This window comes from Peribacillus sp. SRI_006 (genome assembly GCF_057586375.1).
Window position 1 is genome coordinate 1 of record NZ_JBYCZT010000024.1, and the last position, 56,355, is coordinate 56,355.

68 protein-coding genes, 2 pseudogenes and 2 other annotated features (1 of these 72 only partly in view) are annotated in these 56,355 nt (G+C 41.5%); of the genes and pseudogenes, 69 read left to right on the forward strand and 1 reads right to left on the reverse strand.

Annotated features, from left to right (window positions below):
* The first annotated feature begins 321 nt into the window (after positions 1-321).
* From AC2YHV_RS25400 to rpsI, 67 genes and pseudogenes are all read left to right on the forward strand, one after another.
* Positions 322-783 carry a CtsR family transcriptional regulator gene (locus AC2YHV_RS25400; RefSeq protein ID WP_034305095.1) on the forward strand — a complete coding sequence of 154 codons (462 nt, stop codon included), beginning with the start codon at positions 322-324 and terminating at the stop codon, positions 781-783.
* Positions 784-804: 21 nt separating this feature from the next.
* Complete coding sequence (mcsA, locus tag AC2YHV_RS25405) at positions 805-1,356, forward strand: protein-arginine kinase activator protein McsA (RefSeq protein WP_487374435.1); 552 nt, start codon at positions 805-807, stop codon at positions 1,354-1,356.
* On the forward strand, positions 1,353-2,429 hold the full coding sequence (mcsB, locus tag AC2YHV_RS25410; protein WP_034305092.1) for a protein-arginine kinase McsB: 1,077 nt from the start codon (positions 1,353-1,355) through the stop codon (positions 2,427-2,429). Before mcsA ends, mcsB begins: the two co-directional genes overlap by 4 nt.
* Positions 2,430-2,559: 130 nt before the next feature.
* Complete coding sequence (gene clpC / locus AC2YHV_RS25415) at positions 2,560-5,001, forward strand: ATP-dependent protease ATP-binding subunit ClpC (protein WP_034305090.1); 2,442 nt, start codon at positions 2,560-2,562, stop codon at positions 4,999-5,001.
* Positions 5,002-5,199: 198 nt separating this feature from the next.
* A complete protein-coding gene (gene radA / locus AC2YHV_RS25420) occupies positions 5,200-6,588 on the forward strand; it encodes a DNA repair protein RadA (RefSeq protein WP_053537036.1) in 1,389 nt (462 codons plus the stop codon).
* A 2-nt stretch (positions 6,589-6,590) separates the two neighbouring features.
* The gene (gene disA, locus AC2YHV_RS25425) at positions 6,591-7,664 is read left to right on the forward strand and encodes a DNA integrity scanning diadenylate cyclase DisA (protein ID WP_034305085.1); all 1,074 of its coding nucleotides are present in this window, start codon (positions 6,591-6,593) and stop codon (positions 7,662-7,664) included.
* Positions 7,665-7,887: 223 nt separating this feature from the next.
* A complete protein-coding gene (locus tag AC2YHV_RS25430) occupies positions 7,888-8,985 on the forward strand; it encodes a PIN/TRAM domain-containing protein (RefSeq protein WP_057276467.1) in 1,098 nt (365 codons plus the stop codon).
* Positions 8,986-9,006: 21 nt separating this feature from the next.
* Entirely contained in the window at positions 9,007-9,696 is a 690-nt protein-coding gene (ispD, locus tag AC2YHV_RS25435; RefSeq protein WP_106028123.1) for a 2-C-methyl-D-erythritol 4-phosphate cytidylyltransferase, read from the forward strand.
* A gap of 14 nt (positions 9,697-9,710) precedes the next feature.
* Positions 9,711-10,190, forward strand: a complete 480-nt coding sequence (gene ispF / locus AC2YHV_RS25440; protein WP_057276469.1) for a 2-C-methyl-D-erythritol 2,4-cyclodiphosphate synthase — start codon at positions 9,711-9,713, stop codon at positions 10,188-10,190.
* 89 nt (positions 10,191-10,279) lie between these two features.
* The gene (gene gltX, locus AC2YHV_RS25445; RefSeq protein ID WP_053537039.1) at positions 10,280-11,737 is read left to right on the forward strand and encodes a glutamate--tRNA ligase; all 1,458 of its coding nucleotides are present in this window, start codon (positions 10,280-10,282) and stop codon (positions 11,735-11,737) included.
* 42 nt (positions 11,738-11,779) lie between these two features.
* Positions 11,780-12,028: a binding site (T-box leader), on the forward strand.
* Positions 12,029-12,113: 85 nt separating this feature from the next.
* Positions 12,114-12,764 carry a serine O-acetyltransferase gene (cysE, locus tag AC2YHV_RS25450; RefSeq protein WP_034305073.1) on the forward strand — a complete coding sequence of 217 codons (651 nt, stop codon included), beginning with the start codon at positions 12,114-12,116 and terminating at the stop codon, positions 12,762-12,764.
* 1 nt (position 12,765) lies between these two features.
* The gene (gene cysS, locus AC2YHV_RS25455) at positions 12,766-14,163 is read left to right on the forward strand and encodes a cysteine--tRNA ligase (protein ID WP_487374436.1); all 1,398 of its coding nucleotides are present in this window, start codon (positions 12,766-12,768) and stop codon (positions 14,161-14,163) included.
* A gap of 3 nt (positions 14,164-14,166) precedes the next feature.
* On the forward strand, positions 14,167-14,589 hold the full coding sequence (locus tag AC2YHV_RS25460; protein WP_034305071.1) for a Mini-ribonuclease 3: 423 nt from the start codon (positions 14,167-14,169) through the stop codon (positions 14,587-14,589).
* Complete coding sequence (gene rlmB / locus AC2YHV_RS25465) at positions 14,586-15,329, forward strand: 23S rRNA (guanosine(2251)-2'-O)-methyltransferase RlmB (RefSeq protein ID WP_034305069.1); 744 nt, start codon at positions 14,586-14,588, stop codon at positions 15,327-15,329. Before AC2YHV_RS25460 ends, rlmB begins: the two co-directional genes overlap by 4 nt.
* Before the next feature lie 4 nt (positions 15,330-15,333).
* A complete protein-coding gene (locus AC2YHV_RS25470) occupies positions 15,334-15,843 on the forward strand; it encodes an NYN domain-containing protein (protein WP_034305067.1) in 510 nt (169 codons plus the stop codon).
* An 85-nt stretch (positions 15,844-15,928) separates the two neighbouring features.
* Positions 15,929-16,561 carry an RNA polymerase sporulation sigma factor SigH gene (gene sigH / locus AC2YHV_RS25475; protein WP_094246690.1) on the forward strand — a complete coding sequence of 211 codons (633 nt, stop codon included), beginning with the start codon at positions 15,929-15,931 and terminating at the stop codon, positions 16,559-16,561.
* Between the two features lie 193 nt (positions 16,562-16,754).
* Positions 16,755-16,904 carry a 50S ribosomal protein L33 gene (rpmG, locus tag AC2YHV_RS25480; RefSeq protein ID WP_072273931.1) on the forward strand — a complete coding sequence of 50 codons (150 nt, stop codon included), beginning with the start codon at positions 16,755-16,757 and terminating at the stop codon, positions 16,902-16,904.
* Positions 16,905-16,954: 50 nt separating this feature from the next.
* On the forward strand, positions 16,955-17,137 hold the full coding sequence (gene secE / locus AC2YHV_RS25485; protein WP_034305062.1) for a preprotein translocase subunit SecE: 183 nt from the start codon (positions 16,955-16,957) through the stop codon (positions 17,135-17,137).
* 256 nt (positions 17,138-17,393) lie between these two features.
* On the forward strand, positions 17,394-17,927 hold the full coding sequence (gene nusG, locus AC2YHV_RS25490; protein WP_048677866.1) for a transcription termination/antitermination protein NusG: 534 nt from the start codon (positions 17,394-17,396) through the stop codon (positions 17,925-17,927).
* 174 nt (positions 17,928-18,101) lie between these two features.
* On the forward strand, positions 18,102-18,527 hold the full coding sequence (gene rplK, locus AC2YHV_RS25495) for a 50S ribosomal protein L11 (protein WP_034305057.1): 426 nt from the start codon (positions 18,102-18,104) through the stop codon (positions 18,525-18,527).
* A 104-nt stretch (positions 18,528-18,631) separates the two neighbouring features.
* Entirely contained in the window at positions 18,632-19,324 is a 693-nt protein-coding gene (gene rplA / locus AC2YHV_RS25500) for a 50S ribosomal protein L1 (RefSeq protein ID WP_048677868.1), read from the forward strand.
* Positions 19,325-19,374: 50 nt separating this feature from the next.
* Positions 19,375-19,525 (forward strand) — a sequence feature (ribosomal protein L10 leader region).
* A 39-nt stretch (positions 19,526-19,564) separates the two neighbouring features.
* Positions 19,565-20,065: a 50S ribosomal protein L10 gene (gene rplJ / locus AC2YHV_RS25505; protein WP_048677870.1), complete on the forward strand. Its 501-nt coding sequence runs from the start codon at positions 19,565-19,567 to the stop codon at positions 20,063-20,065.
* A 62-nt stretch (positions 20,066-20,127) separates the two neighbouring features.
* Complete coding sequence (rplL, locus tag AC2YHV_RS25510; RefSeq protein ID WP_048677872.1) at positions 20,128-20,487, forward strand: 50S ribosomal protein L7/L12; 360 nt, start codon at positions 20,128-20,130, stop codon at positions 20,485-20,487.
* Between the two features lie 195 nt (positions 20,488-20,682).
* Entirely contained in the window at positions 20,683-21,288 is a 606-nt protein-coding gene (locus AC2YHV_RS25515) for a class I SAM-dependent methyltransferase (RefSeq protein ID WP_487374443.1), read from the forward strand.
* A 238-nt stretch (positions 21,289-21,526) separates the two neighbouring features.
* Positions 21,527-25,096, forward strand: a complete 3,570-nt coding sequence (gene rpoB, locus AC2YHV_RS25520; protein ID WP_048677874.1) for a DNA-directed RNA polymerase subunit beta — start codon at positions 21,527-21,529, stop codon at positions 25,094-25,096.
* Between the two features lie 185 nt (positions 25,097-25,281).
* The gene (rpoC, locus tag AC2YHV_RS25525; RefSeq protein WP_487374437.1) at positions 25,282-28,878 is read left to right on the forward strand and encodes a DNA-directed RNA polymerase subunit beta'; all 3,597 of its coding nucleotides are present in this window, start codon (positions 25,282-25,284) and stop codon (positions 28,876-28,878) included.
* A 295-nt stretch (positions 28,879-29,173) separates the two neighbouring features.
* A complete protein-coding gene (locus AC2YHV_RS25530; RefSeq protein ID WP_034305040.1) occupies positions 29,174-29,422 on the forward strand; it encodes a 50S ribosomal protein L7ae-like protein in 249 nt (82 codons plus the stop codon).
* Between the two features lie 104 nt (positions 29,423-29,526).
* Positions 29,527-29,949, forward strand: a complete 423-nt coding sequence (gene rpsL / locus AC2YHV_RS25535) for a 30S ribosomal protein S12 (protein ID WP_034305038.1) — start codon at positions 29,527-29,529, stop codon at positions 29,947-29,949.
* A 41-nt stretch (positions 29,950-29,990) separates the two neighbouring features.
* On the forward strand, positions 29,991-30,461 hold the full coding sequence (rpsG, locus tag AC2YHV_RS25540; RefSeq protein WP_048677878.1) for a 30S ribosomal protein S7: 471 nt from the start codon (positions 29,991-29,993) through the stop codon (positions 30,459-30,461).
* 44 nt (positions 30,462-30,505) lie between these two features.
* The gene (gene fusA, locus AC2YHV_RS25545; RefSeq protein WP_048677880.1) at positions 30,506-32,584 is read left to right on the forward strand and encodes an elongation factor G; all 2,079 of its coding nucleotides are present in this window, start codon (positions 30,506-30,508) and stop codon (positions 32,582-32,584) included.
* Between the two features lie 121 nt (positions 32,585-32,705).
* Positions 32,706-33,893, forward strand: a complete 1,188-nt coding sequence (gene tuf / locus AC2YHV_RS25550; protein WP_048677883.1) for an elongation factor Tu — start codon at positions 32,706-32,708, stop codon at positions 33,891-33,893.
* Positions 33,894-34,302: 409 nt separating this feature from the next.
* On the forward strand, positions 34,303-34,611 hold the full coding sequence (gene rpsJ / locus AC2YHV_RS25555; RefSeq protein WP_019244375.1) for a 30S ribosomal protein S10: 309 nt from the start codon (positions 34,303-34,305) through the stop codon (positions 34,609-34,611).
* A gap of 40 nt (positions 34,612-34,651) precedes the next feature.
* Complete coding sequence (gene rplC / locus AC2YHV_RS25560; protein ID WP_048677885.1) at positions 34,652-35,281, forward strand: 50S ribosomal protein L3; 630 nt, start codon at positions 34,652-34,654, stop codon at positions 35,279-35,281.
* A 25-nt stretch (positions 35,282-35,306) separates the two neighbouring features.
* Complete coding sequence (gene rplD, locus AC2YHV_RS25565) at positions 35,307-35,930, forward strand: 50S ribosomal protein L4 (protein WP_034305025.1); 624 nt, start codon at positions 35,307-35,309, stop codon at positions 35,928-35,930.
* Complete coding sequence (gene rplW / locus AC2YHV_RS25570; protein ID WP_034305023.1) at positions 35,930-36,214, forward strand: 50S ribosomal protein L23; 285 nt, start codon at positions 35,930-35,932, stop codon at positions 36,212-36,214. Before rplD ends, rplW begins: the two co-directional genes overlap by 1 nt.
* A 26-nt stretch (positions 36,215-36,240) precedes the next feature.
* A complete protein-coding gene (gene rplB, locus AC2YHV_RS25575; RefSeq protein WP_034305021.1) occupies positions 36,241-37,071 on the forward strand; it encodes a 50S ribosomal protein L2 in 831 nt (276 codons plus the stop codon).
* Positions 37,072-37,131: 60 nt separating this feature from the next.
* The gene (gene rpsS / locus AC2YHV_RS25580; protein WP_034305018.1) at positions 37,132-37,410 is read left to right on the forward strand and encodes a 30S ribosomal protein S19; all 279 of its coding nucleotides are present in this window, start codon (positions 37,132-37,134) and stop codon (positions 37,408-37,410) included.
* A gap of 17 nt (positions 37,411-37,427) precedes the next feature.
* The gene (rplV, locus tag AC2YHV_RS25585) at positions 37,428-37,769 is read left to right on the forward strand and encodes a 50S ribosomal protein L22 (RefSeq protein ID WP_034305017.1); all 342 of its coding nucleotides are present in this window, start codon (positions 37,428-37,430) and stop codon (positions 37,767-37,769) included.
* A gap of 3 nt (positions 37,770-37,772) precedes the next feature.
* On the forward strand, positions 37,773-38,429 hold the full coding sequence (gene rpsC, locus AC2YHV_RS25590) for a 30S ribosomal protein S3 (RefSeq protein ID WP_034305014.1): 657 nt from the start codon (positions 37,773-37,775) through the stop codon (positions 38,427-38,429).
* A 1-nt stretch (position 38,430) separates the two neighbouring features.
* Positions 38,431-38,865, forward strand: coding sequence for a 50S ribosomal protein L16 (rplP, locus tag AC2YHV_RS25595; RefSeq protein WP_034305012.1), 435 nt, complete (start codon positions 38,431-38,433; stop codon positions 38,863-38,865).
* Entirely contained in the window at positions 38,855-39,058 is a 204-nt protein-coding gene (gene rpmC / locus AC2YHV_RS25600) for a 50S ribosomal protein L29 (RefSeq protein ID WP_034305010.1), read from the forward strand. The genes rplP and rpmC overlap by 11 nt, the downstream gene beginning before the upstream one ends.
* An 18-nt stretch (positions 39,059-39,076) precedes the next feature.
* Entirely contained in the window at positions 39,077-39,340 is a 264-nt protein-coding gene (gene rpsQ / locus AC2YHV_RS25605) for a 30S ribosomal protein S17 (protein ID WP_048677887.1), read from the forward strand.
* A 41-nt stretch (positions 39,341-39,381) separates the two neighbouring features.
* Positions 39,382-39,750 carry a 50S ribosomal protein L14 gene (gene rplN, locus AC2YHV_RS25610; RefSeq protein ID WP_034305005.1) on the forward strand — a complete coding sequence of 123 codons (369 nt, stop codon included), beginning with the start codon at positions 39,382-39,384 and terminating at the stop codon, positions 39,748-39,750.
* Between the two features lie 43 nt (positions 39,751-39,793).
* The gene (gene rplX, locus AC2YHV_RS25615) at positions 39,794-40,105 is read left to right on the forward strand and encodes a 50S ribosomal protein L24 (protein WP_057276477.1); all 312 of its coding nucleotides are present in this window, start codon (positions 39,794-39,796) and stop codon (positions 40,103-40,105) included.
* A gap of 29 nt (positions 40,106-40,134) precedes the next feature.
* Positions 40,135-40,674 carry a 50S ribosomal protein L5 gene (rplE, locus tag AC2YHV_RS25620; RefSeq protein ID WP_048677889.1) on the forward strand — a complete coding sequence of 180 codons (540 nt, stop codon included), beginning with the start codon at positions 40,135-40,137 and terminating at the stop codon, positions 40,672-40,674.
* A gap of 25 nt (positions 40,675-40,699) precedes the next feature.
* Positions 40,700-40,885, forward strand: a complete 186-nt coding sequence (locus AC2YHV_RS25625) for a type Z 30S ribosomal protein S14 (RefSeq protein WP_034304998.1) — start codon at positions 40,700-40,702, stop codon at positions 40,883-40,885.
* A gap of 30 nt (positions 40,886-40,915) precedes the next feature.
* Positions 40,916-41,314 (forward strand): 30S ribosomal protein S8, encoded by a 399-nt coding sequence (rpsH, locus tag AC2YHV_RS25630; protein ID WP_034304995.1) that lies wholly within the window; start codon positions 40,916-40,918, stop codon positions 41,312-41,314.
* A 30-nt stretch (positions 41,315-41,344) separates the two neighbouring features.
* Positions 41,345-41,881, forward strand: a complete 537-nt coding sequence (gene rplF / locus AC2YHV_RS25635; RefSeq protein ID WP_048677892.1) for a 50S ribosomal protein L6 — start codon at positions 41,345-41,347, stop codon at positions 41,879-41,881.
* A 32-nt stretch (positions 41,882-41,913) separates the two neighbouring features.
* Positions 41,914-42,276, forward strand: coding sequence for a 50S ribosomal protein L18 (gene rplR, locus AC2YHV_RS25640; protein ID WP_034304989.1), 363 nt, complete (start codon positions 41,914-41,916; stop codon positions 42,274-42,276).
* 22 nt (positions 42,277-42,298) lie between these two features.
* Positions 42,299-42,799, forward strand: a complete 501-nt coding sequence (gene rpsE / locus AC2YHV_RS25645) for a 30S ribosomal protein S5 (RefSeq protein WP_034304987.1) — start codon at positions 42,299-42,301, stop codon at positions 42,797-42,799.
* A gap of 16 nt (positions 42,800-42,815) precedes the next feature.
* A complete protein-coding gene (rpmD, locus tag AC2YHV_RS25650; protein ID WP_034304984.1) occupies positions 42,816-42,998 on the forward strand; it encodes a 50S ribosomal protein L30 in 183 nt (60 codons plus the stop codon).
* 32 nt (positions 42,999-43,030) lie between these two features.
* The gene (rplO, locus tag AC2YHV_RS25655) at positions 43,031-43,471 is read left to right on the forward strand and encodes a 50S ribosomal protein L15 (RefSeq protein WP_034304982.1); all 441 of its coding nucleotides are present in this window, start codon (positions 43,031-43,033) and stop codon (positions 43,469-43,471) included.
* Complete coding sequence (gene secY, locus AC2YHV_RS25660) at positions 43,471-44,766, forward strand: preprotein translocase subunit SecY (protein WP_057276478.1); 1,296 nt, start codon at positions 43,471-43,473, stop codon at positions 44,764-44,766. Before rplO ends, secY begins: the two co-directional genes overlap by 1 nt.
* A 58-nt stretch (positions 44,767-44,824) precedes the next feature.
* On the forward strand, positions 44,825-45,478 hold the full coding sequence (locus tag AC2YHV_RS25665; RefSeq protein WP_048677894.1) for an adenylate kinase: 654 nt from the start codon (positions 44,825-44,827) through the stop codon (positions 45,476-45,478).
* A 170-nt stretch (positions 45,479-45,648) separates the two neighbouring features.
* Positions 45,649-45,866: pseudogene (locus AC2YHV_RS25670) on the forward strand (M24 family metallopeptidase); the annotation flags it as partial.
* A 177-nt stretch (positions 45,867-46,043) separates the two neighbouring features.
* Positions 46,044-46,262, forward strand: coding sequence for a translation initiation factor IF-1 (gene infA, locus AC2YHV_RS25675; RefSeq protein WP_028390440.1), 219 nt, complete (start codon positions 46,044-46,046; stop codon positions 46,260-46,262).
* A gap of 40 nt (positions 46,263-46,302) precedes the next feature.
* Positions 46,303-46,416, forward strand: a complete 114-nt coding sequence (gene rpmJ, locus AC2YHV_RS25680; protein WP_003156543.1) for a 50S ribosomal protein L36 — start codon at positions 46,303-46,305, stop codon at positions 46,414-46,416.
* Positions 46,417-46,438: 22 nt separating this feature from the next.
* Positions 46,439-46,804 carry a 30S ribosomal protein S13 gene (gene rpsM / locus AC2YHV_RS25685; protein ID WP_034304978.1) on the forward strand — a complete coding sequence of 122 codons (366 nt, stop codon included), beginning with the start codon at positions 46,439-46,441 and terminating at the stop codon, positions 46,802-46,804.
* Between the two features lie 22 nt (positions 46,805-46,826).
* Entirely contained in the window at positions 46,827-47,216 is a 390-nt protein-coding gene (gene rpsK, locus AC2YHV_RS25690; protein ID WP_028390438.1) for a 30S ribosomal protein S11, read from the forward strand.
* Between the two features lie 177 nt (positions 47,217-47,393).
* Positions 47,394-48,338 carry a DNA-directed RNA polymerase subunit alpha gene (locus AC2YHV_RS25695; RefSeq protein ID WP_034304976.1) on the forward strand — a complete coding sequence of 315 codons (945 nt, stop codon included), beginning with the start codon at positions 47,394-47,396 and terminating at the stop codon, positions 48,336-48,338.
* Between the two features lie 83 nt (positions 48,339-48,421).
* The gene (gene rplQ / locus AC2YHV_RS25700; RefSeq protein WP_034304973.1) at positions 48,422-48,784 is read left to right on the forward strand and encodes a 50S ribosomal protein L17; all 363 of its coding nucleotides are present in this window, start codon (positions 48,422-48,424) and stop codon (positions 48,782-48,784) included.
* Positions 48,785-49,149: 365 nt separating this feature from the next.
* Positions 49,150-49,989 carry an energy-coupling factor ABC transporter ATP-binding protein gene (locus AC2YHV_RS25705; protein ID WP_034304970.1) on the forward strand — a complete coding sequence of 280 codons (840 nt, stop codon included), beginning with the start codon at positions 49,150-49,152 and terminating at the stop codon, positions 49,987-49,989.
* The gene (locus AC2YHV_RS25710; RefSeq protein WP_053537046.1) at positions 49,965-50,831 is read left to right on the forward strand and encodes an energy-coupling factor ABC transporter ATP-binding protein; all 867 of its coding nucleotides are present in this window, start codon (positions 49,965-49,967) and stop codon (positions 50,829-50,831) included. The genes AC2YHV_RS25705 and AC2YHV_RS25710 overlap by 25 nt, the downstream gene beginning before the upstream one ends.
* Positions 50,831-51,628, forward strand: a complete 798-nt coding sequence (locus AC2YHV_RS25715) for an energy-coupling factor transporter transmembrane component T family protein (protein ID WP_487374438.1) — start codon at positions 50,831-50,833, stop codon at positions 51,626-51,628. Before AC2YHV_RS25710 ends, AC2YHV_RS25715 begins: the two co-directional genes overlap by 1 nt.
* A 14-nt stretch (positions 51,629-51,642) precedes the next feature.
* Positions 51,643-52,383, forward strand: a complete 741-nt coding sequence (gene truA / locus AC2YHV_RS25720; RefSeq protein ID WP_487374439.1) for a tRNA pseudouridine(38-40) synthase TruA — start codon at positions 51,643-51,645, stop codon at positions 52,381-52,383.
* A 266-nt stretch (positions 52,384-52,649) separates the two neighbouring features.
* Positions 52,650-53,087, forward strand: coding sequence for a 50S ribosomal protein L13 (gene rplM, locus AC2YHV_RS25725; RefSeq protein ID WP_034304960.1), 438 nt, complete (start codon positions 52,650-52,652; stop codon positions 53,085-53,087).
* A gap of 20 nt (positions 53,088-53,107) precedes the next feature.
* Entirely contained in the window at positions 53,108-53,500 is a 393-nt protein-coding gene (gene rpsI, locus AC2YHV_RS25730) for a 30S ribosomal protein S9 (protein ID WP_057915234.1), read from the forward strand.
* A gap of 127 nt (positions 53,501-53,627) precedes the next feature.
* On the opposite strand, the pseudogene AC2YHV_RS25735 reads toward rpsI, so the two are convergent.
* Positions 53,628-55,076: pseudogene (locus tag AC2YHV_RS25735) on the reverse strand (DHA2 family efflux MFS transporter permease subunit).
* Positions 55,077-55,245: 169 nt separating this feature from the next.
* Here AC2YHV_RS25735 and AC2YHV_RS25740 point away from each other — a divergent pair.
* Both AC2YHV_RS25740 and AC2YHV_RS25745 read left to right on the forward strand, forming a co-directional pair.
* Positions 55,246-55,794, forward strand: coding sequence for a TetR/AcrR family transcriptional regulator (locus AC2YHV_RS25740; protein ID WP_487374440.1), 549 nt, complete (start codon positions 55,246-55,248; stop codon positions 55,792-55,794).
* 295 nt (positions 55,795-56,089) lie between these two features.
* Positions 56,090-56,355: the 5' portion of an ECF transporter S component gene (locus tag AC2YHV_RS25745; RefSeq protein ID WP_487374441.1), read on the forward strand. Its footprint extends 265 nt past the window's final position; 266 of the gene's 531 nt are visible here — the first part of the coding sequence; its start codon is at positions 56,090-56,092; its stop codon lies beyond the right edge, outside the window.

Genomic DNA, 56,355 nt, shown 5'->3' on the forward strand with positions numbered 1-56,355 from the left:
TTTGTAATTAAAAAATTTTCCGTTTTCAGGGACAGTACGGGCTGGCCTTATTTGAATTGGTTGCCATATCATGAGGAGGAATGGATGAGCTGGGGAAATGGGGCAGAATTCTTAAGGAGAAGAAAAATTTCAGGTTTTACATCCATTTATATAGGGTATTTATAGAAGATATTTCAACTTTAATGTTCAATGGGGTATGTAACTACATATAATTTGGAGAAAATGGATATTACAGAAAGAAAATGCGTTTAAGTTGCAAAATGCATTATTCCTTGTATAATAATAGTCAAATATAGTCAAAGTCAGAATGGAGGAGGCTGAGTGAGAAACATATCTGATGTTATCGAAACTTATTTGAAGCAAGTACTTGAAATAAGTCAAAAAGATATCTTGGAGATAAAAAGAAGTGAAATAGCGGATAAATTTCAGTGTGTTCCTTCTCAAATCAATTACGTAATAAATACCAGGTTTACCATCGAGAGAGGTTATGTTGTAGAGAGTAAGCGTGGAGGCGGCGGTTATATACGCATCATGAAAGTGGAATCACAGGATTCCGTGCAACTTATCAACCACTTATTATCGCTTATTGGTTCCAGGGTAACTCAATCGATGGCTGAAGGAGTAATTTCACGGCTGATGAATGAAGACGTCATTAATGAAAGAGAAGCAAAGATTATGATGAGCGTCATAGATAGATCGGTGATTTATATCGACCTGCCTGACCGCGATGAGCTTAGGGCAAGAATTTTAACAGCGATGCTTACTACTTTAAAATATAAATGAAACTGGCAGAGGTGATGAACGTTGATTTGCCAAGAATGTCATCAAAGGCCTGCTACCCTGCACTTCACCAAAATCATCAATGGAAAAAAGACTGAAGTCATGATTTGTGAGAAATGTGCTCAGGAAAAAGGTGAAATGTTCATGGAGGCAGGTGGACCTGGTTTTTCAATAAATAATTTATTAGCAGGATTGTTGAATATGGAGTCGAATATTCAACAGACAAAGGCAAATGCATTTCCGAAAACGGAAGAGAGGCGCTGCCTGCATTGTCATCGATCTTATAAAGAATTTGTCCATATTGGCAAGTTTGGCTGTGCCGAATGTTATAAAACGTTCAATGAACAGTTAAATCCCATTTTAAAGAGGGTTCATAGCGGCAATACAGCACACATAGGGAAAATTCCAAAAAGGATTGGCGGCGCCATATATCTTCGAAAGCAAATTTTGGATTTGAAAGAAGTTTTAAAGGTCCACATTGATCAAGAGGAGTTTGAGAAGGCGGCAGAAGTAAGAGATAAGGTTCGTTCCCTTGAAAAAAGGTATGAAGCACAAGAGGGAGGCGAGGAATTATGAGCTTGGAAAAGTTTGTAGAAAACGCCTTGAGTTCCTGGATGAGTGCCGAAGGTCCGGAAATCGATATTGTATTGAGTTCGCGGATTCGGCTGGCCAGGAATTTCAAAGACTTTACCTTCCCAACCTCCTTTTCGAACGAAGAAGCTAATAAAATCATTGAATTGATTAAAAAAAGAATCGAAGAGGAAGTAACCCCAGAGATTGGGAAATTGGAGCTATTAGAGATTGACCAATTGCAGCCACTGGAAAAGCGCGTTCTGGTTGAAAAACATTTAATCAGTCCTCATTTAGTTGAAGATTCAGCGAAAAGCGCGTGTCTCCTTTCGGAAAATGAAGAAATAAGTATCATGATAAACGAAGAGGACCATCTCCGTATTCAATGTTTAATGTCGGGGCTGCAGCTAAAGGAAACCTTAAAGATTGCAAATGTTCTTGACGATTGGATTGAAGAATCCATAGACTATGCATATGATGAAGAAAGAGGATACCTGACTAGTTGTCCGACTAATGTGGGAACAGGGTTAAGGGCTTCAGTCATGATGCATCTGCCGGGCCTGGTCCTTACACAGCAGATGAATAATATCATACCGGCTATCAACCAATTGGGGTTGGTGGTTCGAGGGATTTATGGAGAGGGCAGTCAAGCGTTGGGGAATATTTTTCAAATTTCCAATCAAATCACTCTTGGAAAATCGGAAAGGGATATCGTTGAAGATCTAACGAGTGTAGTGCAACAAATCATAGCCCAGGAACGGTCAGCGAGGGATGCATTAGCGAGGACTTCCCACATACAATTAGAAGATAGAATTTTCCGTTCATATGGGGTTTTGTCCAATGCTCGAATAATCGAGACAAAGGAAGCAGCTACATGTATCTCCGATGTTAGATTAGGGATAGATCTTGGGTATATAAAGAGTATTTCCAAAAGCATTCTAAATGAATTGATGATTTTGACGCAGTCGGGATTTTTACAAAAGTACGCAGGCGGCCCTTTAAGACCCCATGAAAGGGATATCCGTAGAGCAGCACTCATCCGGGAACGCTTGAATTTCACGGAATCTTCCTCCTCATAGAGGTTATTGACCCCTTTAGGGAGAATTAAATTTCATGTAATAGATATGGAGCAAGAATAAGCTTCTGCCATTACTTAGAGAATTGCCAGCAATTTTATTCAAAACGAAAATTCTTAAGGAGGAATTCCCTATGATGTTTGGTCGTTTTACTGAAAGAGCCCAGAAAGTATTAGCATTAGCCCAAGAAGAAGCAATCCGTTTAGGTCATAATAATATTGGCACGGAACATATTTTACTGGGCCTGGTCCGAGAGGGTGATGGTATTGCAGCCAAAGCGTTATATGCTCTTGGATTGGGTCCGGAGAAGATTCAGAAAGAAGTGGAAAATTTAATTGGCCGTGGACAGGATACGGCTCAAACGATACATTATACCCCAAGAGCCAAGAAGGTCATTGAGCTTTCCATGGATGAAGCAAGAAAATTAGGTCACTCATATGTTGGGACAGAGCATGTCCTTCTAGGTCTTATACGAGAAGGGGAAGGTGTCGCTGCCCGCGTATTGAATAATCTGGGAGTAAGTTTAAATAAAGCCCGACAACAAGTATTACAACTTTTGGGCAGCAATGAATCAGGTGGTCATCAAGGTTCAGCCGCTGCAAATGCAAGCACGCCGACACTAGATGGCCTTGCCCGTGATTTAACGGCGATTGCAAGGGAAGGAAGCTTGGATCCGGTTATCGGTAGAAGTAAGGAAATACAGCGTGTCATTGAGGTATTAAGCCGTCGTACAAAAAATAACCCAGTATTGATCGGTGAACCTGGCGTTGGTAAAACAGCCATTGCTGAAGGGCTTGCCCAACAGATTATCAATAACGAGGTACCTGAGATTTTACGTGATAAACGCGTCATGACACTTGATATGGGTACTGTTGTGGCTGGCACTAAATACCGGGGTGAATTTGAGGACCGGTTGAAGAAAGTCATGGATGAAATACGTCAGGCGGGTAATATCATCCTATTCATCGATGAATTGCATACATTGATTGGTGCAGGTGGTGCAGAAGGTGCCATCGATGCCTCCAATATCCTTAAACCATCATTGGCCCGTGGTGAATTACAATGTATCGGTGCTACAACTTTGGATGAGTACCGTAAGTATATTGAAAAGGATGCTGCCCTTGAACGTCGCTTCCAGCCAATCCAAGTCGATGAGCCGACAATTGAGGAATCCATCCAAATTCTCAAAGGTCTTCGTGACCGTTATGAGGCACATCACCGCGTATCGATCACTGACGAAGCGATTGATGCTGCAGTCAAATTATCAGACCGTTATATTTCCGATCGCTTTTTACCTGATAAAGCGATTGACTTGATTGATGAAGCTGGTTCCAAAGTTAGGCTGCGCTCATACACAACGCCACCTAACCTAAAGGAACTTGAAGTGAAACTAGATGATGTTCGCAAGGAAAAGGATGCTTCCGTTCAGAGTCAGGAATTTGAAAAAGCTGCTTCGCTTCGCGATACAGAACAACGCTTAAGAGAACAATTGGAAGAAACGAAAAAAACTTGGAAAGAAAAACAAGGGCAGGAAAACAGTGAAGTGACTGTGGATGACATTGCACACGTCGTATCCAGCTGGACGGGAGTGCCGGTTACTAAATTGGCGCAAACGGAGTCAGACAAACTGCTTAATATGGAGTCAATCCTCCATGATCGTGTAATTGGGCAGGAAGAGGCCGTCATTGCGGTTTCTAAAGCAGTACGGCGTGCAAGGGCAGGTTTGAAAGACCCTAAGCGTCCAATTGGTTCATTCATCTTCCTGGGACCTACAGGGGTCGGTAAAACCGAGCTAGCCCGTGCTTTGGCTGAATCCATTTTTGGTGATGAAGATGCCATGATCCGCATCGATATGTCCGAATATATGGAGAAACACTCGACTTCACGTCTTGTTGGATCGCCTCCAGGATATGTTGGGTACGAAGAAGGCGGTCAGTTAACGGAAAAAGTGCGGAGGAAACCATACTCCGTCGTTCTGCTTGATGAAATAGAAAAGGCGCATCCGGATGTCTTCAATATTCTTCTTCAAGTGTTGGAAGACGGAAGACTGACAGATTCCAAGGGGCGTACTGTCGATTTCAGGAATACCATTCTGATCATGACATCGAATGTAGGGGCGTCTGCCTTGAAAACTGATAAGTATGTCGGCTTTAACATCCAGGATACTGGGCAGGACTATAAAAATATGAAAGGGAAAGTGATGGAAGAACTCAAACGTGCATTCCGTCCGGAATTCCTGAATCGTATTGATGAAACTATCGTGTTCCACTCATTAGAGAAGGATCATTTGAAACAAATCGTTACATTAATGTCAAATCAGCTTACTACCCGTTTGAAAGAACAGGAGATATACTTGGAGCTGACAGATGCGGCTAGAGAAAAAATTGCCACGGAAGGTTTTGATCCGGAATATGGGGCAAGGCCAATCCGCAGGGCGCTTCAGAAGCATGTAGAGGATTATCTATCCGAAGAGTTGCTTAAAGGCAACGTGAAAAAAGGGCAAACGGTCGTAATGGATGTCGTGAATAATGAGTTTGCAATCCGACAAGGCGAGCCTGTTAATGTAAGTGAATAACCTGATCCTAAACTTCGAGGTACACGCAGATTCTTTTGCAGTGTACCTCTGTTTTTTATCTATAGGTAGATATGAGTATAAACGGGAAAAGCAAAGTGAATATTTTTTTAAAAAAACTTAGCCTTAAGAAGGTTTAAATAAAACAGAGATATAATATCCTTAATATAGATATTTTTTCCAAAGGAAGAGGAGTAATTTATGGCTGTAAAAAAGAAAACAAAATTTATGTGTCAGTCTTGTGGGTATGAGTCCGCGAAATGGATGGGGAAATGCCCAGGCTGCGGTGAATGGAACAAAATGGTCGAGGAAACCGAAATCGTTAAACCTGCAAGAAAAGGCGCTTTTACCCATTCAGAGGTTAGAGTTTCCGGGGAACGGGAGAAGGCAGCACCCATAACGACCATTCAGTCAGAAAAAGAACCACGCATTAAGACGGATCTAATGGAATTGAATCGTGCTCTTGGGGGCGGGATCGTACAGGGATCACTTGTATTGATCGGAGGGGACCCGGGTATCGGTAAGTCCACCCTGCTTCTACAGGTATCATCCCAATTGGCGCATAAACAGAAAAAAGTGCTTTATATATCAGGTGAAGAATCAGTCAAGCAAACCAAATTGAGAGCGGACCGGCTTGGGACCATGTCGGAAAATCTATTCGTTTATTCTGAAACCGATATGGACTATATCCAACAGGCAATTACAGACGTTAAACCGGATTTGGTCATAATTGACTCGATTCAAACGGTTTACCATTCTGAGGTTACATCTGCCCCTGGAAGCGTTTCACAAGTGAGGGAATGCACAGCCTCACTCATGCGCATTGCTAAAACGAACGGGATTGCGATTTTTATCGTCGGTCACGTTACAAAAGAAGGGGCCATTGCGGGACCACGGCTGCTTGAGCACATGGTGGACACCGTATTATATTTTGAAGGGGAAAGACACCATACATATCGAATTATACGTGCGGTTAAAAATCGCTTTGGTTCGACGAATGAGATGGGTATTTTTGAAATGAAGGAACATGGATTGGAAGAGGTGGCGAATCCATCGGAAATTTTCCTTGAAGAACGGTCGCAAGGAGCTTCGGGGTCCACAGTCGTCGCATCCATGGAGGGCACAAGGCCGGTGCTTGTTGAAATTCAAGCATTGATTTCTCCTACGAGTTTTGGCAATCCGAGGCGGATGGCCACGGGAATTGACCACAATCGAGTTTCGCTTTTAATGGCTGTCCTGGAAAAGAGAGTGGGCTTGCTGCTCCAAAACCAAGATGCGTATTTAAAGGTTGCTGGCGGTGTCAAGCTGGATGAACCGGCAATTGACCTCGCTGTCGCAATAAGCATTGCATCAAGCTTCCGTGATAAACCAACAAACCCTGCCGATTGCATCATTGGTGAAGTGGGGCTGACTGGTGAAGTGAGAAGGGTGTCACGAATTGAACAAAGGGTGCAGGAAGCAGCGAAATTAGGGTTTGAGCGGGTTATCATACCGGCTAATAATATAGGAGGGTGGACCGCGCCGAAAGGTATTAAGATCATTGGTGTTTCATCGGTTTCGGAGGCTCTTAAACAATCGTTAGGGGGTTAAGCATGACAGATAAAAAAGGGTATGAGAAAACAAAATTGGAAATTCTGCAAATCGTAGCACCGGGTACCCCGCTTCGGGAGGGGATTGAAAATGTCCTGAGGGCAAACACGGGCGGTTTGATAGTGGCCGGATATAATGAGAAGGTGCGAACGATCGTGGATGGCGGCTTCGAAATCAACTGCAGCTGTACCCCCAGTACATTATATGAGTTGGCGAAGATGGACGGGGCCATCATTTTAAATGAAACCGCCGATAAGATCATTTTTGCAAATGCCCAATTAGTGCCTGATAACAGTACACCTTCCACTGAAACGGGAATGAGGCATAGGACAGCGGAACGGGTGGCTAGGGAGACTAAGTCGTTGGTCATCGCAATCTCACAGCGCCGGAATGTCATCACTTTATATCAGGGCAATTTCCGGTATGCCCTTAAAGATATAGGAGTCATACTTGCCAAGGCTAATTTAGCCATCCAGACCTTGGAAAAATACAAGGTGGTCCTGCAGCAGAGCATATCGGTTTTAGGAGCGCTCGAGTTTGAGGAAATCGTGACCTATGCCGATCTTTTGCAGGTATTTCACCGTTATGTGATGGTGCTCAGGATCAAGGCAGAGCTGCTGACGTACCTAAATGAGCTTGGTACGGAAGGAAGGCTGATCCGTTTGCAAATGAATGAAATCCTGGCAGATATTGAAACGGAAGGGAAATGGCTTATCAAGGATTATACCTCCAGTAATGATGAAAATCCCGAGGAAATCATTTTTAGGCTTCAAGAGTTGGCCATGCAGGAAAAACTGGATGAAAGCATTCTTCTTAAGGTGCTGGGCTATCATGGATACATTCATCTTGATGAGTCAGTACATCCCCGTGGTTACCGTATTCTTCATAAAATCCCACGCTTGCCGGGTTTGATCATCGAAAATTTAGTGAAACAGTTCGGAAGCTTTAGTGAAGTCAATAAAGCTACGGTTGAAAACCTTGACGATGTGGAGGGCATAGGTGAAGTCCGGGCAAATAAAATTAAAGAAGGACTCCGAATTTTGAAAAATCAGCTGGTCACAAATAGAAGGATGTAAGGTGCAGCCGGCTTTTAAAAAACTCCTGAACGGGCTTGAAATTGAGTGGTGTTTATTTTTGACACTCAAAACTCGGGGTGCTAGGCTAATATTACGAAAAAGAGAAGAATTCATATTTGTAAATCCATTATCCTTAAGTGAATTTAATGTATATAGTGAAAACGAATTTTCAAGGTTTCATTTTATTTTATTGGTCAATAATGAGTAGAAGGAGGTGAAAGGGATGTTAAAACGCATTATACAAGCATGCTTCTTAATAGTCGGCGGAACACTTGGTATGTTGCTTATTCCGGAATTATTAACTGTTTTACATGCAGACGATATTGCTTTATTAAACAATCCTTATGTAAGTGTACTGTTGGGTGCCATTATCTTTTATCTTATAACTTTTTGGGCAGTAGATCATGTGATCTACTTTATGAAATGGCTGGAGGAACAGCTTGTAAAGATACCGATTACGGATATAATCTTTGGCAGCGTAGGTCTTTTAGTTGGATTGCTGGCAGCGTTCTTGGTTGGATCCGCATTCAGTGCCATCAAGGTTCCCATTTTGAATACAGTGGTTCCTATCATCCTTACGCTTTTATTTGGATATCTTGGTTTTCAGGTGGGCTTTAAAAAACGTGATGAGCTATTGAGTTTATTCACGAAAAGCAATAAGAAAAAGAACTCGGATGGTGAAGCAAGCGAAGAGGATGAAGAGGGGTATAGCAAGCGCCTGAAGATTCTCGATACAAGCGTCATCATTGATGGCAGAATTGCGGATATTTGTCAGACGGGCTTTCTGGAGGGTACCATAGTCATTCCTCAATTCGTATTAAACGAATTGCAGCACATTGCCGATTCATCTGATGCATTGAAAAGGAATCGTGGAAGGCGCGGTTTGGATATCCTGAATCGGATTCAAAAAGACCTGCCGATTAAAGTGGAGATGTACGAGGGGGATTTTGAAGACATTCAGGAAGTCGACAGTAAACTAGTGAAGCTTGCCAAAATATCGGGCGGGATGGTCGTTACCAATGATTTCAATTTAAACAAAGTATGCGAGTTTCAAAATGTGGCGGTACTTAATATCAATGACCTGGCCAATGCCGTAAAACCTGTTGTACTTCCTGGGGAAGAGATGAACGTTCAGGTCATAAAGGACGGGAAAGAGCAGAACCAGGGCATCGCTTATTTGGACGATGGAACCATGATCGTTGTCGAGGGTGGCCGTGACCATATCGGGAAACGGATTGATGTACTTGTCACAAGTGTATTGCAAACCTCTGCAGGCCGGATGATATTCGCTAAACCGAAACTATTAGAAAAAGCATTATAAAGAAGAGTAGGAGAAACCGTTATGTTTTATGAAGTAGTGATACCTGCAGCTGGACAAGGCAAAAGAATGAAAGCGGGCAAGAATAAACTTTTTATTGAACTATCGGGTATCCCGATCATTGTTTATACACTGCGTGTCTTCGAAGAAGATCCTGACTGTCGGGGGATTATCCTTTCGATAAACCCCGCAGAAAAGGATTATTTCAATCAATTGATAGCAGCGAATGGGCTTAAAAAGGTCAAGAAACTGGTCATGGGTGGCAAGGAGCGCCAACAAAGCGTTTATAATGGACTGCAACATGCAGAAGAAGACATCGTCCTGGTCCATGACGGTGCCCGCCCTTTTATTACCCTAGGGCAAATCAGTGAATTGACTACTGCTGCCTCCCTTCATGGAGGTGCCGTAATTGCAGTGCCCGTTAAGGATACGATTAAAAAAGCGGCAAACAAAAAGGTATTGGAAACAGTGGAACGATCAAGCTTGTGGGCGGTGCAAACTCCACAAGCTTTTCGTGTATCCATATTAAAAAGGGCGTATGAACAGGCAGAAGCTGAAGAATTTTTAGGGACGGACGATGCAAGTTTACTAGAGCGGATCAATGAACAGGTAGTTATTATTGAGGGCAATTATGATAATATTAAGATTACGACTCAGGAAGACCTTTATTTTGCAGAAGCGATTTTACATAAACAACAACATGGAAAACGATGATTGGGGAGAATGATATGTTTAGAATAGGACAAGGATATGACGTTCATCAGCTTGTGGAAGGCAGGCCTTTGATAATTGGCGGGATTACGATTCCGTATGAGAAAGGACTGCTGGGTCATTCGGATGCGGATGTCCTTCTGCATACTGTTGCCGATGCCTGCTTGGGGGCAATTGGTGCAGGGGATATCGGTAAGCATTTTCCGGATACCGACCCTGAATTTAAAGATGCCGATTCGGCAAAACTGCTGCAGTATATTTGGGCGATCGTAAAAAAAGAAGGATATTCCCTAGGCAATGCGGATTGTACAATCATTGCACAAAGCCCGAAAATGGCACCGTATATCGAGGAAATGCGAGGCAGGATTGCAGAACTTTTAGATTCCTCGATAGACAGGATTAATGTAAAGGCGACCACAACGGAGAAACTTGGATTTACAGGCAGGGGCGAAGGAATCGCTGCACAGGCTGTTGTTTTATTGGTCAAATCAAACTAAATCGTTTTTAGAGTGGATGCCTTTATCCCAATGTATTTAAATGATAATATAAACAATAGAATAGAATGACTGGGAGGTCTATATATATCATGAGCAGCGATATTCGAGTTCGCTATGCACCGAGTCCGACTGGACATTTACATATTGGTAATGCACGGACTGCTTTATTTAATTATTTATACGCACGAAATAAAGGCGGGAAATTCATCATCCGTATTGAAGATACCGACCAAAAGAGAAATATTGAAGGCGGAGAGGAAAGTCAGCTTAAATATTTGAAATGGCTTGGCATGGATTGGGATGAAGGTGTTGATGTTGGCGGTGAATACGGTCCATACCGTCAATCCGAAAGGAACGACCTTTATCAGGAATTGTATCAAGAGCTTTTGGATAAGGGTTTAGCATATAAATGCTATTGTACGGAAGAAGAGCTTGAAGCAGAGCGTGAAGGACAGGTCGAACGCAATGAAACGCCAAAATATTCCGGGAAGTGCAAGCATTTAACTGAGGAAGAGCAAGCGGAACTAGTGGCACAAGGAAGAAAACCGAGCATTCGCTTTGCCGTTCCAGCTGGGAAAGTCCTTACTTTCAAAGATATGGTCAAGGATGAGGTTTCATTTGAAACAGATGGCTTTGGTGATTTTGTCATCGTTAAAAAGGATGGCATTCCAACGTATAACTTTGCAGTGGCCGTCGATGATCACTTGATGAAGATTTCCCATGTCCTTCGCGGTGATGATCATATCTCCAATACTCCAAAACAATTGATGATTTATGAAGCTTTCGGCTGGGAACCGCCGGTATTCGGACATATGACGCTGATTGTAAACGAAAGCAGGAAGAAGCTGAGTAAACGTGATGAGTCGATCATCCAATTCATTGAACAATATGAAGAGCTTGGTTATGTACCTGAAGCTTTATTCAATTTCATTACATTACTAGGATGGTCTCCGGTCGGGGAGGAAGAGATATTCACGAAGGAAGAATTCATTAATCTTTTCGATGCTGACCGTCTGTCTAAATCACCTGCACTTTTCGATAAGCAAAAGCTTACATGGATGAATAACCAATATGTGAAGCAATTGGACGTCAATCGTGCAGTGGAATTGTCATTGCCTCACTTAATTAAAGCCGGGAAGGTTTCAGAGACACTGACCGCCGAAGAAGAAGAGTGGGTACATGGGCTTGTTTCACTTTTTCAAGAGCAGATGAGCTATGGAGCGGAAATAGTCGAGCTTTCTGAACTGTTTTTCAAGGATGAGGTCGAGTTCGAGCAAGAAGCTAAGGAAGTGCTGGCTGAAGAACAGGTACCTGAAGTCATGAAAGCTTTCCTTCAGGAGATCGAAGGGCTTGAAGAATTTAATGCGGATGAAATCAAGAAGTCGATTAAAGCCGTACAAAAAAGCACAGGGCATAAAGGGAAAAAATTATTCATGCCGATAAGGGCTGCCGTCACGGGTCAAACACATGGTCCTGACTTGCCTAAGGCAATTTCATTACTGGGCAAAGAAAAAATTAAACAGCGTATTCAGAGTATTTTATATTAACAATTTGTCGAAAATGTAATATAGTATTTAATAATCTTACAAAAGAACGCGTAGATGGGGAGAAGTAAGTAAACGAAGCTTTTTAGAGAGAACCATAACCTGCTGAAAGTGGTTCAGGCCTCTCGTTTTCTGAAATGCACCCTTGAGTCCTTTGCTGAACTAACCTATAGTAGGCACAGGCGGAATGTCCTCCGTTACAGGGATTAAAGTTGGGGATGAAAAAACAGGAAAGAGCTTTACCTGGTTCGTACATTCCAAACAGAGTGGAACCGCGCTTCAAGCGTCTCTGTCTATTTGGACAGAGACGCTTTTTTATATGCTTTAAAAGCTTCAAAAGGGGATGTTGGAAAAGGACGGAACATAGGGGGGAATCATTTTGTTAAAGATGTTTAAAGAAGATATCGAAGTGGTTTTTGATCAAGATCCTGCTGCGCGCAGCTATTTGGAAGTCATATTGACGTACGCGGGTTTACATGCGATTTGGAGTCATAGGATGGCTCATGCACTATTTAAGAGGAAATTCTTTTTCCTGGCGAGAAGCATATCTCAAATCAGCCGGTTTTTTACCGGAATTGAAATTCATCCAGGGGCTACGATTGGCCGTCGTTTCTTCATTGACCATGGAATGGGGATCGTCATTGGCGAAACTTGTGAAATTGGCGACAATGTATCCGTCTTTCAAGGTGTAACACTTGGGGGGACCGGAAAAGAAAAGGGAAAACGTCATCCTACGATAAAGGATAATGTTTTGATAGCTACAGGAGCAAAAGTGCTGGGTTCCATCACTGTTGGGGAAAACTCGAAAATCGGTGCGGGATCGGTCGTTCTAAAGGAAGTGCCACCTAATTCTACAGTGGTGGGCATTCCAGGTAAAGTGGTCATTCAAGATGGCATCAAAATCAATAAAGACCTAAATCATTGTGATCTTCCTGATCCAATCGCTGATCGCTTTAAGGAATTGGATAGTGAAATCAGGGCCTTAAGAGCAAGGTTGGCCGAACAGAAGCAGGAAGAAAGGAGTCTATAATATGGCGATTAAAATATATAACACAGCAACAAGAAAAAAGGAAACCTTCATCCCGATTGAAGAGGGAAAGGTGAAAATGTATGTATGCGGACCCACTGTCTATAATTACATTCATATTGGCAATGCAAGACCGGCAATCGTATTCGATACCGTTCGTAGGTATTTGGATTACCGTGGATATGATGTGCAATTCGTTTCTAACTTCACGGATGTGGATGATAAGCTGATTCGCGCGGCAAAAGAATTGGGGGAAGATGTCCCGACCATATCTGAGCGTTTCATCAAGGCGTATTTTGAAGACGTGTCGGCATTGGGCTGCAAAAAAGCGGATGCTCACCCGACCGTAATGGAGAACATGGATGCAATCATTGAATTCATCTCGGCGCTAATCGAGAAAGGATTCGCTTATGAATCGGAAGGGGATGTGTACTACCGCACTCGTAAGTTTGAGGGATATGGCAAGCTTTCACATCAGTCCATCGATGAGCTTCGAGTGGGGGCACGTATTGAAATAGGGGAGAAAAAACAAGATGCCCTTGATTTTGCCCTTTGGAAAGCGGCCAAGGATGATGAAATATCATGGGAGAGCCCATGGGGTAAGGGGCGCCCTGGCTGGCATATCGAATGCTCCGCAATGGTCAAAAAGTATTTGGGGGATACCATCGATATTCATGCAGGAGGTCAAGATCTGGCATTCCCGCATCATGAAAATGAAATTGCACAATCCGAAGCATTGACGGGTAAGACCTTTGCGAATTATTGGATGCATAATGGGTATATAAATATTGAGAATGAAAAAATGTCTAAGTCCTTAGGCAATTTCGTCCTTGTGCATGACATCATTCAGAAGCATGATCCACAAGTGTTACGCTTCTTCATGTTATCAGTACATTACCGTCATCCGATCAATTATAGTGAAGAAGTGCTTGAAAATGTAAAAGCGTCCCTTGAACGCTTAAGGACATCATATCAAAATTTAAAGCATCGCCTTCAAGTAAGTGACGGATTGACTGAGAATAATGATGTTTGGTTGGAGAAGCTGAATGATTTACATGAACAATTCATTAAGGAAATGGACGATGATTTCAACACAGCTAATGCAATATCCATGCTTTTTGAACTTTCCAAACAGGCAAATTATTACTTGATGGAGAAAAACACAGACAAGGAAGTAATTGATGCTTTCCTTGATAAATTCAACATCTTATTTTCTGTCCTCGGTTTGTCCCTTGAAGAAGAGGGGCTTCTGGATGAGGAAATTGAAGGGTTGATACAGCAAAGGATTCAAGCGCGGAAAGACCGCAATTTTGGATTATCTGATGAAATTCGCGATCGCTTGAAAAACATGAATATCATATTAGAGGATACCCCTCAAGGTACAAGATGGAAAAGAGGGTAATTAATGCTTCATTACGATAGTAAGGTAGATGCAAAAATGCTGAACAGTCTTGCTTTAGCATATATAGGTGATGCTGTATACGAAACGTATATACGGCATCACCTCATTCAAAAAGGGGCGGTCAAGCCCAATCTACTTCACAAAAAAGCTACATCTTTTGTAGCTGCTAAAGCGCAAAATAAAATCATCCACTTCTTTCTGGAGTCAGATTGGCTATCGGAAGAGGAATCCGCTGTCGTTCGGCGCGGCCGAAATGCGAAATCCGGTACGGTACCGAAGAATACAGATGTGCAAACGTATCGCTACAGTACAGCCTTCGAGGCTCTTATGGGATTTTTGTATTTATCCGGTCGAATAGAAAGAATGGAAGAACTCATCAAAAAATCCATTGAATACATTGAAGAAGAAAAGGGGAGTAACCCATGAGCGAAGAATATATCATTGGCAGAAACCCCGTATTGGAAGCACTTCGCTCCGAACGGGAAGTTAATAAAATTTGGATAGCCGAGGGCTCGCAAAAAGGCTCGATGCAACCACTTATCGGTCTCGCGAAGGAAAAGAAGGTTCTCGTGCAAATCGTACCGAAGAAAAAAATTGACCAAATGGTAGAAGGCATCCATCAAGGCGTTATCGCACAAGTGGCTGCATATGAATATGTGGAGCTGGACGACTTATTCGCTAAAGCGGCTGAACGGGACGAAGCACCTTTTTTCATGATCCTTGATGAGGTTGAAGATCCGCATAATTTAGGTTCGATCATGAGGACGGCCGATGCAGTCGGGGCACATGGAATCATCATACCAAAAAGAAGAGCGGTGGGCTTGACGGCAACAGTGGCAAAAGCCTCGACGGGTGCAATCGAATATATTCCTGTAGCTCGCGTTACAAATCTGGCAAGAGCGGTGGAAGAATTGAAAGAGCGAGGGGTATGGATAGTCGGTACCGATGCGAAAGGCAGCGATGATTACCGTAACATGGACGGAAAGATGCCTATCGGACTTGTTATCGGCAGCGAAGGAAAAGGCATGGCCCGGTTAATGAAGGAGAAATGTGATTTTCTCATCCGTCTTCCAATGGCAGGAAAAGTAACTTCGTTAAATGCATCGGTAGCAGCCGGTTTATTGATGTATGAGGTTTATAGAAAAAGAAATCCCCTAGGGCAATGACGAAATGAATATTCTGTTGGTGGACGGTTATAACATTATTGGAGCTTGGCCGGAACTGAGAGAATTAAAAGAACGGGATCTTGCTGCTGCAAGGGACCGATTGATAGAAATGATGGCGGAATATCAAGCATTTACCGGATACCGTGTAATTGTCGTATTTGATGCTCAATATGTTCAGGGAATTGCCCGCATATTCAAAAATCACAAGGTTGACGTAATTTTTACAAAAGAAAATGAAACTGCGGATGAAAGAATAGAAAAGATGGCCATCGAACTGAATAATGTCAAAACGCAAATTCAAGTGGCAACCTCTGACTTCACGGAACAGTGGGTGATCTTTGGCCAAGGGGCCCTAAGGAAATCCGCTCGTGAACTGCTAATTGAAATGGAAGAAATTCAAGGCGAAATCAAGAAAGATGTAAGAAAAACAACAACGATAAGACCCGTTGCTAAAATTCCTTTAAGTGAAGAAGTGGCAGAAATTTTCGAAAAATGGCGCCGGGGGAAAATTTGAACCATTGACGGGTAAAATTTACCTGCTGTATAATATTTCTATCTGAGTCAGGTCAGGGGGATATAATGTGGGTCTCAAATTCGGAATGAAGCTGAACGAAAAGTATCTTCAGTTTGAGGATGATGAATTGATAGGGTTGGTGCACACTGGAGACAGTGAAGCGCTTGATTATTTGATCCAAAAGTATCGTAATTTTGTAAGAGCGAAGGCAAGGACTTATTTCTTGATTGGTGCCGATAAGGAAGACATCGTGCAAGAAGGTATGATTGGTTTATATAAAGCCGTCCGTGATTTTAAAGGGGATAAGTTATCTTCTTTTAAAGCATTTGCAGAACTATGCATTACGAGGCAGATCATTACAGCTATCAAAACAGCAACACGTCAAAAACATATTCCGCTCAATTCCTATGTTTCCCTGGACAAGCCAATTTATGATGAGGAATCGGACCGAACTCTAATGGATATCATATCGGGTACGAAGGTTCTGGACCCGGAAGAACTGATCATCAACCAGGAAGAGTTTGACGATATCGAATTAAAGATGGCCGAGCTCCTGAGTGATCTTGAGAGAAAAGTGTTAGCTCTTTACCTGGATGGACAAACCTACCAAGAAATTTCGGAAGAGTTGAACCGGCATGTTAAGTCAATCGACAACGCCCTTCAGCGGGTGAAAAGAAAGCTCGAGCGCTATCTGGAAGTAAGGGAAATCAGTTTATAATCCCTCCGCTTTTTCCGCTTAATTTCATCTGTCCCTTCTCCACATGGAAGTTTTTTATTCACTAAGATTTTTAGATGCAAGCCGATGTTTTGATTTACGTTGTCCATAATGGGTGGAACCCGCTTTGATATTGACAATAAAAAACAGTCGTGATAAGGTTTTATGGATATAGTAGATAGGATAGGTGTATCTAATGCGAAAAAAAATAGTTCTTGCCTGCAACGATTGCGGTTCAAGAAATTATAGTTATGAGAGCAAACAATCGACAAGCGGCGAACGGCTGGAAATCAAGAAATTTTGCAGTACGTGCAACTCACACTCGATTCACAAAGAAACGAAATAACCGTTTTATAAATAGATTGACAGAAGCTTCTAATGCTTGGAGGTACATTCATGAAACGTTTTACCGAATTTTTCAGCGGAGTCGCTCGCGAAATGCAAAAGGTAAGCTGGCCGAAACGCAAGGAGCTTACCAAATATACAATCGTGGTGGTAACGACTGTAGTATTTATGGCTTTATTCTTTACAGTGGTCGATTTGGGTATTTCCGAATTAATTCGCTTAGTTATTGAATAAGAGATTCGAAAATAAGGTATAATAGTGATAGAATAATATGTGTCAGCAGAAAAGCCCGGAAACGGGTTTTTTAATTTGTCTTTTTTAATAAGTGAAGAAGTTCAAAAACGAGTGCTGCTGTAATGAATCATCACAATATATTCTAGTTAAGTTCGGGATGACGCCTGTATGGTTTTTTGGCTAAAACGTTCAAAGATAAAGATTAATAAAGAAAATGATCGATTGCAGGGAGGGAAGGACGTTAAAGTCCTAACACATGGAAAAGAATTGGTATGTAGTTCACACCTATTCAGGTTATGAGAACAAGGTTAAAGCTAACTTGGAAAAACGTGTTGAAACTATGGGGATGGAAGACAAGATCTTTCGCGTTGTAGTTCCAGAAGAAGAAGAAACAGAAGTGAAAGATGGCAAAAAGAAAGTGACCAAAAAGAAAGTGTTTCCAGGTTATGTGTTGGTTGAGATCATCATGACGGATGATTCATGGTATGTTGTCCGTAATACGCCTGGGGTAACAGGTTTCGTGGGTTCATCTGGAGCTGGGTCAAAACCGACTGCATTGCTTCCGGAGGAAATTGAAGTCGTTCTTAAACGTATGGGCGTAGATGAAAGCAAAATCGAAGTTGATTTTGAAATCGGTGATACGGTTCAAGTTAAAGAAGGACCATTTGCAACTTTTGCAGGACCGATTGAAGAACTTGATAAAGACAAAGGGAAAGTAAGGGTCCTAGTCAATATGTTCGGCCGTGATACACCGGTAGAACTTGATTTTAATCAAGTGGAAAAATTATAAACGGAAAAAAACTTGAAATTACCTTTTGAAAGTGGTAAAATTTCAAAGGTCAGTATGTTTCAATTTTTAGGCCTCAACGATACAAGCATTCTTTATTAATAGATAAAGAATTCAAGATGAGTGGGAGGGTATTACCCTATTACCACATCACGGACTTATAAGGAGGTGTGTCTCGTGGCTAAAAAAGTAATTAAAATGGTTAAATTGCAAATTCCTGCTGGTAAAGCGAATCCGGCACCGCCAGTCGGTCCTGCATTAGGTCAAGCTGGTGTAAACATCATGGGATTCTGTAAGGAGTTCAACGCTCGTACAGCAGATCAAGCTGGTCTAATTATTCCTGTTGAAATCACGGTATTTGAAGACCGTTCATTTACATTCATTACAAAAACTCCACCGGCTGCAGTATTGCTTAAGAAAGTAGCTGGTATCGAGTCTGGTTCTGGTGAACCTAACCGTAATAAAGTTGCTACAGTCAAGCGTGATCAAGTGCGCGAGATTGCTGAAACTAAAATGCCTGACCTAAACGCTGCAAGTGTTGAAGCTGCAATGCGTATGGTTGAAGGTACTGCTCGCAGCATGGGTATTGTCATCGAAGACTAATCCATGTAATTGCTATTTGTTTCTACGGGGTTGCGATTGATACTCGCAACCTTTATTCGTGGGAGGTCATTCCGTTAAAACCACAATTTAGGAGGATTTATATCATGGCGAAAAAAGGTAAAAAGTATCTTGAAGCAGCTAAGCTTGTAGAAGTTTCTAAGGCTTATGCTGTAACTGAAGCAATCGAAGTTGCTAAAAAAGCAAACTTCGCAAAATTCGATGCGACTGTTGAAGTTGCTTTCCGTTTAGGCGTAGACCCTAAGAAAGCTGACCAACAAATTCGTGGAGCTGTTGTTCTTCCGAATGGTACTGGTAAAACTCAACGCGTATTAGTATTCGCAAAAGGCGAAAAAGCAAAAGAAGCGGAAGCTGCTGGTGCTGACTACGTTGGCGAATCTGACTACATCAACAAAATCCAACAAGGATGGTTCGAATTCGATGTAATCGTTGCGACTCCAGACATGATGGGTGAAGTTGGTAAACTTGGCCGTGTATTAGGACCTAAAGGTTTAATGCCTAACCCTAAAACTGGCACAGTAACTTTCGATGTAACGAAAGCTGTTAATGAAATCAAAGCTGGTAAAGTTGAATACCGCGTAGATAAAGCTGGTAACATCCATGCTCCAATCGGTAAAGTATCTTTCGAAGATGCTAAACTAGTGGAAAACTTCACTACTATCTATGATACATTATTGAAAGTTAAACCTGCGGCTGCTAAAGGAACTTACATGAAAAACGTTTCTGTAACAACTACAATGGGCCCTGGCGTGAAAGTTGATCCTTCTTCTTTCAAATAAATAATTGACATACCAAAACTATTATTGTTATAATAAGTTTTGTTGTGAATAAATGAATACTATTTGTACCGTAGACAGTAGGTGCTCATTACGAGCTTAATTCCCTGCCGAGGTAATTCGATAATAATAGTCCTTGACTATGACTTTTGAAATTACTGCCTTCATGTCTGCAATAGAGATGAAGGCTTTTTCTTTGAAACGGTATAAATGTTTTCAAGCAAATCTACAGGAGGTGTAAGGATGAACGCAATTATTGAACAAAAGCAAAAAATCGTTGCTGAGATTTCTGAAAAGTTAACTTCAAGCCAATCAACAGTAGTTGTTGACTACCGTGGATTGACTGTTGCTGAAGTAACAGAACTTCGTAAGCAACTTCGTGAAGCTGGCGTTGAGTTTAAAGTTTACAAAAACTCTATGACTCGCCGTGCTGCTGAAAGTGCTGAGCTTAGCGCTTTGAACGAATCATTAACAGGTCCAAACGCAATTGCATTCTCAACTGAAGATGTTATTGCGCCAGCAAAAATCCTTAACGATTTTGCGAAAAAACATGAAGCGTTAGAAATCAAAGCTGGAGTTATCGAAGGAAATGTTGCAACTGCTGAAGAAATTAAAGCTCTTGCAGAACTACCTTCACGCGAAGGCCTACTTTCAATGCTACTCAGCGTGCTACAAGCACCTATGCGCGGACTTGCTCTTGCTACAAAAGCTGTTGCAGAGCAAAAAGAAGAACAAGGCGCGTAAGCTAACCGCTTATTTAGCCTGCTGATTCAAAAAAAACCAACCATTTCGAGGAGGAAATAAAAATGACTAAAGATCAAATCATTGAAGCAGTTAAAAACATGACTGTTTTAGAATTAAACGACCTTGTAAAAGCAATCGAAGAAGAATTTGGCGTAACTGCTGCTGCACCTGTAGCTGTAGCTGCTGCTGGTGGCGCTGCTGCTGAAGAAAAAACTGAGTTTGATGTAGTTCTTACATCTGCTGGAGATCAAAAAATCAAAGTTATCAAAGCTGTACGTGAAGTTACAGGTCTTGGTCTTAAAGAAGCAAAAGAACTTGTTGACAACACTCCAAAAGCAATCAAAGAAGGCGCTTCTAAAGAAGAAGCTGAAGAAATCAAAGCTAAACTTGAAGAAGTTGGAGCTGGCGTTGAAGTTAAGTAATCTTGCATAAACAAAAAGCTCGCTATCATTGGCGGGCTTTTTTTCTTCATTTTTAAAGAAATGACGGGAACTGGCCGTTAATGGTTTGGTAACGGGGATATCGTTACTGGAACATTCCGGTGTGCAAGCATCCATTCTTCAATTCTCTTCTCTCATTAAATCTTCAATATTCCTTTCTGATAGGGGGAGATGACTCTGACAGAGCATTACTACTCACATAAACCGGATGTCGTAAGCAATCCGAAATTTTGGGATTTCACATTAAAGGGACGTACATTTCGCTTCAAAAGTGATAATGGTGTTTTTTCGAAAAAGGAAGTTGATTTCGGATCGCGTCTTTTGGTTGAGGGTTTCAACCTTAGTGAAGCTGTGGAAGGAAATATTCTCGATGTTGGTTGCGGGTATGGACCGATCGGAATATCGATTGCGGCAGCTTATCCCGATAGAACGATAGAAATGATTGATATAAATAGCCGGGCAGTTGAATTGTCAAAAGAGAATGCTGCTTCTAATGGGATCGCAAATGTGAAGATTTACGAAAGCGATCGTTTTGACAAAGTTGCCTCCAATCAATTCGCTGCGATTCTTACGAACCCTCCCATTCGCGCAGGTAAAAGTGTAGTCCACGAAATTTTAGAAGAAAGCTATCGCAGTTTGGTAGCTGGTGGAGAATTATGGGTTGTCATTCAAAAAAAACAAGGGGCTCCATCCGCAATGGATAAAATGGAGCAATTATTTGGAAATGTTGAAGTGCCTGTTAAGAAAAAAGGTTACTATATACTATTATCCAAAAAGGTTTGACTCTAAATTTTCGCTATGTTAGTATTATAAAATGCATATATATAATTCCGTAACTATGCAATTTTTATACCATTGGTGTATAATCAATGGATAATATGGGAAAAATATATAAATAATAGTTCGTTTTATGAGAAATAGTGGTTTTTAAAATAAAAACCATTTTCTTTTTGTCTATGGAAATGATTCCTTTTCCGAGGCAAATGGATCCTTATAACGCTTGATTTAAGGGGTGAATCAGTTGACAGGTCAACTTGTTCAGTATGGACGACACCGCCAACGTAGAAGTTATGCAAGAATCAGTGAGGTTTTGGACCTTCCGAATCTGATTGAAATTCAAACAGCTTCTTATCAATGGTTTCTAGATGTAGGTTTAAAGGAAATGTTCCAGGATATTTCTCCTATTGAGGATTTTACAGGTAATTTATCGTTAGAATTCATCGATTACAGCTTAGCTGAGCCGAAGTATTCTGTGGAAGAAACAAAAGAACGCGATGTTACGTATTCTGCACCACTTCGTGTGAAAGTGCGCCTTGTTAACAAAGAAACAGGGGAAGTAAAAGACCAAGATGTATTTATGGGCGACTTCCCGCTGATGACTGAAACAGGTACATTTGTCATCAATGGTGCTGAACGGGTAATTGTATCCCAATTAGTGCGCTCACCGAGTGTTTACTACAATGGGAAAATGGATAAAAACGGTAAGCTTGGGTTCTCTGCGACCGTTATTCCTAACCGTGGCGCATGGCTCGAATACGAAACAGACGCCAAGGATGTTGTGTATGTTCGAATCGACCGCACCAGGAAATTACCGATAACGGTATTGATGCGTGCCCTTGGATTCGGAACAGATCAAGAAATCATCGATTTGATCGGTGACAATGAATACCTTCGCAACACTCTTGAAAAGGATAACACCGAGAGTGTGGAAAAAGCATTACTAGAAATCTATGAGCGTCTACGCCCAGGCGAACCGCCTACTGTCGAAAACGCGAAAAGTCTTTTAGTATCACGCTTTTTTGATCCGAAACGTTATGATTTAGCTAATGTAGGCCGTTATAAAATAAACAAAAAACTGCATATTAAGAACCGTTTATTCGGACAACGTATTGCAGAGACTTTGATTGATCCTGAAACGGGAGAAATCATTGTTGAAAAAGGTACAATGCTTGATCGCCGGACTCTTGATAGGATTCTGCCTCATATCGAAGGTGGAATAGGATTCAAAACATTCCATCCATCAGGTGGTGTAGTAGAGGAAGAAACTCTTCTTCAACCTATTAAAGTGTTTGCACCAAACGATGCTGAAGGCGAAAAAGTGATCAATATCATCGGTAATGCTTATGTGACCGACCAGGTCAAAAACATTACACCGGCTGATATCATTTCTTCCATCAGTTATTTCTTTAATTTATTGCATGGTGTGGGAATCACGGATGACATTGACCATTTAGGTAACCGTCGTCTGCGTTCCGTTGGTGAATTGCTGCAAAACCAATTCAGAATTGGTTTATCCCGTATGGAGCGTGTTGTCCGTGAAAGAATGTCCATTCAGGATACGAACACAATCACTCCACAACAACTAATCAACATTCGCCCGGTCATTGCATCCATTAAAGAGTTCTTTGGAAGTTCCCAGCTTTCCCAGTTCATGGATCAAACGAACCCGTTGGCTGAGTTGACCCATAAACGTCGTCTATCTGCATTGGGACCTGGTGGTCTGACACGTGAGCGTGCTGGCTTTGAAGTACGTGACGTTCATTATTCCCACTATGGCCGCATGTGTCCGATTGAAACGCCTGAGGGACCGAATATTGGTTTGATTAACTCGTTATCCAGTTTTGCAAAGGTTAACCCATATGGCTTCATTGAAACACCATACCGCCGTGTGGACCCTGAAACAGGTAAAATTACAAGCCAAATCGATTACTTAACAGCTGATGAGGAAGATAACTATGTAGTTGCCCAAGCGAATGTACGACTGTCGGATGATGGCTCATTCCTTGATAACGATGTTGTTGCACGTTTCCGCGGTGAAAATACCGTTGTTCCGCGTGACCGCGTAGATTACATGGATGTATCTCCTAAACAGGTTGTATCTGCCGCGACTGCATGTATTCCTTTCTTGGAAAACGATGACTCCAACCGTGCCCTTATGGGAGCGAACATGCAACGTCAAGCAGTTCCTTTGCTTCAACCGGAAGCCCCTCGGGTAGGAACGGGTATGGAGTATGTTTCAGCGAAAGACTCCGGTGCTGCCGTAATCTGTAAACACCCTGGTATCGTAGAGCACGTTGAATCACGTGAAGTATGGGTACGTAGGGTAAGTGAAGTAGACGGGCAGCAAGTAAAAGGAAATCTTGATAAATATCGTCTATTAAAATTCATTCGTTCCAACCAAGGAACGTGCTATAATCAACGCCCTATCGTAAGTGTTGGCGACAATGTCGTTAAAGGTGAAATTCTTGCTGATGGTCCTTCAATGGAAAAAGGTGAGTTGGCACTTGGACGTAACGTATTGGTAGCCTTCATGACATGGGATGGATATAACTATGAAGATGCCATCATCATGAGTGAACGATTGGTTAAAGATGATGTGTACACTTCCATTCATATTGAAGAATATGAATCTGAATCACGCGATACAAAATTAGGGCCTGAAGAAATCACCCGTGATATCCCTAACGTAGGGGAAGATGCGCTTCGTAATCTTGATGAGCGCGGAATTATCCGTGTGGGTGCTGAAGTGAAAGACGGAGACCTTCTCGTTGGTAAAGTCACGCCTAAAGGTGTAACGGAGCTGACTGCTGAGGAACGTCTATTACATGCAATCTTCGGTGAAAAAGCACGTGAAGTAAGGGATACATCACTTCGTGTACCTCACGGCGGCGGCGGAATCGTTCTTGATGTTAAAGTATTTAACAGAGAAGACGGCGATGAACTGCCTCCTGGTGTAAACCAACTCGCACGTGTATATATCGTTCAAAAACGTAAAATCCATGAAGGCGATAAAATGGCCGGACGACATGGTAACAAAGGGGTAATCTCCAGGATTCTTCCTGAAGAAGATATGCCTTATCTACCGGACGGCACTCCAGTCGACATCATGTTAAACCCATTGGGTGTACCTTCACGTATGAACATCGGTCAGGTGTTGGAGCTACACTTGGGTATGGCTGCACGCGCACTTGGCATTCATGTAGCATCTCCTGTATTCGATGGTGCCACTGAGGAAGACGTTTGGGGTACGATTGAAGAAGCCGGGATGTCCCGTGATGCAAAAACTGTCCTTTATGATGGCCGTTCAGGTGAAGCATTCGATAACCGTGTATCAGTTGGTGTCATGTACATGATCAAACTGGCGCATATGGTCGATGATAAACTTCATGCACGTTCAACTGGACCTTACTCCCTTGTTACGCAGCAGCCACTTGGTGGTAAAGCGCAATTTGGTGGACAGCGTTTCGGTGAGATGGAAGTATGGGCACTTGAAGCTTATGGTGCCGCTTATACATTACAAGAAATCCTAACCGTTAAATCAGATGATGTCGTGGGTCGTGTTAAAACGTACGAAGCGATTGTCAAAGGTGAAAATGTCCCTGAACCAGGCGTTCCTGAGTCATTCAAAGTATTGATTAAGGAGCTTCAAAGTTTAGGATTGGATGTTAAAATCCTCAATGCCGAAGATCGTGAAATCGAAATGCGTGATTTGGAAGATGAAGATGAAGCCAACCAAGCAGACAAATTAAGCCTTGATTCAGAAACTAAAGATATGGTTGCTTCCGAAGTAGGGGCACCTGTCAAAGAATAAAATTAAATATAAACATATCCAGTTATATATTACCTGCTCTGACTGGCAGCGAGATGTTCATTAGAAAATCATGCTGCCTTGTTAGAGCCTTATTGATTCAATCAACCATCATCCGGTGTAAGATTGCCTCATAACGTGACGGCAATCAAGGGTTAAACCTGGAGATTAAAAGGGAGGTAGGCCCCTTGTTAGACGTTAATAATTTTGAGTATATGAAAATTGGTCTTGCTTCACCAGACAAGATTCGTTCTTGGTCCCATGGAGAAGTTAAAAAACCAGAAACAATCAACTATCGTACGTTAAAGCCAGAAAAAGACGGTTTATTCTGTGAGAGAATTTTTGGACCTCAAAAGGACTGGGAATGTCATTGCGGAAAATATAAACGTGTTCGTTATAAAGGCGTAGTCTGTGACCGTTGTGGCGTTGAAGTCACCCGTGCTAAGGTGCGTCGTGAGCGTATGGGTCATATTGAGCTGGCAGCACCAGTTTCACACATATGGTATTTTAAAGGAATTCCTAGCCGTATGGGACTTGTTCTTGATATGTCTCCACGGGCTTTGGAAGAAGTTATTTACTTTGCATCTTACGTAGTAACTGAAACGGGCGATACGACTTTAGAAAAGAAACAGCTTCTTTCTGAAAAGGAATATCGTACATACCGTGAAAAATACGGTAAGAAATTCCAAGCTGCCATGGGTGCGGAAGCTATTAAAAAACTTTTACAAGATATTGATACGGAAAAGGAAGTAGAGTCGTTGAAAGAGGAGCTTAAAACAGCTCAAGGACAACGCAGAACCCGTGCAATCAAACGCTTGGAAGTGCTTGAAGCATTCCGTAACTCCGGAAATGAGCCTTCATGGATGATCCTTGACGTGCTTCCGGTCATTCCACCGGAGCTTCGTCCTATGGTTCAACTTGATGGAGGACGTTTTGCCACATCTGATTTAAATGATTTATATCGCCGTGTTATCAACCGTAATAATCGGTTGAAAAGATTACTGGACCTTGGAGCACCAAGCATTATCGTTCAAAATGAGAAGCGTATGCTGCAAGAAGCTGTCGATGCTCTTATCGATAATGGCCGTCGTGGCCGTCCGGTAACTGGACCAGGTAACCGTCCGTTAAAATCTTTATCTCACATGTTAAAAGGTAAACAAGGTCGTTTCCGTCAAAACCTTCTTGGTAAACGTGTTGATTACTCTGGCCGTTCCGTTATCGTAGTCGGACCAAACTTAAAGATGTACCAATGTGGTCTTCCGAAAGAAATGGCGATTGAATTATTCAAACCATTCGTAATGAAGGAGCTTGTTCAAAGAGGTCTGGCGCATAACATCAAATCCGCTAAGCGCAAAATTGAACGTTTATCTCCTGAAATATGGGATGTCCTAGAAGAAGTTATTAGAGAACACCCAGTACTATTGAACCGTGCACCGACTCTTCATAGACTTGGGATCCAAGCATTTGAACCAACGTTGGTTGAAGGTCGCGCAATTCGTTTGCATCCGCTCGTATGTACAGCTTACAACGCTGACTTTGATGGTGACCAAATGGCGGTCCACGTACCTCTATCTTCTGAAGCACAAGCCGAAGCACGCATGCTTATGCTTGCAGCACAGAACATTTTGAACCCTAAAGATGGTAAACCTGTCGTTACACCTTCTCAAGATATGGTATTAGGTAACTATTACTTAACGCTGGAAAGAGAAGGCGCTATCGGTGAGGGTATGATCTTTAAAGATACAAGTGAAGCATTACTTGCATACCAAAACGGATATGTACACTTACATTCCCGTTGTGCCGTACATGCATCGTCACTAAATAATGAAACATTAACTGAAGAACAAAACGGCCAACTTCTAATTACGACTGTTGGAAAATTGATCTTCAATGAAATTTTACCTAAATCATTCCCGTATATTAACGAACCGACACGTTATAATCTGGAAACCAAAACTCCAGAGAAATATTTTGTGGAAAAGGGCGCTAATATCCCTGAATTGATTAAGTCCCAACCTGCTATCGATCCTTTCAAGAAGAAAATTCTTGGAAATATCATCGCGGAAGTCTTTAAACGCTTTAAAATTACCGAAACATCCAAAATGCTTGACCGGATGAAAGATCTTGGATTCAAATATTCGACAAAAGCTGGTATTACCGTTGGTGTGGCTGATATTGTCGTTTTAAAAGAAAAACAAGAAATCATTACTGAGGCTCAAACAAAAGTGGATAACGTCTTGAAGCAATTCAGACGCGGTCTTATTACTGAGGATGAGCGTTATGATCGCGTCATTTCGATTTGGAGTGCTGCCAAGGATACCATTCAGTCCAAACTTATGGACTCCCTGGACCGACGCAACCCGATCTTCATGATGAGTGATTCCGGTGCCCGTGGTAATGCTTCCAACTTTACGCAGCTTGCTGGTATGCGTGGTTTGATGGCCAACCCGGCTGGACGTATCATTGAATTACCGATCAAATCAAGTTTCCGTGAAGGTTTAACCGTGTTGGAGTACTTCATCTCTACACATGGTGCGCGTAAAGGCCTTGCCGATACAGCGCTTAAAACAGCCGATTCCGGTTACCTTACCCGTCGACTTGTTGACGTTGCCCAAGATGTCATCATCCGTGATGACGATTGTGGAACGGACCGCGGCTTGAAAATTTCAGCCTTGAGAGAGGGTACTGAAATAATTGAGCATCTTGAAGAGCGCCTAGTTGGCCGTTATGCAAGAAAAGCGATCAGACATCCAGAAACAAATGAAGTAATCGTGGCTGAAAACGATCTTATTACTGAAGATCTTGCTAACTATATTGAATCACTTGGAATCGAAACAGCATGGATCCGTTCTGCCTTTACATGTAACACCAGCCATGGTGTATGTAAAAAATGTTATGGACGCAACTTGGCTACCGGTCAAGAAGTTGAAGTGGGCGAAGCAGTCGGTATCATTGCCGCTCAATCAATCGGAGAACCTGGTACACAGTTGACGATGCGTACATTCCATACAGGTGGGGTTGCCGGAGACGATATCACTCAAGGTCTTCCTCGTATCCAAGAAATATTTGAAGCAAGGAATCCTAAAGGTCAAGCTGTCATTTCCGAAATTGAAGGAACGATTGTTTCCATCAATGAAATTCGGGATAAACAACAGGAAATCGTTGTTCAAGGTGCTGTTGAATCACGCACATATACTGCGCCGTACACAGCACGTTTAAGAGTAACTGTTGATACACCTGTCCGTCGTGGTGAAGAGTTGACAGAGGGTTCAATCGATCCGAAAGAATTGCTGAAGGTTACAGACGTGCTTACTGTTCAGGAGTACCTGCTTCATGAAGTTCAAAAAGTATACCGGATGCAAGGTGTTGAAATCGGTGATAAGCACATCGAGGTAATGGTTAGACAAATGATGCGTAAAGTCCGTGTGCTTGATGCAGGTGAAACTGAAGTGCTTCCAGGAACATTATTGGATGTCAACCAGTTCACTACTGCAAACACTGATGCATTGCTGACCAACAAATTACCGGCTACAGGCCGTCCTGTATTGCTAGGTATCACAAAAGCATCTCTTGAAACGGATTCCTTCTTGTCCGCCGCGTCATTCCAAGAAACAACTAGGGTCTTGACTGATGCAGCAATAAAAGGAAAACGTGATGAATTGCTTGGGCTTAAAGAAAATGTCATCATCGGTAAACTTGTCCCTGCAGGAACGGGAATGCTTAGATACAGAAAAGCAAACCCTGTCGTTGTTGACGAAAGTGCCGATACAGTAACAGTGGATTAATGGAAAAAGGACCAGCTCAATAATTTAAACTGAAAACCACACTCCCGTTTCCTATTGGAGGAGATGAAGGATCAGAATTTATTGAGCTGGTCTCTCTTATTACTCATGGAAGGCTGAAAAGCCTATGAGAATTTGATAATTTCCGTTTGGGCAAATTGAAAATCTTAATAGAATTATGTAAGGAAAACCTTTTGCTTGAATTATTTTTTTGAAAGAAGTTGACAGTATCCGACTTATAATGATACTATAGCAAAGGTGCTCCTATGTTACCCTGTAACTTTGGAGGATATGGACCATGTCTTATGAAAAAGTAATACAGGCAAAGTCAGTGATTATAGGGACGAAGCAAGCAGTTAGAGCTCTTAAAAACAATTTAATTCAAGAAGTTATCATCGCTGATGATGCAGATATATACTTGACTGGGCGTGTCGTTGAGACCGCCAAAGAATTGGATGTTCCTATCACATATGTTGATTCGATGAGAATGCTTGGCAAAGCATGTGGTATTGATGTCGGAGCAGCAACTGTTGCCATTAAAAAGTAAAAATGTTTTTGCAATAATATTTGCAAAGACTTTGTTTTTACCCATTTATGAACCACCTGGATGTGTGGTACTAGAAATGAAAACGTGAAGGGAGGAAAAATGTAATGCCTACTATTAATCAATTAGTGCGTAAAGGACGCGAGTCTAAAGAGGTTAATTCAAAATCTCCAGCACTTAACAAAGGCTACAACAGCTTTAAAAAAGCACAAACTAACGTATCATCTCCGCAAAAACGTGGTGTTTGCACTCGTGTGGGTACTATGACACCGAAAAAACCAAACTCCGCGTTACGTAAATATGCGCGTGTACGTCTAACAAACGGTATCGAGGTAACAGCTTATATCCCAGGTATCGGTCACAACCTACAAGAACACAGCGTGGTTCTTATCCGTGGCGGACGTGTAAAAGATTTACCAGGGGTACGTTACCATATCGTACGTGGTGCTCTTGATACAGCTGGAGTTAACAATCGTATGCAAGGCCGTTCTAAATACGGTACTAAGCGTCCGAAAGCAGCAAAAAAATAAACTAAAACCAAAATTGAACTTTCTTGAAAGGAGGAAATATAATGCCTCGTAAAGGACCTGTAACGAAAAGAGACGTATTACCAGATCCAATATATAATTCAAAACTTGTGACTCGCTTAATCAACAAATTAATGGTTGATGGACAAAGAGGTAAATCACAAAAAATTCTTTACTCTGCATTTGATTTAATCAAAGAACGTACTGGCAATGAGCCGATCGAAGTTTTCGATCAAGCACTTAAAAACATCATGCCTGTACTAGAAGTAAAAGCACGCCGTGTGGGTGGAGCTAACTACCAAGTACCAGTTGAGGTGCGTCCAGACCGTAAATCGACTCTAGGACTTCGTTGGTTAGTAAACTACTCTCGCCTTCGTGGAGAAAAAACGATGGAAGAGCGTTTAGCTTATGAAATCATGGATGCTGCCAACAATACTGGAGCAGCAGTTAAGAAACGTGAAGATACACACAAAATGGCTGAAGCCAACAAAGCTTTCGCACATTATCGCTGGTAAGATTAAACACTATAAAATCCTTATAGAAGGAAGGAGAAAGACAAATGGCAAGAGAGTTCTCCTTAGCAAACACTCGTAATATCGGTATCATGGCTCACATCGATGCTGGTAAAACGACAACAACAGAACGTGTTCTATATTACACTGGTAAAATTCACAAAATTGGTGAAACGCACGAAGGTGCTTCACAAATGGACTGGATGGAACAGGAACAAGAACGCGGAATCACGATCACTTCCGCTGCAACAACTGCGCAGTGGAAAGGTCACCGTGTAAACATCATCGATACACCGGGACACGTAGACTTCACAGTTGAAGTTGAACGTTCTTTGCGCGTACTTGATGGAGCTGTAGCTGTACTTGATGCCCAATCAGGTGTTGAGCCTCAAACTGAAACGGTTTGGCGCCAAGCTACAACTTACGGTGTACCACGTGTCGTATTCGTAAATAAAATGGACAAAATCGGTGCAGACTTCTTGTATTCAGTTGGAACTATCCACGATCGTTTACAAGCTAACGCTCACCCAGTTCAGTTACCAATCGGAGCAGAGGATCAATTCTCTGCAATCATTGACCTAATTGAAATGAAAACTCATTTCTACGGTAATGACCTAGGAACTGATATCACTATCGGTGAAATTCCTGAAGAACACCGGGAATTAGCAGAAGAATACCGTGAAAAGTTAATTGAAGCAGTAGCAGAAGTTAATGAAGACTTAATGGAAAAATACCTTGGCGGCGAAGAAATCAGCATTGCTGAATTAAAAGCAGCTATCCGTACAGCAACCGTTAATGTTGAATTCTTCCCAGTTATCTGCGGATCGGCTTTCAAAAACAAAGGTGTTCAATTAATGCTTGATAACGTTATCGACTTCCTTCCTTCTCCATTGGATGTACCAGCTATCAAAGGTACATTACCGGATTCAGAAGATGAAGTTGAACGTCATTCAGATGATTCTGAACCGTTCTCTGCTTTAGCGTTTAAAGTTATGACTGATCCTTACGTTGGTAAACTTACATTCTTCCGTGTGTACTCTGGTACACTAGAATCAGGATCTTATGTAATCAACTCAACTAAAGGAAAACGTGAGCGTATTGGACGTATCCTTCAAATGCACGCAAACAGCCGTGAAGAAATTTCTACTGTATATGCAGGAGATATCGCAGCAGCCGTTGGTTTGAAAGATACTACAACTGGAGATACTCTATGTGATGACAAGAACCAAGTAATTCTTGAGTCCATGGTATTCCCAGAGCCAGTTATCTCTCTATCAGTTGAGCCGAAATCAAAAGCAGACCAAGACAAAATGTCTCAAGCTTTACAAAAGCTTCAAGATGAAGATCCAACATTCCGTGCGCATACTGACCAAGAAACTGGTCAAACAATCATCGCTGGTATGGGTGAACTTCACTTGGACATCCTTGTTGACCGTATGCGTCGCGAATTCAAAGTGGAAGCAAACGTTGGTGCTCCTCAAGTAGCATACCGTGAAACTTTCCGTGGTTCAGCTAAAGTTGAAGGTAAATTCGTTCGCCAATCTGGTGGTCGTGGACAATTCGGACACGTATGGATTGAATTTGGTCCAAACGAAGAAGGTAAAGGATTCGAATTTGAAAATGCTATCGTCGGTGGTGTAGTACCACGTGAATATATCCCTGCTGTACAAGCTGGATTAGTTGATTCACTTGACCGTGGTGTACTTGCTGGTTACCCGCTAGTCGACATCAAAGCTAAATTATTCGACGGATCTTACCATGACGTTGACTCCAACGAAATGGCATTTAAAATCGCTGCATCTATGGCACTTAAAAATGCAGCATCTAAATGTAGTCCTGTCATCCTTGAACCGATCATGAAAGTGGAAGTAGTTATTCCAGAAGATTACCTAGGCGACATCATGGGAGATATCACATCTCGTCGTGGTCGTGTAGAAGGTATGGAAGCTCGCGGTAACACGCAAATGGTTAAAGCGATGGTTCCACTATCTGAAATGTTCGGATATGCTACATCTTTACGTTCTAACACTCAAGGACGCGGAACATTCTCTATGCACTTCGATCATTATGAAGAAGTACCTAAGAGCATTTCTGAAGAAATCATCAAAAAAAATAAAGGTGAATAATTGATTTTCATCTCTTATTAAAGTATAACTATCTTATGTAAGCTGTGATGGAAGAATTAGTCTTCTTTCACAGCCCCTATATACTTAATTTTTTATTTATAATTTTAAGGAGGAATTCCTAATGGGAAAAGCTAAATTTGATCGTTCAAAACCGCACGTTAACGTTGGAACAATTGGTCACGTTGACCATGGTAAAACAACTCTAACTGCTGCAATCACAACTGTACTTGCTAAATCTGGTGGAGCTGAAGCTCGCGCTTATGACCAAATCGATGGTGCTCCAGAAGAAAGAGAACGTGGTATCACAATCTCTACTGCACACGTTGAGTACGAAACAGCTACTCGTCACTATGCACACGTTGACTGCCCAGGACATGCTGACTATGTTAAAAACATGATCACAGGTGCTGCACAAATGGACGGCGGAATCCTAGTAGTATCTGCTGCTGATGGCCCAATGCCACAAACTCGTGAGCACATCCTTCTTTCTCGTCAAGTAGGTGTACCATACCTAGTAGTATTCATGAACAAATGCGACATGGTAGATGACGAAGAACTTCTTGAATTAGTAGAAATGGAAATCCGTGATCTACTATCTGAATATGAATTCCCTGGCGATGACATTCCAGTTATCAAAGGATCTGCCCTAAAAGCTCTTCAAGGAGACGCTGCTTGGGAAGAAAAAATTCATGAATTAATGACAGCTGTTGACGAGTACATCCCAGAACCAACTCGTGACACTGACAAGCCATTCATGATGCCAGTTGAGGATGTATTCTCAATCACTGGCCGTGGAACAGTTGCAACTGGTCGTGTTGAGCGTGGACAAGTTAAAGTCGGTGACGTTGTTGACATCATCGGTTTCAACGAAGAGTCTAAACCAACAACTGTAACTGGTGTTGAAATGTTCCGTAAACTTCTTGACTATGCTGAAGCTGGTGACAACATCGGTGCACTTCTTCGTGGTGTATCCCGTGAAGATATCCAACGTGGACAAGTTCTTGCTAAACCAAGCACTATCACTCCACACACAAAGTTCAAAGCTGAAGTTTATGTTCTTTCTAAAGAAGAAGGTGGACGTCACACTCCATTCTTTACAAACTACCGTCCTCAGTTCTACTTCCGTACAACTGACGTAACTGGTATTTGTAACCTTCCTGAAGGCGTAGAAATGGTTATGCCTGGAGATAACATCGAAATGACTGTAGAACTTATCGCTCCAATCGCTATCGAAGAAGGTACTAAATTCTCTATCCGTGAGGGTGGACGTACTGTAGGCGCTGGCGTAGTTGCTACAATCCAAGAATAATTGATTGATAAAACAATATTGGAAGGGACGCCTTCCGGAAGAAGCAGATGGGACGCCATCTGCTTCTTTTTTATTTGTAAAGGATATTCATACTTTCTTCTATAATAACTGGAGTTTACTTAATGGGTTTCTTGATAATTACAAATGAAGAAAATGGATACGAAAGACCTCGTAGAATGTACTTGTAAATACTTGTGATAGTATGTATAATAATAAAAGTGTGTTGCACAAGAAAAATATAAGTTTGACTTGCATTTCACTTGTGTTATATGTATAATAGACAATGTTGGTCTTTGACTGCGATGATATGGAAGGTTGCTGACACACCCGGCCGCTTTGCCATGGCGAGTGTGTGGGAAATTTCCATTGAGAAGGTCTATTTTAAAATAGGCGAAAAGGAGGGAAAATTATGGCAAAACAAAAAATTCGTATCCGTTTAAAAGCATATGATCACAGAATCCTTGATCAATCTGCTGAGAAAATTGTTGAAACTGCAAAACGTTCTGGTGCGGCTGTATCTGGTCCGATTCCATTACCTACTGAAAGATCGGTATACACGATCCTACGTGCGGTTCATAAATACAAAGATTCTCGTGAACAATTCGAAATGCGTACGCATAAACGTCTAATCGACATCGTTAACCCAACTCCACAAACAGTTGACTCATTGATGCGTTTAGATTTACCATCAGGCGTTGACATTGAAATCAAATTATAATTCATATAAATATGAACAATTACTCTAGGAGGTGTGACTTATGACCAAAGGAATCTTAGGAAGAAAAATCGGTATGACTCAAGTTTTTGCTGAAAACGGTGAACTTATTCCGGTAACAGTTATCGAAGCTGCTAATAACGTGGTTCTTCAAAAGAAAACTGTTGAAACTGATGGCTATGAAGCAGTTCAAGTTGGTTTTGAAAACAAACGTGAAAAGCTTTCTAACAAACCTGAAAAGGGCCATGTTGAAAAAGCAAATACTACTCCTAAGCGCTTCATTCGCGAATTCCGCGGAACGGATCTTACTGAATATGAGATCGGTCAAGAAGTCAATGTTAGTATTTTCGCTGAAGGCGATTTAGTAGATGTATCAGGAATTTCAAAAGGTAAAGGTTTCCAAGGATCTATCAAGCGTCATGGACAATCTCGCGGACCTATGTCTCATGGTTCTCGTTACCACCGTCGCCCAGGTTCAATGGGTCCTGTAGCTCCAAACCGCGTATTCAAAGGTAAACTTTTACCAGGACGTATGGGTGGAGATCAAATCACTGTTCAAAACTTAGCTATCGTTAAAGTTGATGTTGAACGTAACCTACTATTGATCAAAGGTAATGTACCTGGTGCTAGAAAAGCATTGATCAAAGTTAAATCTGCTGTTAAAGCAAAGTAATTTCTGAGAAAGGAGGAGCAATAGAATGCCAAAAGTTACATTGTTCAACCAAACAGGTTCACAAGTTGGCGACATCGAACTAAATGAATCCATCTTTGGTATCGAACCTAATAATCACGTATTATTTGAAGCAATCATCATGCAACGAGCTTCCTTACGTCAAGGAACTCATAAAGTTAAAAACCGTTCTGAAGTTGCAGGCGGTGGACGTAAACCTTGGAAACAAAAAGGAACTGGACGTGCGCGTCAAGGTTCTATCCGTTCTCCACAATGGCGTGGCGGTGGCGTTGTTTTTGGACCAACTCCAAGATCTTACGCTTACAAGCTACCAAAAAAGGTACGTCGTTTAGCTATTAAATCTGCATTGTCTGCAAAGGCATTGGAAGAGAACATTTTGGTACTTGAAAGCTTGTCTTTCGAAGCTCCAAAAACAAAAGAGTTTGTAGCGGTACTTAAAAACCTTTCTGTAGATACTAAAACGTTAGTGGTTACTGACGGTTTAGATGAGAAAGTTGCTCTTTCTGCACGTAACATCCCTGGTGTTACTGTAGTTGAAGCTGATGGTCTTAATGTTCTTGATGTTGTTTCACACAACAAATTGATCTTGACTAAATCAGCTGTCGAAAAAGTAGAGGAGGTGCTTGCATAATGGATGCACGCGATATCATTAAGCGCCCCGTAATCACTGAACGCTCTTCAGACATAATGGCTGAAAAGAAATATACTTTTGAAGTTGATGTTAGAGCTAATAAAACTCAAGTTAAAGATGCTGTTCAAGAAATTTTCGGCGTTAAAGTTGAGAAAGTAAACATCATGAACTACAAAGGTAAATTCAAACGCATGGGCAAACATGCAGGCTATACTAACAAGCGCCGTAAAGCTATTGTTAAATTAACTGCTGACAGCAAAGAAATCGAGCTATTCGAGGCTTAATTCATTAGAGAAGGAGGGAAATACAAATGGCGATTAAGAAGTATAAACCTACCTCTAACGGTCGACGTAATATGACAACTTCCGATTTTGCTGAGATCACTACAGACAAACCGGAAAAATCATTACTTGCTCCTTTACACAGCAAAGGCGGCCGTAATAACCAAGGTAAGTTAACAGTTCGTCATCAAGGTGGCGGCCACAAGCGTCAATACCGTATCATCGATTTCAAACGGAATAAAGATGGTATACCAGGACGCGTTGCTACTATTGAGTACGATCCAAATCGTTCTGCAAACATTGCATTAATTAATTACGTTGATGGAGAAAAACGTTATATCCTAGCTCCGAAAAACCTAGAAGTAGGTTTGGAAGTTATGTCAGGTCCAGAAGCTGACATCAAAGTGGGTAACGCACTACCTCTAATTAACATCCCAGTTGGTACAGTAATTCATAACATCGAGCTTAAACCAGGAAAAGGTGGACAATTAGTCCGTTCAGCAGGTACATCTGCTCAAGTACTTGGTAAAGAAGGCCGTTATGTACTTGTACGTTTAAACTCAGGTGAGGTTCGTATGATTCTTGCTACTTGCCGTGCTTCAATCGGTCAAGTCGGTAATGAACAACATGAACTTATCAACATTGGTAAAGCTGGCCGTAACCGTTGGTTAGGTAAACGCCCAACAGTTCGTGGATCTGTAATGAACCCGAATGATCACCCACACGGTGGTGGTGAAGGTAAAGCGCCAATCGGACGTAAATCACCAATGTCTCCATGGGGTAAACCTACTCTTGGATTCAAAACTCGTAAGAAGAAAAATAAATCCGATAAATTTATCGTACGTCGTCGTAAAAAATAACGGGATTGAGCTACGGTTCATAAATAGAACCGTAGAACAGTCACGAAGGGAGGTACTCGCATGGGTCGTAGCTTAAAAAAAGGGCCTTTTGTTGATGATCATTTATTGGTAAAAGTTGAAAAATTAAATGAAGCTGACAAGAAACAGGTAGTAAAAACTTGGTCTCGTCGCTCAACAATCTTCCCGCAATTCATCGGACACACAATCGCCGTTTATGACGGTCGTAAGCACGTGCCGGTTTATGTAACAGAAGATATGGTAGGTCACAAACTAGGCGAATTCGCGCCTACACGCACTTATAAAGGTCACGCAAGTGATGACAAGAAAACAAGACGTTAATGAGAGGAGGGCATCTCATGCAAGCTAAAGCTGTCGCTAAAACAGTTCGTATTGCTCCTCGTAAAGTGCGTTTAGTCGCAGATTTAATTCGAGGAAAACAAGTAGGTGAAGCAGTAGCGATTCTTCGCTTAACACCAAAATCTGCTTCTCCAGTCGTAGAAAAAATTCTGAAATCTGCTATCGCAAATGCAGAACATAACTACGAAATGGATATTAATAACCTAGTCGTTTCAGAAGCATACGTTAATGAAGGACCAACATTAAAACGTTTCCGTCCTCGCGCTCAAGGTCGTGCGAGTGCAATTAACAAACGTACTAGTCATATTACAATCGTTGTATCAGAAAAGAAGGAGGGGTAATCTGTGGGTCAAAAGGTAAATCCAATCGGTATGCGTATCGGGATAATCCGTGACTGGGAATCCAAATGGTACGCTGATAAAGACTACGCAGTTCTTTTGCATGAAGACATCAAAGTTCGTGAATATATCGCGAAACGTCTAAATGATGCTTCTGTTTCAAAAGTTGAAATCGAGCGTGCAGCTAACCGTATCAATGTATCTGTCCACACTGCTAAACCAGGAATGGTTATCGGTAAAGGCGGTACTGAGGTCGAAGCACTTCGTAAAGCTTTGAACCAGTTGACTGGCAAAAGAGTTCATATCAATATCATCGAAATTAAAAGAGCAGATCTTGACGCAAAATTGGTTGCAGAAAACATCGCTCGTCAATTAGAAAACCGTGTTTCATTCCGTCGTGCTCAAAAGCAAGCTATCCAACGTACTATGCGTTCTGGAGCAAAAGGAATCAAAACTCAAGTTTCTGGTCGTCTTGGCGGTGCTGATATTGCTCGTGCTGAACATTACAGCGAAGGAACAGTTCCACTTCACACACTTCGTGCAGACATAGACTATGCTCATGCTGAAGCAGATACTACTTACGGTAAGCTAGGCGTGAAAGTTTGGATCTACCGTGGAGAAGTTCTTCCTACTAAGAAGAAATCTGAGGAAGGAGGAAAATAATATGTTATTGCCAAAACGCGTAAAATACCGTCGTGAACACCGCGGTAAGATGAGAGGGATGGCTAAGGGCGGCACTGAAGTTCACTTCGGAGAATTTGGACTTCAAGCTCAAGAAGCTTCCTGGATCACGAACCGTCAAATTGAAGCAGCTCGTATTGCGATGACTCGTTATATGAAACGTGGAGGGAAAGTTTGGATCAAAATCTTCCCAAGCAAACCTTACACAGCTAAGCCGCTTGAAGTACGGATGGGTTCCGGTAAAGGTGCTCCTGAAGGATGGGTAGCAGTTGTTAAACCGGGCAAAGTTATGTTTGAAATCTCTGGTGTATCTGAAGAGGTGGCAAGAGAAGCATTGCGCCTTGCAGCACACAAACTTCCAATCAAATGCAAGTTTGTAAAAAGAGAGGAAATTGGTGGTGAAACAAATGAAAGCTAATGAAATCAAAGATCTAACCACTGCTGAAATTGAACAAAAACTAAAATCTCTTAAAGAAGAACTATTTAATCTTCGTTTCCAGTTAGCTACTGGACAACTTGAAAATACAGCTCGCATCCGTGAAGTTCGCAAATCGATTGCTCGTATGAAAACAGTTGTTCGTCAAAGAGAAATCGGTGTCACTAATCGATAATGAATGGAGGTTTGCAGAATGAGCGAACGCAACCAACGCAAAATCTACACTGGACGCGTAGTATCCGACAAAATGGATAAAACAGTTACAGTTGTTGTAGAGACCTATAAAAAGCATTCTTTATACGGTAAACGCGTGAAATATTCTAAAAAGTTTAAAGCTCATGACGAGCTAAACGAAGCTAAAGCAGGCGACGTAGTACGTATCATGGAAACTCGTCCACTTTCAGCTACAAAACGCTTCCGTCTTGTAGAAGTAGTAGAAAAAGCAGTAATCATTTAATCTAGTTCGGATTAAGCTAATTCCGAAGGGAGGTACCGTACATGATTCAACAAGAATCTCGTTTAAAAGTCGCTGACAATTCAGGTGCTCGTGAAGTACTAACAATTAAAGTCCTAGGTGGTTCAGGCCGTAAGACTGCAAACATCGGTGATATCATCGTTTGTACAGTTAAACAGGCAACACCAGGAGGCGTTGTTAAAAAAGGTGAAGTCGTTAAGGCTGTTGTTGTCCGTACAAAACGTGGTATGCGTCGTCCTGACGGTTCTTACATTCGTTTCGATGAAAACGCATGTGTAATTATCCGTGACGATAAGAGCCCACGTGGAACTCGTATTTTTGGACCTGTTGCTCGTGAATTACGTGACAATAGTTTCATGAAGATCGTTTCTCTTGCTCCAGAAGTTCTATAATATGTAAAATTTGTATAAAGCCTTTCAAGGAGGTGCCAAGCTAATGCATGTTAAAAAAGGTGACAAAGTCGTAGTCATCTCTGGTAAGGACAAAGGCAAACAAGGAACAATTCTTTCTGCATATCCGAAACAAAATCGTGTACTTGTTGAAGGAATTAACATCGTGAAAAAGCATTCAAAGCCATCTCAACTTAATCCACAAGGTGGAATTATCAGTAAAGAAGCTGCTATTCACGTATCCAATGTAATGCCACTTGATCCTAAATCAGGTAAACCGACTCGTGTTGGATATAAGATCGAAAATGGTAAAAAAGTACGCGTAGCTAAAATATCAGGTGAAACTTTAGATAAATAAGTCATAAATGAAGGGAGGTACACTAAGCAATGAGCCGCCTTAAAGAAAAATTCAAAAGTGAAATTACACCGTCATTGATGGGTAAATTCAACTATCAATCAGTAATGCAAGTACCAAACATTGAGAAAATCGTTATTAACATGGGTGTGGGTGACGCAGTTTCTAACTCGAAAGCTTTAGATACAGCTGTTGAAGAACTTACATTGATCACTGGTCAAAAACCAGTTATAACAAAAGCAAAAAAATCAATCGCAGGCTTCCGTTTGCGTGAAGGTATGCCTATCGGAGCGAAAGTTACATTACGTGGTGAGCGTATGTATCAATTCCTTGATAAGCTAGTATCTGTATCTTTACCGCGTGTACGTGATTTCCGCGGCGTTTCAAAGAAATCCTTTGACGGACGTGGGAACTATACATTAGGCGTTAAAGAACAACTTATCTTCCCTGAGATTGATTACGATAAAGTGAGCAAAGTTCGTGGTATGGACATCGTTATCGTAACGACTGCCAACACTGACGAAGAAGCTCGTGAACTACTTACTCAAGTTGGAATGCCGTTCCAAAAGTAATCTCTAAATAAAGGGAGGCGAAATCGTGGCTAAAAAGTCTATGATCGTAAAGCAAAAACGCGAACAGAAGTTTAAAGTACAAGAATATACACGTTGCGAACGTTGCGGACGTCCACATTCTGTATTACGTAAATTTAAACTTTGTCGTATTTGTTTCCGCGAACTTGCATATAAAGGACAAATTCCTGGCGTTAAAAAAGCTAGCTGGTAAAACCCGAGTTTGGGAAGGAGGTAAAATATAATGGTCATGACAGATCCTATTGCAGATATGCTTACTCGCATCCGTAATGCGAATATGGTTCGTCACGAAAAACTGGAAGTTCCTGCTTCAAAGATCAAAAAGGAAATTGCTGAGATCTTAAAAAGTGAAGGCTTCGTACGTGACTTTGAATTAATCGAAGACAACAAACAAGGTATCATCCGTATCTTCTTAAAATACGGTGCAAACAACGAACGTGTTATCACTGGTCTAAAACGTATCAGCAAACCTGGTTTGCGTGTATATGCAAAAACTGGAGAGGTACCACGCGTTCTTAACGGTTTAGGTATCGCAATTGTTTCTACTTCTCACGGAGTTTTAACAGACAAAGAAGCTCGCTCTAAACAAGTTGGCGGAGAAGTTTTAGCATACGTTTGGTAATACATTTTCACAAGAATGGAGGTGCACATTATGTCTCGTATAGGTAAAAAACCTATTGAAATCCCTGCAGGCGTAACAGTTACTGTTACTGGAAGTGAAGTAACTGTTAAAGGACCTAAAGGTGAATTATCTAGATCATTTAGTCCTGACCTTTCAATCGTTGTTGAAGAGAACGTGTTAACTGTAACACGCCCGTCTGACGAGAAGACTCACCGTTCTTTACACGGTACTACTCGCGCGCTTATCTCTAACATGATTGAAGGTGTATCAACAGGTTTCGTAAAATCACTTGAACTTATTGGGGTTGGGTACCGTGCACAAAAGCAAGGTAACAAGCTTATCCTTAACGTAGGATATTCCCACCCTGTAGAAATAGAACCAGAAGCTGGCGTTGAAGTCGAAGTTCCTTCTAATACAAAAGTAATCGTAAAAGGTGCAAGCAAAGAACGTGTAGGAGCTCTAGCAGCTAATATCCGTGATGTTCGCCCGCCTGAACCGTATAAAGGTAAAGGTATCCGTTACGAAGGCGAATTCGTTCGTCGTAAAGAAGGTAAAACAGGTAAGTAATGCCGCATAAGTAAACGAAAGGAGTGACGTAAATGATTACGAAGCTTGATAAAAATGCTACTCGTCAGAAAAGACATGCGCGTGTACGTGCTAAGCTTTCTGGAACAGAAGCTCGTCCTCGTTTAAATGTGTTTCGTTCAAACAAACACATTTACGCACAATTAATTGACGATGCAAAAGGCGTAACATTGGCAAGTGCTTCAACTCTTGATAAAGAGATCGGTATCGAAGCAGGTAGCAATGCTGAAGCAGCTCAAAAAGTTGGCGAACTTATTGCGAAACGTGCTGTTGAAAAAGGTTTCAAAGCTGTGGTTTTTGACCGCGGTGGTTACCTCTTCCATGGTCGTGTTAAAGCATTGGCTGACGCTGCTCGTGAAAACGGCTTAGAATTTTAATGGATAAGGAGGGACATAACAGATGCGTAGCATTGATCCTAATAAATTAGAACTTGAAGAACGCGTAGTTACAGTAAATCGTGTAGCTAAAGTTGTTAAAGGCGGACGTCGTTTCCGTTTCACTGCACTAGTTGTTGTTGGTGATAAAAATGGTCATGTTGGATTTGGTACTGGTAAAGCTCAAGAAGTTCCGGATGCTATCCGTAAAGCTATTGAGGATGCTAAGAAAAATCTAATTACTGTACCAATGGTTGGTACTACTATTCCTCACCTTGTGAACGGTCGCTATGGCGCAGGTCACATTCTATTGAAACCAGCTTCTGAAGGTACAGGAGTAATTGCTGGTGGTCCTGTTCGTGCGGTACTTGAATTAGGCGGAGTTAGCGATATCTTGTCTAAATCACTAGGTACTAATACACCTATTAATATGGTTCGCGCAACAATTGAAGGATTGAAGCAATTGAAACGTGCTGAAGACGTAGCTAAGTTACGTGGAAAATCAGTACAAGAACTGTTAGGATAAGGAGGGAAATCGAATTATGGCTAATAAATTAGAAATCACCCTCACTCGCAGCTTGATTGGTCGTCCTGAAGATCAACGTGTTACAGTTAACACTTTGGGTTTACGCAAAATGCATCAAACGGTTGTTCAAGAAGATAACCCTGCGATTCGCGGTATGATTACCAAAGTTGCTCATCTTGTTACTGTAAAAGAACAATAAAATAATTTTTAACTTAACAAGGAGGTGCCAACATGAAACTTCATGAGTTAAAAGCTGCAGAAGGTTCTCGTAAAGAACGTAAACGTAAAGGTCGCGGTATTGGATCTGGTAACGGTAAAACAGCAGGTAAAGGACACAAAGGACAAAACGCTCGCTCCGGCGGCGGTGTGCGTCTTGGATTTGAAGGGGGTCAAACTCCTCTATTCAGACGTTTACCTAAACGTGGATTTACCAACATCAACCGTAAAGACTATGCTATCGTGAACCTTGATACGTTAAATCTTTTCGAAGACGGTACTGAAGTAACACCAGCTCTTCTACTTGAGACTGGCGTTGTAAGTAAAGAAAAAGCAGGAATCAAGATTCTTGCCAAAGGAAGCATTGAGAAAAAGCTTACTGTTAAAGCTCACAAATTCTCGTCTACTGCTAAAGAAGCTATCGAAGCTGCTGGCGGTAATACAGAGGTGATCTAATGTTTCGCACGATCTCCAATTTTATGCGCGTGGGTGAAATAAGGAATAAGATTATTTTTACCCTTCTAATGTTAATCGTCTATCGCATCGGTACATTTATACCTGTACCGCATGTGAATGCCGATTTTCTCGCTGAACAGGACCAGCTTAGCGTCATCGGGCTTTTAAATACCTTTGGCGGCGGGGCACTGCAAAATTTTTCCATTTTAGCGATGGGTATCATGCCGTACATCACGGCATCCATCATCGTTCAGCTGCTACAGATGGATGTTGTTCCTAAGTTCACTGAATGGTCTAAACAAGGGGAAGCAGGGCGCCGTAAATTAGCACAATTCACTCGTTACTTCACTATTATCCTAGGATTTATCCAAGCAGTTGGAATGTCCTATGGGTTCAATAATATGTCAGGTGGACAGTTGATTGAAAATCCTGGAATTGCAACATACTTGCTTATTGCGACTGTCTTAACGGCAGGAACAGCTTTTCTTTTGTGGTTAGGGGAGCTGATCACTGCTAAGGGTGTGGGTAATGGGATTTCCATCATTATCTTTGCTGGTATCGTAGCTAGTTTGCCAAATACGGCAAATCAGATTTACGCACAGCAATTTGAAAATGCCGGTGATCAATTATTCTTACGAATCATAACGATTATCCTCATAGTTTTAGCAGTATTAGCAATCGTGGTTGCTGTTATCTTCATTCAGCAGGCATTACGTAAAATTCCTATTCAGTATGCGAAACGTGCTGCGGTAGGTCGTACGCAAATGGGTGGCCAGTCTACTCATTTACCATTGAAAGTAAATGCTGCGGGGGTTATTCCGGTAATCTTTGCAATGGCATTTATTATTACTCCCACTACAATCGCTTCTTTCTTTGGAAAGAACAGCGTGACTAGCTGGATATCAACAAATCTTGATTACACCAAACCAATTGGTATGATCATATATGTTGCTCTTATCATTGCTTTTGCGTATTTTTATGCTTTCATTCAGGTTAATCCTGAACAAATGGCTGAGAATTTGAAAAAGCAAGGTGGCTATGTGCCGGGGATTCGTCCAGGTAAGAGTACACAAGAATATTTAACACGTGTTTTATACCGTTTGACGTTTGTAGGCTCGATATTCTTGGCCATCATTGCCGTTTTACCGGTATTTTTCATTAAGCTTGCTGATCTACCTCAATCTGCACAGATTGGTGGTACCAGTTTGCTGATCGTAGTCGGGGTTGCCCTTGATACGATGAAGCAGCTGGAATCACAACTTGTGAAGAGACACTATAAAGGCTTTATAAAGTAATGAGTTTTGGGAACGGCTTGTTCCCTTTACCCATTATAGAGTTTGAGGGGGAAGAAAATTGAATCTAGTGTTAATGGGTCTGCCGGGTGCTGGTAAAGGCACTCAAGCTGAACAAATCGTAGAAAAATATAATATCCCTCATATCTCTACTGGAGATATGTTCCGAACAGCTATCAAAGATGGAACAGACCTAGGTCTAAAGGCGAAATCATTCATGGACAAGGGCGAATTGGTACCTGATGAAGTTACCATTGGCATCGTACGTGAGCGTTTAAGCAAGGAAGACTGCCTAAGAGGATTTTTGCTTGATGGATTTCCACGTACTGTGGCACAGGCAGAGGCACTTGAAAGCATTCTAACTGATTTAGATCGCAATATGAATTTTGTCATTAATATCGATGTTGATAAAAGCATCTTAATGGAAAGATTGACAGGACGTCGTATTTGCAAATCATGTGGTGCGACATACCATCTTGTATTCAATCCTCCTGCTAAAGATGATGTATGCGACCGCTGCGGCGGAGAATTATATCAACGTGCCGACGATAATGCTGAAACGGTTCAAAATCGCTTAGATGTGAATTTGAAACAAACCAAGCCACTTCTTGATTTCTACGGAGACAAAGGTTACTTGGTCAACATTAACGGACAGCAAGATATTAATAAGGTATTTGAAGATATCGATGTGTTGCTTGGTGCTTTACAAAATTAATCATATGTATTGATTTATGAAATTCATACCATTTTTATAACTTACTAGTTAAACTTGGTGCATTCCTATAATACAAAGGGTATAATGGATTTCGCGAGAGCATTCGCACATTTATTGATCAGGTTCTTGTACTTGGTATTCCCTGAATTGGGCGATTACTTTTTAAGTGATCTTCATGGACATATCCGGTCGGCAAAATTGATGAAGAAATGCAGTGACTCTATTGGGATTCCTAAAGAGTCGTGATATAGAGGGTTGAAAGAAGCTATGTCAGGCGTGCGCCTTTCAAACATCTCCCATGCTATTCAAACCTATGTCGAGACTAATTGCTTCTCTATTTCGAGAGTATGTCGGTCACGGAATCGGTCAAGACTTACATGAGGACCCATAAAATCCTCATTTCGGTCCAACTGATAAAGGTCCTCAGTTAAAGCCTGGTTCTACAAAATGGTGAATACTTGATGCAGAATTGTAAGACTTATGAGGATAATTGGACTGGAGTAATGTTGACGGAAAGATGTGCACCTTTAATAGGTTCACGCATAGAGAAGGGAGAATCACTTTAATGGCGAAAGATGATGTAATTGAAGTAGAAGGCACAGTACAAGAGACTTTGCCAAATGCAATGTTTAAGGTAGAATTAGAAAATGGTCATACTGTTTTAGCTCATGTATCCGGTAAAATTCGTATGCACTTTATTCGCATTTTGCCTGGAGATAAAGTTACGGTTGAGCTTTCCCCGTATGATCTAACTCGCGGCAGAATCACATACCGGTTCAAATAATCCGGTTACGCTCCGATCTGTATAAGGAGGTTAGATAGCAATGAAAGTCAGACCATCAGTCAAACCAATCTGCGAAAAGTGTAAAGTTATCCGCAGAAAAGGTAAAGTAATGGTTATTTGCGAAAACCCTAAACATAAACAAAAACAAGGCTAAATAGAAGGAGGTGCACTCAAGCATGGCACGTATTGCTGGAGTAGATATTCCCCGTGACAAACGTATTGTTATCTCATTAACATATATATATGGTATTGGAAAACAAACAGCGATCAAGATTCTTGCAGAAGCAGGCGTTTCTGAAGAAACTCGCGTTCGTGACTTAACGGAAGACGAATTGAACAAAATTCGTGATATCATTGACAAGCTTAAAGTAGAAGGCGACCTTCGTCGTGAAATCTCCCTAAACATCAAACGTTTAATGGAAATCGGTTCTTACCGTGGTTTACGTCACCGTCGTGGTCTTCCTGTTCGCGGTCAAAATACAAAAAACAATGCTCGTACGCGTAAAGGACCTCGTCGTACTGTAGCTAACAAGAAAAAATAATTAGTAAAGGAGGTTACTTTTCATGGCACGTAAAACTAATACACGTAAACGTCGTGTGAAAAAGAATATAGAAACTGGTATTGCACATATTCGTTCAACATTCAATAACACTATCGTTACGATCACTGACTCTCATGGTAATGCTATTTCTTGGTCAAGTGCTGGAGCTCTAGGATTCCGTGGATCTCGTAAATCCACTCCATTTGCTGCACAAATGGCTGCTGAAACAGCTGCTAAAACATCAATTGAACATGGTATGAAAACTCTTGAAGTTACAGTTAAAGGACCTGGTGCTGGACGTGAGGCTGCCATTCGTGCACTTCAAGCTGCTGGCCTAGAAGTAACTGCAATTAAAGATGTAACTCCAGTTCCACATAACGGATGCCGTCCACCAAAACGTCGCCGTGTTTAATTTTTCTGTATAGATTTTGTATTCCTGTCAATAATGGGATATAATACTGAGTTTGCGTTCTTACAGAGGATTAATTTTCAGTTGTTGCGCACAGCGGGAACGTATACATGGGGAATTTCGGTTTAAGTGACTTCGTTTACTTGCCGGGGTTTTGACGTTTTGAAGGAGGGTTTATTGATGATCGAAATAGAAAAACCAAAAATCGAAACGGTTGAAATCAACGACGATACCAAGTACGGTAAATTCGTCGTAGAGCCACTAGAGCGTGGGTATGGTACTACATTGGGTAACTCCTTACGTCGTATTCTTTTATCCTCACTCCCAGGTGCTGCTGTCACAGCTATACAAATTGATGGAGTGCTACATGAGTTCTCAACAATTGAAGGCGTCGTGGAAGATGTAACATCTATCATTCTTAATGTGAAAAAACTAGCTCTTAAGATTTACTCTGATGAAGAGAAGACGCTGGAAATTGACGTTCAGGGTGACGGAGTCATCACGGCTGCTGATATCACTCATGATAGTGATGTAGAAATTCTTAATCCGGATTTATATATTGCTACAATTGGTAAAAACGGTCATATGCGTATGCGTTTATCTGCACGTCGCGGCCGCGGCTACACTCCTGCTGTTCAAAACAAGAGAGAAGACCAGCCAATTGGTGTAATTCCAATCGATGCTCTTTACACTCCGGTTTCACGCGTATCTTTCCAAGTTGAAAATACACGTGTTGGACAGTTGTCTAACTTTGACAAGTTAACGTTTGATGTTTGGACTGATGGCAGTACTGGTCCGCAAGAAGCGGTAGCACTTGGAGCTAAGATTTTAACAGAGCATTTAAATATCTTTGTTGGTTTAACCGATGAAGCTCAAAATGCTGAAATCATGGTTGAAAAAGAAGAAGATCAAAAAGAAAAAGTTCTTGAGATGACGATCGAAGAATTAGACCTTTCTGTTCGTTCTTACAACTGCTTGAAACGTGCTGGAATCAATACCGTTCAAGAGCTAGCTCATAAAACGGAAGAAGATATGATGAAAGTACGTAATCTAGGTCGTAAATCACTTGAAGAAGTGAAAGCGAAACTAGAAGAATTAGGCTTAGGTCTTCGTAAAGACGACTGATAACATGGCGGAATCAATCCATTATGTTGTGAGCCTTGTTATTGACACACAATATAGAACTTCAACAAAGGAGGGAATCTCTAATGGGTTACAGAAAGTTAGGACGCACTAGCGCACAACGTAAAGCATTACTTCGTGATTTAGCTACGGATCTTATTATCCATGAGCGCATTGAAACTACTGAAGCACGTGCAAAAGAATTACGTTCTGTAGTAGATAAAATGATCACTCTTGGTAAACGTGGTGACTTGCATGCACGCCGTCAAGCTGCATCTTTCATCCGTAACGAAATCGCTGACGCTGAGAATGGCACAGATGCCCTTCAAAAACTATTCAGTGACGTGGCTCCACGTTATGAAGAACGTCAAGGTGGATACACTCGTATCATGAAAGTTGGTCCACGCCGCGGTGACGGTGCACCAGTCGTGGTTATTGAATTAGTTTAATAACAACGATGAAAAAGGGCGGGACAAATGAATATACTCACTTGTTCTATGCCCTTTTTCTTTTTTTTAATAGAAATTCTGTACTTTAGAAATTCGCATTGAGTGTTACGATGGCTGGCGGAACCTGTACATACGGGGAGCCTTCACGTCTAGCTCAAGCATCCCTTCCCGCTTTTGATAAGCGATTATAAGATATCCTGTTTTTCGTAACAGGTCCGCTGTTAGCTGCTCTTAATTTACCGAAAATTCTTTCGGTGGAAGGGGTGCAGCGTTTTTTTATATTTTCAGAAGGAAAAACTACTATATTTATATTGAGTGAGCAGAGCTTAGTTTAGGCGAGTGCAGTCGAGGATGAGGAGGGCCACATGGTGAAGAAGCTGGTTTCTTTAAATAATATTGTTTTTAAATATGAGGGTCAGTCTCGAAACGCCTTGGATGATGTTTCTTTTGATATTCATCAAGGGGAGTGGCTAGCGATTGTCGGACATAATGGTTCTGGCAAGTCGACATTAGCGAAGTTATTGAATGGCCTTCAGTTCGCTAACTCAGGTACCATTACGATTAATGATCAACTTTTGACAGAAGAATCCGTTTGGGATGTACGCCAGAAAATTGGCATGGTTTTTCAAAACCCAGATAATCAATTTGTAGGCACTACAGTTCAGGATGATGTGGCTTTTGGTTTAGAAAACGCCGGTGTTTCTCAGCAGGTTATGGTGGAGCGTGTTCATGGTGCGTTAAATAAGGTTAAGATGAATGCCTTTCTTAATCAAGAGCCGCACCATCTATCCGGCGGTCAAAAGCAAAGAGTGGCCATTGCAGGTGTAATAGCCTTGCAGCCAGACATAATCATCTTAGATGAAGCAACCTCCATGCTTGACCCAAGAGGCCGTGAAGAAGTGCTTGAAACAGTTAGGGAATTAAAACAGGAAAACGAGATCACTGTCATATCAATCACCCATGATCTTGAGGAAGCTGCGAAAGCTGATCGAATGATAGTCATGAACCAAGGTCGGTTATATCGTGAAGGTTCGCCTCAGGATATTTTTGAGTTAGAGGAAGAATTGATTGCTCTTGGTCTGGATATTCCCTTTTCAGTGAAACTAACCAAGGAGTTACAAAAAAATGGTGTTCGTGTAGTTGATGGGCATTTGACAGAGGAAGAGTTGGTGAAGGATTTATGCGAATTACACTCGATGATGTAGAATACCGCTATCAGGTGAATACTCCTTTTGAACATCTAGCCCTTCATGATGTCAATATTTCAATGGAGCCGGGAACCTATACCGCAATCATCGGGCATACAGGGTCCGGGAAATCCACGCTACTGCAGCATTTGAATGCTCTTTTAAAACCGACGAAGGGTCGGGTTTTCATTGGGGATCGGACGATTGAAGCAGGAAGAAAAGAAAAGGCTTTGCGGCCCATAAGACAAAAGGTCGGAATTGTTTTTCAGTTTCCGGAACATCAGTTATTTGATGAAACGGTTGAAAAGGATATATGTTTCGGTCCTATGAATTTTGGCGTTTCTGAAATCGATGCAAAGAAACTGGCCAGGAAAGCCATCGCGCAAGTCGGATTGAATGAGGAAGTTCTTGAAAAGTCTCCATTCGACTTATCCGGCGGACAGATGCGACGGGTGGCCATCGCTGGGGTACTTGCCATGGAGCCGGAAGTATTGGTGCTTGATGAGCCCACAGCGGGACTGGATCCGCGAGGACGCAAAGAAATCATGGATATGTTTTATGATCTGCATAAAGCAAGGGGCATTTCAACGATTCTGGTGACCCATAGCATGGAGGATGCAGCCAAGTACGCGGATGACATCATCATCATGCATAAGGGTACGGTGTTCAAAAAAGGAACCCCCCAGGAAATTTTCTCAGAGCCGGAACAATTAATGGAGCTAGGCCTGGATGTTCCTGATACGGTCCGCTTTCAGCTAAAGCTCCAGAAGGAACTTGGTGTTCGATTTGATCATCCATGTCTTAATATCGGTGATTTAGCGATAGAAATAGATAAAGCCATGAAACGGGGGAACCGCTGATGCTGGATAAAATGATTATCGGGCGTTATGTCCCTTCAAATTCATTGATGCACAAGATGGACCCAAGGGCTAAACTGCTCCTCGTGTTCCTGTTTGTTTGTGTTGTCTTTTTGGCGAATAATGTCGTTTCTTACGGTTTGCTTGCTGTATTCACCATCCTTTTGATCAGTCTTTCCAAAATACCGCTTCGCTATCTTTATAATGGGTTGAAGCCAATCTTTTTCTTGATCGTATTTACATTCCTTCTCCATATATTGTTTACGAAGGAAGGGGAATTGCTTTTTGAATACGGTTGGTTTGAAATCTATGAAGGCGGTTTGATTCAAGGTTTTTTCATATCCATTAGATTTACTTTACTAATCCTTGTTACGTCACTTTTAACTTTGACGACATCCCCGATATCCATTACAGATGGGATGGAAGAGCTGTTGGGACCTTTGAAAAAGTGGAAGATGCCTGTACATGAACTGGCATTGATGATGTCCATTGCCCTTCGATTCATCCCGACGCTAATGGAGGAAACGGAAAAAATCATGAAGGCCCAAACTGCAAGGGGCGTTGACTTTTCATCTGGCCCGATAAAGGACAGGGTTAAATCGATTGTACCGCTGCTTGTTCCTTTATTTGTCAGTTCGTTCAAACGGGCTGAGGAATTGGCAACTGCCATGGAATCAAGAGGATACCGTGGCGGGGAAGGCCGCACGAAATATCGCCAATTGAACTGGAAGACGAGTGATAGTCTTTTGATGGTCTCAATCGGTGTTCTAACGTTCATGTTATTTTTATTACGTTCATAATAAGGAAGAGAACTATGCCAAAATATAAATGTGTGATCGCTTATGACGGCACGGATTTTGCTGGTTATCAGGTGCAGCCTGAGAAGCGCACCATACAAAGTGAATTCGAGGCAGTCTTGGCCCAAATGCATAAAGGCACAATTATAAAAGTGACTGCTTCAGGCAGGACAGACTCAGGGGTCCATGCAAAGGGGCAGGTACTTCACTTTGAATCGCCCCTTACATTCCCTACGGAAAATTGGGTAAAGGCGTTCAGCGCCCTTCTTCCGACCGATATCATCGTTCTGGAAGTCGACATCGTGCCTGACGATTTTCATGCAAGGTTCCATACGACCGGGAAAGAGTACCGTTATATCATAGCCCGCTCGAAACTGCGGGATCCGTTCCAGCGAAATTACGCTTATCATTATCCCTATCCATTAGATGGGGAGGCGATGAGGGAAGCAATCTCCTACTTGATCGGGACACATGACTTTACAAGTTTTTGTTCGGCTAAAACGGAAGTGGTCGATAAAGTTCGAACGATACAAGAGATGGATTTTGAAGAGAGCGATGGTTTCATGGTTTTCCGCTTCGTTGGCGAAGGTTTTTTGTATAATATGGTGCGTATTTTGGTTGGGACGCTCCTGGAAGTCGGCAGCGGCAAGATGTCACCCCGTGATATGGGCGGGATTTTGGACAAGAAGGACCGCAGCTTTGCAGGGAAAACAGCACCAGCCCAAGGCCTATATTTATGGAAAGTATTTTACAAATAAAATTATTTTCGAAGTGATACCAGTTTTTTTACAACTGGAAAACGAGATGAACTTAGTAATGGAGCGGTTTGACGCACACTGACCTTTTCATGGAGTTGCAGAAAGTGTTTTATAGACAACTTATCCTAGTGTAACATTCCCTTGACAATGAATATGGGAGAAGTTAATATAATATGGTATGTATTTTAATCCCACGATAAGCCCCGGAAGTTTATTGTGATTGAAAATAAATATAAAAAATTAAAAAGTTTTTTAGGAGGTTAACCATGCGTACGACATTTATGGCGAAAGCTAATGAAGTAGAACGTAAATGGTATGTGATTGACGCTGAAGGCAAAACTTTGGGTCGCCTTTCTACTGAAGTAGCATCCATCTTACGTGGTAAACATAAACCAACTTTTACACCGAACATTGACACTGGTGATCATGTAATTCTAATCAATGTTGAAAAAATCCACTTGACTGGTAAAAAATTGACTGACAAAATTTATTACCGTCACACTATGCATCCAGGCGGTCTAAAAACTAGAACTGCTCTTGAAATGCGTACAAACTACCCTGAGAGAATGCTTGAACTTGCTATCAAAGGTATGCTTCCAAAGAATTCTCTTGGTCGTCAAATCTACAAAAAATTACACGTATACGCTGGAGCTGAGCACCCACACGCTGCTCAACAACCAGAAGTATACGAATTACGCGGATAATTACTAAGGAGGTTACTATCTTGGCACAAGTTCAATATTATGGTACTGGTCGCCGTAAGAGCTCAGTAGCTCGTGTACGTTTAGTACCAGGCGAAGGTCGCATCGTTATTAACGGTCGTGACATCAATGAATATATTCCTTTTGCAGCATTACGTGAAGTTGTTAACCAACCACTAGTTGCAACAGAAACTACTGGAAATTACGACATTCTAGTAAACGTTAGCGGTGGTGGATATACTGGTCAAGCTGGAGCAATCCGTCACGGTATCGCTCGTGCATTGCTACAAGTTGATCCAGAATACCGTCCATCTCTTAAAACTGCTGGTTTACTAACTCGTGACCCACGTATGAAAGAACGTAAAAAATACGGTCTTAAAGGCGCACGTCGTGCACCTCAGTTCTCAAAACGTTAATCCTATTACCGTTTCGAAAGGCTCTCAACCATATTGGTTGGGGGTCTTTTTTTTGACCGGAAATATTAATAAAGCATATCCGTGATCTCCCGGATATGCTTTATTTTAAATACTTCAGTTAACAATCTTAGTTTTGAGATTCATCTTCACTTTTTTTGTTTGCGGCCTTTTTCGGCATGAAGCATGCTATTATTAACGCCACAAAAGATAAGGCTAGCATGAAAACATAGGCATCACTTGAGCCAAGGATGGAAGCTAATGCCTCTAGTTGTATAGCTGTAATGTTTTCATTTTCCATTGATAGCTCAGAGGCATGTGATGTTGCCTGCATAGTATATACTGTGATGATAACTGCTGTTCCGATGGCACCTGACAATTGGCGAATGGTATTATTTACAGCTGAACCATGGGAACCCAATTCTCTTGGTAAAGCATTCAACCCTGCTGTATTTAATGGCATGGTAATGAAGCTCAAACCAATTCGTAATATTATGGTACGAATCATGATATAGATATACGTCGTTGATTCGCTTATATCTATGACTCCCCACATCGAAACAATGATGAATACCAAACCTGTAATAAAGAGTGGTTTAGCACCGTATTTATCAAACATTTTACCTGTGACAGGGGATAAGAAGGCATTGATCACAGCTCCGGGTAATAGCAGTAAACCTGCTTCAAATGCTGTAAAACCTCGTCCATTTTGCAAGTAGATTGGTAAAAGGATTAAATCCGCATACATGATCATCGTAATTAGTACATTGATGAAGGATGTAAGCGTGAAAACTTTATACTAGAATACAGTTAAATTTAATAGTGGATCGCTCGATTTCATTTGTCGTATACAGAATAGAGTCGACACGATCATTCCGACGATTATTGCAGTGATGACAACCGGATCATCCCATCCCTTGCTTCCTGCGCTACTAAATCCAAATAATATACAGCCGAAACCAATCGTTGATAAAATGACACTTGTGATATCCAATTTTGCTTTTGTTGTCTCTGCAACATTCATTAAATATTTGAACGCTAGAACGAGGACGATTAGTAAGAATGGGATTAACCCAATGAATAGCCATCTCCATGAAACATATTCCATGATAAAACCAGATAAGGTCGGGGCTATGGCCGGGGCAAAAATTATCGCAAAGCCGATTGTCCCCATGATGCTTCCGCGCTTTTCGCTAGGATATAAATATAAAACAACCGTCATCATTAGAGGTATAATAATCCCGGCACCGATTGCTTGAATCATTCTGCCCGTTAACAGCACGCCAAAATTCCCCGCACACGCGCAAAGTACAGAACCGATGAACAAAAAGAACATCGAGCTAATAAAAAGCTGCCTTGTTGTAAACCGTTGCATTAAAAAGGCAGTGATTGGCACTAAAACACCGTTCACTAGCATAAACCCTGTAGATAACCATTGTACAGTTGCAGCCGTTACATCAAATACTTCCATTAATCCACTCAATGCAACATTTAATAAAGTCTGATTTAATGTTGATAAAAAACAGCCGGCAATCAGTACAATTACTAAAATTTTTTTATTTCTTTCAGTAATGTCCATCGTAAACCCCTTCATTTTTGACTTGCATTCTCAACACCGTGTCGATAAAATCGATGGTAACAAAAATATATGTTACTTACCATGAACAGTTTTCTTGAAAATGTTCACTAATCGACATAGAAATATATGCTGTTGAGAAAGTTAAAGAAAATCTATAAAGGAGATTAAAATGTCCATACCTAAAAAAGAAGATCCTCGTACAATTCGCTCAAGGGAAATGTTTAAAGACGCTGTCATTGCTCTCTTATGCGAGGACCCCATTATTTCGAATTTAACGGTCCGGGAAATCGCAGCCAAAGCAGGGCTGAATCGGACAACATTTTACCTGCATTATCAGGATATTCAAGATTTATTAACGCAAATCACCGATGAGATTCTAAATGAGCTATCTGAGAAAATTTTTGCTTTAATACATGCAAAAGACTTATCGGGAAAACAACAGCTAACACAATTGCTTGATTATTTATATATTCATCGAAATTATTTACTTATTTTATTTAAAACGAATCAGTTTGAAGAACAATTGTTTTCATTATTAAAGCAATTAGTAGAAATAAGAAGGAAGAATACCAAGAAGGATTTACCTGCTGATTATGTTGATATTGACATTAAAACGGCCTCATTGGTAGGCATTATAATATGGTGGTTAAGAAAGGGGCTTCATTTTAGTTCGGATTATATTGCCAATCAAATTTATTTAATGTACAGAGTGCAATGATTCTTAATCCGTTAGAATGAATTTGAATTTCATTAAGTCCTTTTAATGACCGGGTATAATATGACCACATCACGCTCCATGAACCCTTCTGCGTCATGATATAAATCCTTCCCAGCCTCCAGCCACAAAGCGATTTAACGCCGTGGGGAGGGTGCTTCGGATGTTGGGGATGGTAGGTCCCATTTGTTTACACATGAGTTTATTTGTGGAGTACAGAATTGTTTGTAAAATCGATATTTATTAAGTCTCTGTTTAGGAGTATGATAATACTTAAAAAAAAGAAAGAGGACTTCATATGAATTCAACATACTCACCGATTGAAACAACTAAAACAAAAGCCTTGGTCATCAATGCACTATTCATTGCGATAACCCTTGTAGCGACAATGTTCATCAACATCAAGCTCCCAATAATGGGTAATGGCGGCCTGGTCCATTTGGGGAACGTTCCCCTTTTTATAGCAGCCTTGGTATATGGCAAAAAAACAGGGGCGATAGCAGGCGCCTTCGGTATGGCCTTCTTCGATTTATTCTCTGGTTGGGCAGCATGGGCACCGTTTAC

Excerpts from the sequence above, each read along its gene's own strand:
- mcsB (WP_034305092.1), top strand. The coding sequence starts at position 1,353 with ATGAGCTTGGAAAAGTTTGTAGAAAACGCCTTGAGTTCCTGGATGAGT.
- clpC (WP_034305090.1), top strand. The coding sequence starts at position 2,560 with ATGATGTTTGGTCGTTTTACTGAAAGAGCCCAGAAAGTATTAGCATTA.
- radA (WP_053537036.1), top strand. The coding sequence starts at position 5,200 with ATGGCTGTAAAAAAGAAAACAAAATTTATGTGTCAGTCTTGTGGGTAT.
- disA (WP_034305085.1), top strand. The coding sequence starts at position 6,591 with ATGACAGATAAAAAAGGGTATGAGAAAACAAAATTGGAAATTCTGCAA.
- AC2YHV_RS25430 (WP_057276467.1), top strand. The coding sequence starts at position 7,888 with ATGTTAAAACGCATTATACAAGCATGCTTCTTAATAGTCGGCGGAACA.
- ispD (WP_106028123.1), top strand. The coding sequence starts at position 9,007 with ATGTTTTATGAAGTAGTGATACCTGCAGCTGGACAAGGCAAAAGAATG.
- ispF (WP_057276469.1), top strand. The coding sequence starts at position 9,711 with ATGTTTAGAATAGGACAAGGATATGACGTTCATCAGCTTGTGGAAGGC.
- gltX (WP_053537039.1), top strand. The coding sequence starts at position 10,280 with ATGAGCAGCGATATTCGAGTTCGCTATGCACCGAGTCCGACTGGACAT.
- cysS (WP_487374436.1), top strand. The coding sequence starts at position 12,766 with ATGGCGATTAAAATATATAACACAGCAACAAGAAAAAAGGAAACCTTC.
- AC2YHV_RS25460 (WP_034305071.1), top strand. The coding sequence starts at position 14,167 with ATGCTTCATTACGATAGTAAGGTAGATGCAAAAATGCTGAACAGTCTT.
- rlmB (WP_034305069.1), top strand. The coding sequence starts at position 14,586 with ATGAGCGAAGAATATATCATTGGCAGAAACCCCGTATTGGAAGCACTT.
- AC2YHV_RS25470 (WP_034305067.1), top strand. The coding sequence starts at position 15,334 with ATGAATATTCTGTTGGTGGACGGTTATAACATTATTGGAGCTTGGCCG.
- sigH (WP_094246690.1), top strand. The coding sequence starts at position 15,929 with ATGAAGCTGAACGAAAAGTATCTTCAGTTTGAGGATGATGAATTGATA.
- rpmG (WP_072273931.1), top strand. The coding sequence starts at position 16,755 with ATGCGAAAAAAAATAGTTCTTGCCTGCAACGATTGCGGTTCAAGAAAT.
- secE (WP_034305062.1), top strand. The coding sequence starts at position 16,955 with ATGAAACGTTTTACCGAATTTTTCAGCGGAGTCGCTCGCGAAATGCAA.
- nusG (WP_048677866.1), top strand. The coding sequence starts at position 17,394 with ATGGAAAAGAATTGGTATGTAGTTCACACCTATTCAGGTTATGAGAAC.
- rplA (WP_048677868.1), top strand. The coding sequence starts at position 18,632 with ATGGCGAAAAAAGGTAAAAAGTATCTTGAAGCAGCTAAGCTTGTAGAA.
- rplJ (WP_048677870.1), top strand. The coding sequence starts at position 19,565 with ATGAACGCAATTATTGAACAAAAGCAAAAAATCGTTGCTGAGATTTCT.
- rplL (WP_048677872.1), top strand. The coding sequence starts at position 20,128 with ATGACTAAAGATCAAATCATTGAAGCAGTTAAAAACATGACTGTTTTA.
- AC2YHV_RS25530 (WP_034305040.1), top strand. The coding sequence starts at position 29,174 with ATGTCTTATGAAAAAGTAATACAGGCAAAGTCAGTGATTATAGGGACG.
- rpsL (WP_034305038.1), top strand. The coding sequence starts at position 29,527 with ATGCCTACTATTAATCAATTAGTGCGTAAAGGACGCGAGTCTAAAGAG.
- rpsG (WP_048677878.1), top strand. The coding sequence starts at position 29,991 with ATGCCTCGTAAAGGACCTGTAACGAAAAGAGACGTATTACCAGATCCA.
- fusA (WP_048677880.1), top strand. The coding sequence starts at position 30,506 with ATGGCAAGAGAGTTCTCCTTAGCAAACACTCGTAATATCGGTATCATG.
- tuf (WP_048677883.1), top strand. The coding sequence starts at position 32,706 with ATGGGAAAAGCTAAATTTGATCGTTCAAAACCGCACGTTAACGTTGGA.
- rpsJ (WP_019244375.1), top strand. The coding sequence starts at position 34,303 with ATGGCAAAACAAAAAATTCGTATCCGTTTAAAAGCATATGATCACAGA.
- rplC (WP_048677885.1), top strand. The coding sequence starts at position 34,652 with ATGACCAAAGGAATCTTAGGAAGAAAAATCGGTATGACTCAAGTTTTT.
- rplD (WP_034305025.1), top strand. The coding sequence starts at position 35,307 with ATGCCAAAAGTTACATTGTTCAACCAAACAGGTTCACAAGTTGGCGAC.
- rplW (WP_034305023.1), top strand. The coding sequence starts at position 35,930 with ATGGATGCACGCGATATCATTAAGCGCCCCGTAATCACTGAACGCTCT.
- rplB (WP_034305021.1), top strand. The coding sequence starts at position 36,241 with ATGGCGATTAAGAAGTATAAACCTACCTCTAACGGTCGACGTAATATG.
- rpsS (WP_034305018.1), top strand. The coding sequence starts at position 37,132 with ATGGGTCGTAGCTTAAAAAAAGGGCCTTTTGTTGATGATCATTTATTG.
- rplV (WP_034305017.1), top strand. The coding sequence starts at position 37,428 with ATGCAAGCTAAAGCTGTCGCTAAAACAGTTCGTATTGCTCCTCGTAAA.
- rplP (WP_034305012.1), top strand. The coding sequence starts at position 38,431 with ATGTTATTGCCAAAACGCGTAAAATACCGTCGTGAACACCGCGGTAAG.
- rpmC (WP_034305010.1), top strand. The coding sequence starts at position 38,855 with ATGAAAGCTAATGAAATCAAAGATCTAACCACTGCTGAAATTGAACAA.
- rpsQ (WP_048677887.1), top strand. The coding sequence starts at position 39,077 with ATGAGCGAACGCAACCAACGCAAAATCTACACTGGACGCGTAGTATCC.
- rplN (WP_034305005.1), top strand. The coding sequence starts at position 39,382 with ATGATTCAACAAGAATCTCGTTTAAAAGTCGCTGACAATTCAGGTGCT.
- rplX (WP_057276477.1), top strand. The coding sequence starts at position 39,794 with ATGCATGTTAAAAAAGGTGACAAAGTCGTAGTCATCTCTGGTAAGGAC.
- rplE (WP_048677889.1), top strand. The coding sequence starts at position 40,135 with ATGAGCCGCCTTAAAGAAAAATTCAAAAGTGAAATTACACCGTCATTG.
- rpsH (WP_034304995.1), top strand. The coding sequence starts at position 40,916 with ATGGTCATGACAGATCCTATTGCAGATATGCTTACTCGCATCCGTAAT.
- rplF (WP_048677892.1), top strand. The coding sequence starts at position 41,345 with ATGTCTCGTATAGGTAAAAAACCTATTGAAATCCCTGCAGGCGTAACA.
- rplR (WP_034304989.1), top strand. The coding sequence starts at position 41,914 with ATGATTACGAAGCTTGATAAAAATGCTACTCGTCAGAAAAGACATGCG.
- rpsE (WP_034304987.1), top strand. The coding sequence starts at position 42,299 with ATGCGTAGCATTGATCCTAATAAATTAGAACTTGAAGAACGCGTAGTT.
- rpmD (WP_034304984.1), top strand. The coding sequence starts at position 42,816 with ATGGCTAATAAATTAGAAATCACCCTCACTCGCAGCTTGATTGGTCGT.
- rplO (WP_034304982.1), top strand. The coding sequence starts at position 43,031 with ATGAAACTTCATGAGTTAAAAGCTGCAGAAGGTTCTCGTAAAGAACGT.
- secY (WP_057276478.1), top strand. The coding sequence starts at position 43,471 with ATGTTTCGCACGATCTCCAATTTTATGCGCGTGGGTGAAATAAGGAAT.
- infA (WP_028390440.1), top strand. The coding sequence starts at position 46,044 with ATGGCGAAAGATGATGTAATTGAAGTAGAAGGCACAGTACAAGAGACT.
- rpmJ (WP_003156543.1), top strand. The coding sequence starts at position 46,303 with ATGAAAGTCAGACCATCAGTCAAACCAATCTGCGAAAAGTGTAAAGTT.
- rpsM (WP_034304978.1), top strand. The coding sequence starts at position 46,439 with ATGGCACGTATTGCTGGAGTAGATATTCCCCGTGACAAACGTATTGTT.
- rpsK (WP_028390438.1), top strand. The coding sequence starts at position 46,827 with ATGGCACGTAAAACTAATACACGTAAACGTCGTGTGAAAAAGAATATA.
- AC2YHV_RS25695 (WP_034304976.1), top strand. The coding sequence starts at position 47,394 with ATGATCGAAATAGAAAAACCAAAAATCGAAACGGTTGAAATCAACGAC.
- rplQ (WP_034304973.1), top strand. The coding sequence starts at position 48,422 with ATGGGTTACAGAAAGTTAGGACGCACTAGCGCACAACGTAAAGCATTA.
- AC2YHV_RS25705 (WP_034304970.1), top strand. The coding sequence starts at position 49,150 with ATGGTGAAGAAGCTGGTTTCTTTAAATAATATTGTTTTTAAATATGAG.
- AC2YHV_RS25710 (WP_053537046.1), top strand. The coding sequence starts at position 49,965 with ATGCGAATTACACTCGATGATGTAGAATACCGCTATCAGGTGAATACT.
- AC2YHV_RS25715 (WP_487374438.1), top strand. The coding sequence starts at position 50,831 with ATGCTGGATAAAATGATTATCGGGCGTTATGTCCCTTCAAATTCATTG.
- truA (WP_487374439.1), top strand. The coding sequence starts at position 51,643 with ATGCCAAAATATAAATGTGTGATCGCTTATGACGGCACGGATTTTGCT.
- rplM (WP_034304960.1), top strand. The coding sequence starts at position 52,650 with ATGCGTACGACATTTATGGCGAAAGCTAATGAAGTAGAACGTAAATGG.
- AC2YHV_RS25740 (WP_487374440.1), top strand. The coding sequence starts at position 55,246 with ATGTCCATACCTAAAAAAGAAGATCCTCGTACAATTCGCTCAAGGGAA.